This is a genomic window from Gracilibacillus alcaliphilus, assembly GCF_016909015.1.
Lineage (GTDB): Bacteria > Bacillota > Bacilli > Bacillales > Amphibacillaceae > Gracilibacillus > Gracilibacillus alcaliphilus.
Genome location: NZ_JAFBFA010000023.1, coordinates 1 through 57,671, shown reverse-complemented (window position 1 = coordinate 57,671; position 57,671 = coordinate 1). Strand labels below are relative to the sequence as shown.

Below are 57,671 nucleotides of genomic sequence, written 5' to 3'. Positions count from 1 at the left end.
TTCGTTTTGCTGCAGCCAAATAATCTTGATTATTCGTTAAGCGCGCTCCTTCACATAAAGCCAACATCAGAAAAGATCCTGTGCTGCCTTTTTCCATGGCTGGAGACAAATCTGATTCCAGCCAACTTTTAGCAATAAATCCTTCTTCATTCATCATTTGCAGAGTGAAATCACAAATCTTACGTGCCATCTCCCCATACGCTGTACGTTTATATCCTAATGAGAAAGCAAGTTGTTCCGCCTCAAAAAATTGAATAGCAGCCGTTCCAAGATTGCAAGCATCTATCGTCTTATCAAAACCATTCGTGTAGATGTTATCATCATAGTGGGTGGGAATAAGACCATTTGGACGGGCAGCGGCTATCCAGGCATCGAGTACTCGAATGCCCATTTCTGCAGCATTCTTGTCCCCATTCATCTGTGCATGAACAAGGAGTGAATTAGCTAAGGAAGCATTTTGACCGCACCAGCCGATCTCATACTTCTGCTTTTCACGCTTGATCCATTCTCCATTTTTCCATGTATAACCAATGCTAAAACCACAGAATCCGTCCTCCTCTTCCGTATACAAACTTTTAGCATAAGCAATACCTATATCCCATAAATTCTGGTAAGAGCGGACTGGCGGTTGACGTGTATAATCATGCTTCCATGCTGTCTTCAATAACTTACACCACTGATAACGCGGCTGTTCTATCGGACTCAAAACAAGCATGACTTGGAAAATAAATCGTGTTTCGATCGGCTTACAAAAGTCTTCGACCCGCTGCCCTCCAGTTATAACCGGTAAGGGGCCATCTTGCTCAGGCCATAACATGTCATGAATTGTTTTTCCCTCTTTCATATAAAGGGAACAAGCACCATCTCTTTGCCCCTTTGGCAGAAACATTGCCACAGATACATTTTCTCCCTCTGAATAGGTTGCACCAGGAACACTCATCCTGTGCCAGCCAAAACGCCAAGGCTTATCAGATGAAGGTTCTTTGTTTCCTACGAAATAAGTAGGTTCATGTTTTTTTTCTAACTTTTTATTACCTACAGCGGCATTTCTTACATCGATAAAATCCTCCACGTAACATTGATTGCCATCATACTGCAACGCAGGTATTAACTGATAATCTGCAACATAATCTGCCTCGAACCGCATTACCATCGAATTCACCTTCGTAGCTGTCCGCCTCGTCCAGCATACAACCCCGTCCTCCACCAAGACAAATGAGTCTGCTGCTTGCTTATCAGAAACAGCCGTTCCCAGCTTCTTTCCATCTAGATAAAATTCGGTACCATGCGGCCCTTCAAGCCATTCCATATTTAACATGTATCTCTTCTCCTTAACATCATTTTTATTTAACGGGAGACTTATCTGGTAATTAGCGTTCGGTCCGTTAACTTCTTTGAAATCCCACCAAGCCCTGATGTGAGGGCTTACGGATGGTTGGACCGAGTTAAAAAATCAACACTATGCAAAACATTTCGGAATTTTCCGTCTAGCATAAAGTGAAACTTCGTTCAGTGGGGTTTTTCCATCCCTACTGAATCGTTAGTTGAACCAATCGGGCCGTTACTGACTGTTGAACCTCCCACTTAGAAATGACGTGTTCCCTTATTTCTTGAAGTGGGAGGCATACAGCCAGTTACACTGCGATAAAAGTTGTTCCACTGCACAAACAGTTCTAACTGCGCCTAAATCCGTGCCGTAACACTTCTAATCGAAATGCCGTTGGCCATGCTACTAGCCACTCGGATACACTAAATTCACTGCCCCATTTGGTTTGAAAAAACCCCTCATCCTGACTGCCGGCAGATCGTTTTTTTCCTAAGATCTCTAAATTCCCATCAGAGACACCAATTACAGCATTATCCCACACTGCATTTGCACGTTCCTTCCACATACGATCGCCTGTTAATTCACCAAGTTCTAACCATGCATGAACAAATTTTAATCCGTAGGCATCGATATGATGATGTTGAGTGGAAACACTTGTACCACCAAATGTATCATAGTCTAATTGATGCAATATGCTGTTTTTCGGGTAATGCACTTTATGGTGCCACTGCCAGGTAGCCAAATACCATGCCGCATATTCTGCCTGTTCCAGGTACTTTGCATCGTTAGTTAACTTGTATAAAGCCAAACCAGTTTCCAATAATGGAATAGCGGATTCTTTATCGATACAATAAGTATCTAATGCACCGGCTGTGGAGTAGCCTGTTTCCATTAGTCCGCTCATATAATAATCATAGCCCTTAATCGCTGTGTCTAAGTATTTTTCCTTTTTCGTATATTGATAAGCAGTAATTAATGGTGTTAACAGGAATGCACCAACCGTTCCTTCTCGATCATATGGCTGCCCATGTATATCCCAGGACTTTCCGATCTTTCCGTCCGTGGTCATTTGACTGACGGTAAAGTCACCTATTTCTAAGGCTAGTGTTTTGTACGCTGTTTTCTCTATTCCAAGTTGTTGACATAATTCATAAGCTTCAAAGTACTGCTGTGCAGCTGTTCCTAGATTACAAGCATCCTGAATTGCCGTTGTGTCACCATCTATAACTGCTTCAAAATGGCAATACACGATACCACTTGGTAATCTAGCATGCTCCACCCATGAATCTAAGGTTGATAGACCTATTTCTAAGGAAGATTTATTTTTCGTCTTCATATAATCATAAATCATTGAATTAGCAAGTGAGGCATTTTGCCCACACCAACCAATTTCATATTTCCTAGCCTGTTCCCATTCTTCTTGTTTATCATTCCAATGAACACCGATAGAAAATCCTTTAAATTTACCCTCTTCTACTCTCAGACTATTTTTGGCATATGCTATTCCAACATCCCAAATCCAATCTGTATCAAAGGTGGTTGCTGTTGGATGGATATTTAACCTCCATGCAGCTTGAAGCATTTTTTTCCAAGCCGGGGCTGAACCATCTACTGTATCTGCTACAATTACAGCAGTCAGAATGGTTTCGTTGTCTGTTACTAGAGGCCAACGATGGCGATAGGGCTCACCATAGCCATCTCGTTTCACATAGGTTAACGGTTGTTCTTGTTCCGGCCATATTAACTTATGCCTCGTTCCTTGTTCATTTGGCTGTAATGAACAAGAAAAATCAATCCCCTCATAGTGACCAAACATGCCAACACTATACTGATCATTTACACTAAACGTCCCTCCTGGTACTGCTGTTCGATGATAAGCAAATTGCCAAGCTTCCCCTTTATACTCCAACCCTTTTGGTTCTAATCCTTCTCCCCAACCATTTCCATTATAAGTTACACCTGGAATCATTTGATATACAGGGTGGAAGGCGATTTCAAAACACATTTCATGACTTGGAAGGATACTCCAATCCTTTTGATCATGTCTTAGCTTTCTTTTCCATATAAAGACGCCATCATCAAGTTCTTCCACACTATCTGTATATAAAAAAGCGGCATCTGGTTTGTTCATGATAGAACCTATTTTCACTCCATCATAATAAAGAGTATCATCGTTCCAATAAAAATAAGACATACTTTTTCTCCTCATCGTAATATGTTTAATAGTTCTTGCTAGAACAATCCTCCGTTGATTTTAGAGCAGCTTATCCTTTGACACTCCCAATTACAATTCCTTTTACAAAATAACGCTGTAAGAAAGGATAAACTAAAAAAATAGGCAAACACCCGAGGAAAATTTGGGCAGACTTTAGCGTTCGATCAGAGATTTCTGATAACCCTTCAAGATCACCAGATGTAATCATTGATAAATCCTGTTGAATAATAACCGTTTGTAAAAAGCTCTGTAATGGATAATTATCGGGTTTGTTCATCAAGATTAATCCATCAAACCAGCTGTTCCAATGCATGACTAATGAAAACAAGGTAACGGTCGCAAGTACTGGCAAAGAAAGCGGAATATAGATTTTCCATAAAATCGTCCAATGTCCAGCACCATCTACATATGCTGCTTCATCCAATTCCTTTGGTAACTGCCGGAAAAAATTAATTAATAAAATAACATTAAATACTGGTACAGCATTTGGTAAAACCAGAGCCCATATCGTATCTAATAACCCAGCCTCTTTAATCACAATGTACCAAGGTATCAAACCACCATTAAAAAGCATTGTCATAAACAAAAACCATGCTAAAAAGGTCCGCGGTTTAAATTCTTTTGGTTCTCTTGAAATGGGATATGCTAAAAGAATAGTTACTAGAAAGTTAATCGTTCCACCTAAAAGAATCCGTTGAAAGGAAACAAACATAGATCGCCAAAACTCACTTTTGGCAGCTACATATTCATAAGAGCTCAACGTGAATTCGACTGGCCATAGCATAACCTCACCGGCTGCTGCTGCCGAACTGGAGCTAAATGAAAGGGCTAATACATGTATAAGCGGAAAAAGACACGCTAAAGCGAGCAGGATTAAAAAGACGTTGTTAAACCATGTAAAATATTTATATCCTTTTGTTTCCAACCTAATCCCTCCCTTAGAAAATGCGATAATCAGCAAATCGATACGCTAAATAATAGGCTAGCGAAACTAATATACAGGATACTACTGACTTAAATAAGCCCACTGCAGCTGCAACACCATACTGAGCCTCCATTAAACCAATTCGATAAACAAATGTATCGATAATATCTCCACTTTCATACACTTGTGGACTATATAGATTAAATACTTGCTCAAAACCTGCATTAAGAATGTTGCCTAAACTCAATACTGCCATTAGAACAATAACCATCCTCATACCTGGCAGTGTGATATGAAGCGTTTGCTTCCAGCGATTAGCACCATCAATCCTTGCAGCTTCATATAGTTCCGGGTTGATTCCCGTAATGGCAGCTAGATAGACGATGGTTCCGAAGCCAAACTCCTTCCAAATATCTGATCCGACTAGAGTAATAGGAAACCAACTATTATTTCCTAAGAAAAAGATGGGTTCAATGCCAACCCAACCTAACATCATATTAACAATTCCTTCAGAAGGCGATAAAATATCGATCAAAATTCCACCAAGAATAACCCATGATAAAAAGTGAGGTAAATAGATGGTAGTCTGAATCGTTCTTTTTAATGACATCACCCGAACTTCATTAATTAAAATGGCTACGGCAATGGGAACAATTAGTCCAAAAATAATTTTCAAAATAGCAATATATAGTGTATTCCACAATACCCGGAACGCATTTGGTAATTCGAGTACATATAGGAAGTTATCCAGCCCAATCCATTCTTGGTCCCCAAGCAGCCCTTTTGCCGGAATAAAATTTTGAAATGCAATGACAATACCTAACATGGGGCCATAAGAAAATATTAGAACTAATAAAACACCAGGTATTACCATGAGATATAAAGGTAATTGTGAACTCCTCAAGAAATCTCCCCCCTTTGGATAGAGGAAAGTGTAGATATTTCCACACTTTCCTCTATCTCTGCATTCAATTAGTTCACATTTTGATACCACTCATTAACTTCTTGAGTAATCTGCTCACCGCCAAGACTTTTCCAGTCTTCCACGAATTTATCAAATTCATCGATATCTGCGTCTCCTAGGATGATTTTTGTAAATACTTCATTCTGCAGCTGTTCTAAAGTGGCGTTTTTCTCAGCCATTGTTGGCGTTGGTGCACCATTAAATTCATCTCTCATAAATAAGTCCTGGTTTACATATTCATCCATGATTCCAAAAACACCCTCTTCAGGACCATAAATACGTTCCCACCCCCAAAGACTGTCATCACCATCTTCAAATGCACTCACACGACCATTAATTACTTTAGCTTCACCTTCTAATTGATCTGTTGTGTCATTCCCAACGGCTTCACGAATAGCTAAAAAGGCATCTAAGTTTTTATTCGGAGGAGACGGTGTTGGCGGAGATAGCTTCCATGTCCCCTCTGCTCCGTCTGGCATATAGTATTTATCAAATTCTGCTGTTTCTCCCCAATTTTTCTCAATAAAGCCGTTAAACATCTTCACTATAGCTTCTTCATGCTCTACATCTTTTCTTACTACCCACCATGAAGTGGTACCTAAAGTGATTTGCGGCCTTGCCGGCTGATCATCAACTGATACAAGCGGGTAAGCCTTCCATTGAGCATTTGGATCATTGTCACGATTGGCTTGTAATGGCCAAAGCGATGTCCACTGCTGACCAAAGTGTAAGCCATTTCGGCCTGCTGCTGGATCCTCAGCGACTTTGTCACCTGGTTTGACACCAAATTCCCTATCAATCTGTCCCGAACCAAACATATCTTGTAATGTTTGTAATGCTTCTTTGACTTCAGGCTGAATCGATCCATAAACTATTTCTCCTGATGCATCTTTTATCCAAATATTCGGATAAGCGTGGAAACCATTAAAGAATCCTTTAAGACCTGCATAACCATCCCATAAATCTTTGGTAACAGCGAGTCCTGTCGTATCATCCTTTCCATTTCCATCTGGATCCTGTGTTGTAAATGCTTCCGAAATAGCTAATAAATCATCCATTGTTTTTGGCTCAGGCAGTCCCAGCTTTTCCAGCCAGTCTGTACGTACCCAGACAAATTCTGCGCCATCTATGGAAGAGCTCATATTTGGTAACCCCCATAGTTGCCCATCGATAGTTGCCGCATCAAATGGACCTGAACCATCTGATTCTAATACTTCCTTTGCAAATGGGGCTACATAGTCTTCATAAAGGTCCGTTAGTTCCATAATCATGTCTGCTTTTACTAATTGATTTAATTGTGTCGCATTGACAGAAACAAAATCAGGGATATCACCAGAAGCTAATGATACGTTCATTTTTTGATCAAATTGATCTCCTGCTGAAGCCGTCCAATCATAGGTAACGTTTATCCCTAATTCATCACGATAATAATCTAACCAGACGTTATCTTCGATTGTTTCCCCATCAACCAAAGCCAAATCTAACGTAGAATCGATGGATCTAACGAATGAGACATCAATAGCTGGATCATACTTACCAAATGGCTCCTTATCTTTCTCACTGCTACTGTTATCATCAATTGTAGTATCAGAATTCGAACAAGCAGTTATAACGATAAATAGGCACCCAAACAACAGGATAAGAAACAATTTCGTCAGTTTAGTCAAAACTATCTTCCCCCTTATTTCATAATTAAAAAGAAAGCGCTCTCTTTATCTTATTATCTTACTTTTTCTAAATTAATCTATAAGACTATTTTGTTTTTTATGGACTTTTGTTGTCCTTTTTCAATTGCAAAATTGCAGAGTTCATGAATATGGAAGACAAGACAAAAGTATAGTAGCCAGTCAGAATTTGAACAATAAGATGAATGATGATCGTTAGATTCAGCCATTAGAGGAAAATATCCGTCTTTGGGACATGCCGTTTGTGCAGAAGAATGGGAGGCAAAATCAGCATAAAGTGAGACCGCCATCAGCGAGGTCTTACGGATGGTTGCACCAGGGTAAAATTTCTTTTTTAATGAAATGCGGAAAAGATGATTACTTTTTTCTCACGTTAACTTCTTTCTATGTATGAATAACTCAACTTTCGGAACGGATCAAGCTTAGATCACTCCGAAGGTTGAGTTAATAAATAACTATATCTTCTCTCTAAATTGCTGGGGTGTAACACCGTACATTTTTTTAAAATGGCGAATAAAGTAAGGTGGGGCATAACCAATCAAAGTAGCAATTTCATGGATTTTATGGTTAGTAGTTATTAATAATTCTTTTCCTAATGCCATACGTTGTTCTGCAATATAGCTTGATAATAATTGGCCTGTCTTCCTTTTATATAATTTAGATAGATATGTTGGACTGTGATGGACAAGCTCAGCAAGCTTGGTCAGCGATAAATCCTCATTTAGATGATGACGAATATAATTTTGTAATTGAACAATCATCTGTATATAAGAATCCTCATACATTTTTTCTCGGTTACTAAAAATCACTTCACTTAAATCAACAAGATAATGAAATGCCTGATCAAACGATCGATTGACAGGATGGGTATGATCCATTACCTCATCTACATCAATCTGCAGACTCGAATATAAATTATGTTTACTAAGGTATTGGAGGATAATATTGGTCAGGGCTGTTAGGAGTTCATATAAGGACCTGTTTCCATCTTTCTCAGCTTGGCGATATAAGGAAAAAAACAGTTGATGGAAAGATTGCTTCTCGCCTAATTCTAAATAACCCTCCAATTGCAGCAGATCATTCACGTTTAATTGCCGGCACACATCAACGTTGGCCTGATCCCGATCTTGTACCATTACTTCCTTCTTGCTACCCCTTTCTCTAGCTATCATCATGTTTAACCGATAGAAAGACTCACCAATAAGCTGCCAGGGAAAGGGATGAACAGTATAAGAAAAAGAGATGGGTATACTATACTGTTTCTTCATTTGATTTTGTGCTACCTCGACTTTCGAAGCCGTTGTTTCTGCTACTTTTGACCAACTGTGAGATAATAATGGCTGGATAAGCAGCATAATTCTGCGCTTATCATAAGAAATAGTAGCAAGCTGCATCAATTGGTCTGCACCATCCGTAAATAACTGTTGTAAAACAGCAAGATATTTTTCGACAGCTGGTTGGTTATTCTTAGTAAAGCCTATCCGGCCTAATACCATGATTAAATCCTGATCGGGATCAAGGGAAATTTCCAACTCTGACAATTTTTCTTGTTCTGCAGCTAGATCTTGATTGTGAATTAATTCCACAAGATATTCCTTCTGCATGACAGGTAAGGCCGTTTTTATCTTTGCTTGACTTTTAAGTAATAATTGTTCCTGTTGTCTTTCGTCCTCAATTTTAGCAACAGCCTTTCGTACAGCATGGATAATTTCTTCATCATCTTCATTTTTCAAAATATAATCAATACTTCCACCGTTTCGAATGATTGTCTGTATATAATTAAAATCATTAAAACCCGTTAAGAAAATCATTTTGCAATTTTTCCAGTGTTTATAAATTTCCTTTTGGAGTTCTATTCCGTCCATTCCTGGCATTCTGATATCAGATAGCACAATGTCAATATCATTCTCATTCATAAGTTCTAGTGCCTCATAAGCATTATAACTGGTAAAAATATTTAGCTTAGGCTCTTCCAAACTATCAAACAAAAGCTGGATACTGTCTGCAATGATCGGTTCATCATCAACAATTAACAAATTATACATGATCATACTCTCCTTTCATGGGAATGCTAATCATCACTTTCAAGCCGCCACATCTGCCTAACGAAAAAGTGATCCCGCTTTCATATCCGAATTCTAATTGCAAGCGCCGATGTACATTTAACAGTCCGGTTACCTCTCCTTGTTCCGAATAGAGTGAGGCTGTTAATTCCTTTACGATTTCTTCTGTCATCTCACCATTATCCTCCACACAAATGATGAAATGATCCATTTGCTGTGTGCAATAAGTATATAGTTTACCATTTGATACTTTATCTTGTAATCCATGCTCAAATGCATTTTCAACAATTGGCTGTAATATAAGCCGCGGCACTTTAATATGTTTATATTTTTGTTCCAGCGGTTCAATAGATACTTCTAAACGATTAGAGAATCGCAGCTGTTGGATTTCAAGATAAGAAATCATATGCTGATATTCTTCTGCTAACATTACTTCCTGATTAGCATTTCTGGTTATATATTTGAAATATTGGCCAAGATGCTTTGAAAAAGCCTCCGCTTTCTCGTGCTTGTATTTGATCATTCGATGCAAAATAAAAAAACTATTATATAAAAAATGTGGATTTATTTGGACTTGTAATTGTTTCAATTCGGCTTGATAAAGATGTATTTGTTGAAGATAGCTTTCTTGAAGAAGCCTTTGCAGACTGCTCGTCATACGATTAAACCCCTTATAAATATAGTTAAATTCGTCATTAAAAATGCTTTTAATCTTAAAATCAAACTCCCCTTTTTCCACTTTCTTAAACGAATGCACAAGTACCTTGATTGGCTTATGAATCAATTGATAGATAATGTAGGAAAACATTAACGTCATTAAAATAGTTATTACGCCCAACAGCCAATAATAACCTTGATAGTTATTCATTGTCGCTACCATTTTATCCTCTAATAAATAGACAATAACAAACGTATCGGAAAAAGATAACTTCCCACTTATCGTTACATAATTTATATTATTAATCTCTATTGAGGATAAGGAAAGTTCCTCCGTTTGACTAATATCTGGATCTTTAAAAGCAGCTACTATTTTTGATGAAATGGCTTCATCATTCGAAGTACTCATTTGCAAATTGGGATTAAATAAAATCGCTCCCCCATTAATGGTAAATTGCTGTAATGATTGCTCCAAATAGGAAATGGATAGATGAATTTCTATGATAAATTGCGGTGTTTGAGCATTAACAGCTGGATAAGCCATGGTAAGAAACATATGATCATTCTTTAGAATCACACCGTACTCGTTTGTATATAAATCCTCGTTCAAATGATACTCATTGATATAGCGAGTTGGTGATATACTTCGATTAATGGATGGTATTTTAACCTCAACATCTTCTATGTAAGCGCTTGAATTTTTAAGTACGGTTAATTTTTGGTATATTCTATTAATGATGATAGTTCGCTCGTATTCTGTAAGACTAGAACTGAGACTGCTTAACTTTTGTAAATCTCTATCATTCAAATATTGCTGTTGCAATGCTACGATGCGCTCGATTTCCTCTTCTAAAGACGTTTTATAAAATTGGACTTGCTCCATCTTACTGTTAGATATTTGCGATTTCATTTCATTCTTGCCAACCTCAATTAATTGTAAACTAAAAACAAATACAGGTACCAGCAAAATTAAGAAGGTAAAGAAGAGTTTAACCATAATTGGAATCTTTGCTTGACTTAGTATATTCATTATTTTTCGAGGCCAAAACTTCCATAAATGTTTAAACAAAGTACCTCACTCCTTTTGCCACCTTCATGATGAACGGCTGCATTTAAAATCAAATTATCACTTCCAAAAAAAGATTTTAATGTTACTCCATTACTATTGGAAGAATTTATTTACAGTAAACTCTGCAAAATTAATTAATTGTAAGGTTGTTAACAGTTAGATATGCAGCATTCTCTTAACATTTTATTTATAATATCACATTAACATTCATTTACCTATATCGTTAAATAGAGAACATTCTCTTCCAATTTATGCGCAGCAATAAAGTGCCTTGTCTAAGGCAACTTTGGGAATATATCGCCTTTAATCTCATAGGGTATATTATTGTTTTCTAGGAATTCAGTCGTATTACCTTTCAGGTTAGGCTTCTCCCCACTTTATATATTCATCATCACAGACAGATAAATGGATAAAAAAAGAGCACACAGAAATAAACTTAGCCGGTTTTTCACCATTAACTCTACAATCAAGTATGGTAAAAGTTAAAGGAGATGTTTTATCTTCTTCACACCTCATTCCTTGGCGTCTAAGTCTATTTCTGTACTATTATCTAGATTTAGATGCTTTTCCTTATCCTCAACATCGAATTAGCATTCTCCTGAAATTCATATCCAACTGGCACTTCTTCAACCAGATGCCCCTGTGCCCTCAGATAAGCCGTCACATCATCTAACCGCTCATATCGATTTCCTGCTAAATCAACCAATGGAAAGATGCGAATCTCTTCCTTTGTCACCCGCAGCATTTCATTTAGTGAATCAATATGAAAAGAATAGTCTAATCGATCGGAGTACATAAATAGGAAATGGGCAGAGAGCAAAAGATCAAATGTCTTCTCCTGAAACGGTAAAACAGGCAAAGTTACAGGGATATAGCGTTCCGGGGACTGTTGCATATCTGCAACACAATCCTGTAAGGCACTTAAGCGATATTCCTTTAACTCCGCTATATCACTAAAATAATCCCATTTATAATTACCCTTGGCTGTCTCCATATGTTTCATTGCATGCTCCACATCTTGCAGTCCTTTACGGTATAAATCCTCACCTGCATGATCATAGGCAATATCACAGGCTGTTATATCTAATCCTGTTTTACAGCCAACTGCCGTAAAGGAACAGACACCTGCCGGGCAATCAAGGATCTTTTTGTTCTTTAGCTGATCCGGTGACAGGGAGAACATATCGATATACTCCTCATAAGTTCTGCCAATAAAAACAATGCGTTCTAAATCTAGCTTTGTGCTTTTCTCTATGCCGCTCATTCTTCATCACCTCTCCATTTTTTATTAAAAAAAAGCCCTCCGTATCCTGTAAAAAAGGACGGAGAACCCGTGGTGCCACCTTGATTCACTTATAAACAACCTTATAAGTGCACTCTATGTACAGACTACACAAGCTAGTCGATACACTGTCTCTTGTATCGGTGAGACCTTCCGCCAAACCTACTGTCAGTTCAGTTCGGTTGCTCAGAAACCCATTCAACAAAATGAACACACTGATTTTCACCAGCCATCAGCTCTCTATCGTGCCTATTTTGTCTACTATTTTTCTTCATCGCAATCTACAAAATTAGATTAATATGGATAATATACTAACCAACGTGATTAGTCAACCCTACTTCTCTGCATGATTTCCTATTGCTGCTGTCTTTCAGCAATCTCCTAATTGTCAATTCTAGGACCATTTGTTAAAAACGTCTCCTTATTTAAATCAGAATAAAGGATTCTGCTAAACAAGATATTTTTGCTAGATTTTTCCTGCGCCTGTCATCACCAACTTACCTTCAACAGAATACAAATGAGAAAATCTTCGGTTGCTATCTCCACTGTTTACATATAAGATAAAACTAAAATATTTTTCAGAAGATTACTTTTTTATTCCGTCTAACCAGACAATATCTCATTTGGTAAGGGAATTTCATCTTCGATGACGGTTATTGAAATGGTTTAACGTATTGCAGCTATTGCCTCCGCCCTGGCTTTTGCGGATGTTAACAGTACAACAAAATGATTACGTTTTCATTTAGTTATTTTAATAATTCAGCATAGCTATGTGAACAAATGGGAGGATGGGGAATGGTGTGTTGAAAAATTTTTTCTTTAACCTAAAGTACAGAAGACTTTTGTTAAATATCTCATTAAGTTTATGTGCACTTGTTGTAATACCCATTTTATTTGTTGGGCTGTTTGGAAATTGGCATAGTCAACATACACTGCAAAAAGAAATAGATAAATCAAGCTTACAAGTATTAGAGCAAACCAGGCGATTAATGGATTACCAGTTAAACCATATTGACGCTATGTCTATTCAATTAGCCAATAATGATACATTAGCAAAAGCGATTGAAATGAAAGATTTGGACACTATACAACCATTATTAGATCACATCCAATATCAACTCAGAGAAATTTATATCAATTCCCCTTATATCGATTCATTATATGTCTATTATAAACATGTTAATATGGTCCAATCTGCAATCACAGGGTTACAACCTATAGATCAATTTGAGCAAAAAGATTTATTAACCTCATTCAATGAAATGACTAATGAAAAACAATGGTTTTTTTCAGATACGATAAACTTGAATAACCCAAGTCAAAATTCATTCCCAGTTACACTCATCCGGCCTCTCCCATTGTTAAACGAGTATAACACTGGTGCCATTATTGTGAATCTAAATAAAAATGTCCTGTTTAAAAGCCCCTCAGCAGAACTAATGAGAGAGGGAGAAGAAATATGGATGCTTCATCCCGATGGAACATATGGATTTGATATTAAACAAGGGATATCAATAGCTCCAGACAAATTATCAAGTGTCAGCAATCAATTAGATAAAGAAATAAATAATTTTGATGATGCTTATATGGGAGATAACTACAGATTCTCTATTGTAACATCACCACTTACTGGTTGGAAATACATTTATCTCGTCCCTACCGATGTGCTCTATTCGCACACGAAAGTGAACAATTGGTTTATGCTTGCTTTAGTGAGCATTTCCATTATAATCTCACTGTGCTTTGCACTTATAATCGGGAAACGAATCTATAACCCAATACAAACGTTAATTCAAATCATTGGAGCCAAACAAAACCTGTCTGAAAAACGGCTAAGAACATCTAGTGAAAGGGAATTTCCATTTATTTTATCCGCCATTGAAGAGTTCTCAAAAAAAGAAGAAAAGTTAAAAGAAGAATTGCAAAAAAATTTACCTGTTATGAGACAGAATTTTTTAACCAATATACTGCATACACGGACAGATCACCACGAGGATCAGCGACGGAAATTGAGAGATTATGGAATTAATTTCTCTGATGAAGATTATTTTTCAAGTGTATTGATTATCGATAATTATGCTGATTTTATCAAAAAGTATCCGGAAATCGATCAGAATTTATACAGATACTTTATTGAAAAAATTTCCGAGGAAATATTATCTGAAAAATTCAATGTAGTTTGTATCAATAGTGATAGTTCAGACATTATTATAGTCTGTAATAGCTGCCAAAAATATAACGAAAAAGAACTTTATGAAATAGCGTTAACAGCTTTTAAAACAATTAGTCAGCAAATTAAGAAACATTTAGATATAACGGTTTCCATTGGGATTGGGGCCTATGTTAAACAATTTGGGCATATTGCTGATTCCTATCAAGCTGCACTTCAAGCATTGGAATTAAGAGCATATAAAGGAAATTGTTCTATTATCTGTTCGTGGCAGTTTAAAACGGAGAAAAGCATGGATAGTACGATATTTAAAAAAAGAAGAGAGTTTGAACAATCGATGATCATTGCCGTAAAAGGGGCTGATTTCGCTAAGATCACGCAAACTCTGGATGAGTTCTTTGTGTTTATTAGAAAATATGAAAATTATCCGTTTGTTTTGGCCCAGCATATTATATTAGAACTTCTCACCTCACTAACTCATGAAAGCGCAGAATTAGGTATAACGGGAACATCTGATGAAGATGTTGAATTATACAACAAAGTCATGCAGTTCGATACATTGGATCAACTAGAAGCATGGATTACAAAATATACACAGGAACTTATAAGCTTACTAAAAGAGCAATTAAATCAGAATCATCCGGATATTTCCAATCAAATTGTGGACTATATAAATCAAAATTATAATAAGGAAATTTCGCTTAATGGTATTGCGGATAAATTAAACCTTGATTCTTCTTATGTCAGTCGTTTGTTTAAACAAAAAACAGGTGTTAAGTTTATGGAATACTTAATTTCTTTACGGATTGAAAAAGCAAAAGACTTATTAATTCATAGCTCTCTCAGTGTAAAGGATATCGGAAAAACAGTTGGATATAATAATACACATAGCTTTATCAGGATATTTAAAAAAAATGAGGGACTGACCCCAGGTAAATTTCGAGAAAAAAACAACCCAAAAGAATTAGATTCCAAAGAAATATACTAATTATCATCTGAGATTGTGATAAAACGATAGTTGCAGAGTTTACATTAGATTCAAGCTTTTTTTAGAGGAATTAGAAGAGCAGCATAACCTTATTTTATCTATAATAAAAAGAGCAAATCTCCCTTTTTAACGGAAGTGGTCATTCGTTTCTCGCATTAATTTAAGCTATGTTATTCAAACCCTTTTAGTGATTAGGTTAATCAACTTCAACATGAGCAATTTTGTCAGTGGCATTTTGGCAAATTTAATGGATAGACCTTATTTTTATATAAATGAAAGACTATTGACATATAACATAAATGTGAGTAGAATGGGTTAAAAATAATTATCAATGCTGATCGGACGACCGAAGGCCTTTGCTGATTGATTGTATTCAATCAAGCAAGGCTTTTTTTGTTCTCTAAAACCGAGTAATAAGATGTGAATAATAAACTTAATTCGTTTTAAATAGTTTTTATTCACTTAAAAGAGAATTACAAAGAAGCTCAAAAAATATGTCATGCAGATGGAAGTTTGTTATCAATTGCAGGAAAGGAGGTATTTATCAATGAAGCTGACTTTAAGGTTTTCCCAATATTTGAATATACATTAGTTTCCTAGTTGAATTGTACTTTAAGGCAAAAAGGGATTTGCTGCAGTCATGCCTTTTCTACCTGATATATCATGTCAATTTTAGTACATCAACAAAAATTCAACTGCCTCTAAAACAATTAAGACAGATGTTCACAATGTCAAAAAACGCTCATTTACTTTAAAAAAGGATTACCTTACCATATGTGATAATCAAATGGGAGGAGGGATGGTATTCTGAAACGGGATGGAAAACAGTTACAAAAATTTTTTAAGGAGGTTCATATAAAAATGATCAAAAATAAACAAACCAGATGGCTATTATCATTTTCGTTTACAATCATGATAATTCTCATGATTGGTTGTACGACTAATAATCCTGCAATATCAAGTAATAATGATTCTGATGGAAAAATTCAATTTCATTTAGGAGAAACGATTAATCCAGAACAAGTGTCAAACTTTAATCCCTTTTTAGTGAATGGTAATTGGCAGGGTTTATTTGAATACATTTATGAACCATTGTTTTATTTTAATCCTGTTCAGGGGGAATTGATGCCTGTTTTAGCTGAAGAACTTGGTACTTGGTCAGAAGATCAAAAAACATACACTGTTGAACTTCTAGACGATGTCGTTTGGCACGATGGCCAAGAGTTTTCAGCCGAAGATGTATTATACACCTTCCATGCCTTGAAAGAACATAAAGTATTAGACCAGTATCAAATATGGAGTGACAAACGGTTAAATGAAGTTACTGCTGATGGAAACACGATTACATTTAAATTAAATGAGAAATTTCCGTCCCTCCCTTTTTATCTTTCAACGGTAGAAATTGTATCGAAGCACAGCTTTGACGGAGAAGATCCCTCCACTCATTTAAATAAAGAACCTATCGGTACAGGCCCTTTTAAATATAAAAGTGTAAATGAAAGTGCTATTATTCTTGAAAAAAATGCAGATCATCATAGTCATGTTCCAACTATTGATGAACTAGTCGTCAATCGTTTTAATAATGCGTCAACACTTACTTTATCGCTTGAAGAAGGCTCAATAGATGCTTCCACCGGTACGATTGCCATGCCTAGTATTCCGAAGCTATTAGAAAATTCAGCTGCCAAAATGCAGGTGTACCCTGGATTAAATGTGTTTAGCGTCATTATGAATAATGAAAGGCCTGGATTGGATGATGAAGCAGTCCGAAGAGCTATCCAGCTTGCTATTGATCGTACTACTTTAATAGAAAAAGCAGAAATGAACTCCGTATTCCCAGCAAATCCAGGTTTCTTACCAAAAGTGTTTAATGAAATGGTGGATGATGCTTTATTTGAAAATGATGCCTATCAATTCAACATCGAACAAGCTATCCAAGTACTAGAGGAAGCTGGTTATACAAAAAATACTAACGGTATTTTTGAAAAAGATGGCAAGGAACTGGCATTTACTTATAATATGGCCTCCAACGCCCCAGCTCAAAATAAAGAAGGGACAATGATTACCCAATGGCTGCAAGAAGTTGGGATCAAAACGACTGTGAAACTGGTTACTTGGCCTGAACTAACGAAACTGGCTATGTCGGGTAATTATGATTTACTGCAAAATGGGATTGAGTTCCCACCTGATCCGCAAGCAGCATTAGAGGTTTTCCACAGCAAGATGACAGCTCCTGAGGGAGAGAATACACCTGGCCTAAATTACATGAGATTTAGCGATGATGATGTTGATCAGTGGCTGGATGAAGCTTCTGTTGCTGATGAAACTACTCGTCAAGATTTGTATAAGAAAGTTCAAAATCGTATTGCCGAACAAGCCCCGGTAGCAGTGATGTATAACGTTGGTGGACATATCCCCTACCGTGTAGATAACTTCACCAATTACAATGAAGACGTTCCTGTCTATTCCGCAATATCACTAAGTCAAGTCGAACCTAAATAAGTATGATTTGGGGCGGTTACGTACTGCCCCAGAAGGGAGGAAAAACTATCTTGGGATTGAATGCAGGTTATATCTTAAAAAGAGTTGGATTTGCGTTAGTCACCCTATATGTAGCTATAACGGTTAACTTTTTGCTTCCTCGTTTAATGGGTGGAGATATTGCTGATACTATCGCCTCTGAAATGGCCTTAGGTTCACCAGAGGTTGCTGCGGCACTTAGAGAACAGTTTGGTTTAGATAACACTAATTTATTTTATCAATATAAACAATACTTAGTTCAACTATTTCAAGGAAATATGGGAGTTTCTTATGTAAATTACCCAGCGCCCGTTACAGAAGTCATGTTAAGCGCCTTACCTTGGACATTAGGTACAGTGCTAATAGCCACCATACTAAGCTATGGTATCGGCTGGATGATTGGCATAAAAGGAGCGTGGAAGTCAGGCTCTCTATTTGACAATATTTCCTTATTCGTATCTTTTTTCCTAAACTCTGTACCGTATTTTTGGATAGGTATCATTATGATTATGATATTCTCCTTTCATTTAGATTTATTTCCTTTAGGTAAGGCTATCCCTCATGATTTTGACAGCTTATCCTTCATGGGAAAAATCACAACGATTATTCATCACGCTGCTCTACCAGTAATTTCAATGATAATTGCTTCCCTTGCCGGGCACATATTAGTTCTTAGAAATAATCTGATAAGAGTTTTATCTGAAGATTATATGCTGCTAGCCAAAGCAAAGGGACTGTCTAACCGGAGACGGAAATATACCTATGGAGCTAGAAATGCGTTATTACCATCTTTTACAGGACTAATGATCACATTAGGACATGTGATAGGCGGTGCACTTACGATGGAGATTGTATTCTCCTATCCAGGTGTGGGATTAGTGACTTTTAATGCTATTCTCAACCATGACTTTCCACTTATCCAAGGTGCTTTTTTGTTTATTGCTATATCGGTGATCATTGCCAATTTAATTGCAGATTTAATGTATCCTATCATAGACCCACGGGTGGCATTGCAATAGGAGGGATTATCTTGAAGAAATTAAAAAGTATATTAGCCTATCTTTGGGAGTTAATACCTGGCACAAAGGGTGTGTTAGGGTTAGCTATTATATTTTGCTTTATCGTAATAGCTATATTCGGTTCCTATATTGCACCTTACGAAAAAAATTATATAGCATTTGAAGCATGGCTGTCTCCTTCATTTACACATTGGCTGGGCACGGACAGTTATGGTCAGGATATTCTGTCTCAGATGATTTATGGAACGCAGACATCACTGTTAGTAGCAATTGTAGCTGGATCTATTACTACATGTATTGGTGTACTTGTTGGTATAGTAGCTGGGTACAAAGGAGGTTGGATCGGGGAAGGGTTAATGAGAATCGTCGATCTGTTCTTAATCATACCCACATTAGCCTTGATGATTATTCTGGCCTCTTTTCTACCTTCGATGGGTGTAACAAACACCATCTTAATTATTGGCCTGTTAAGCTGGCTTTATATGGCGAGAAGTATTAGAAGTCAAACAATGTCCGAGAGAGAAAGCGGTTATGTAGAAGCTGCACGAATGGCAGGAATGGGAGATCTAGAAATAATGTTTCGTGAAATCATGCCAAACATTATTCCTGTTATTCTAGCAAACTTAGTCTTAGTAACAACCCAAGCCGTATTAGCTGAGGCTGGATTGAGCTTTCTCGGACTTGGTGATCCAAGTGCTGTTAGCTGGGGAACCATTTTATCTTTGGCGCATGCCAATAATGCCGTATTGTTTAATGCCTGGTGGTGGATACTTCCACCGGGACTTGCAATTGCTTGCTTATGTTTTGGATTTATTTTAGTCGGTAACGGAATATTGGATCGTTTCCAGGCGAATCGGGGAAATGCTGCCTTATAGTCACATACAGAGGAGGATACTATATTGGTTAATCTATTAGAAATCAACAATTTATGTATAGATTACGACTCACCAAGAGGTAAAGTAAAAGCTGTTCATAACGTAAGTTTTACCATTAAAAAGGGAGAAATATTTGGTTTAGTTGGGGAATCTGGCTGCGGAAAATCTACCACAGCTTTTGGAATAAGCCGTTTATTACGCCCCCCAGCCCAGATTTCAGCTGGAAGCATCACATTAAACGGTCAAGAGTTAACACACTTATCAGAAGCAGAATTTGATAAATTAAGGTGGTCCCACATATCCATCGTCTTGCAAAGTGCCATGAATAACTTAAACCCAGTAATTAAGATCCAGGAGCAACTCATTGACGCTATACTGGCCCATAAGGCTATGTCTGCAGAAGAGGCGATTAACCATGCAAAATATTTACTAAGATTGGTTGATATTAACGAAGAACGTTTGGCAAACTTTCCACATGAATTATCGGGCGGAATGAGACAACGAGTTGTTATTGCTATGGCTTTAGCTCTTCAGCCTGACCTGATTATTATGGATGAACCTACAACAGCACTTGATGTGGTCGTTCAGAACGGAATCATTCATAAAATTTTAGAACTGCAAAAGGACTTTGGTTTTTCTATTTTATTTATTACGCATGATTTACCTTTAATGTTAGAAATTTGCGACCGGATCGGCGTAATGTATGCCGGGGAGTTAGTTGAAGTAACCAAACGAGAGGATCTTATGGAGCAAGCAAGGCACCCATATACTCAAGGTTTGTTGGAGTCCTTTCCTCCTCTTAAAGGGGAGAAACGGCGATTAAAGGGAATTTCAGGGCACCCACCTGATCTCGTTACTCCTCCTGACGGCTGCAGTTTTCACCCGAGATGCCCTTACGCCATGCTGCAATGCAAACAAAAAGAACCTGAGAAACTGCATGATAACAAAGGAATTATTGCATGCCATCTTTACCAAGAAGGAGGACACCGTTTTGAGCAATTACAAACTACAAGTGAAGGAACTAAATAAGATTTTTTCTTCTGGAGTCATGTTTAAAAAAGACCAATTTCAAGCCGTCAAAAATATTAGCTTTAATCTTCGAAAAGGTGAAATATTAGCTATAGTAGGTGAATCTGGCAGTGGAAAAAGTACAACAGCTCGTATGATAACTAATTTAATCAAACCTACTTCCGGTGAAATCCTCTATGATGGCACAAATATTAATAACAGAAAATTTAAGCGGCTGCTACCCGAAAAAATTCAAATGGTATTCCAAGATCCCTTTGCTGCCCTTAACCCTAACCATACCATTGGGTACGCTATCGGCAGACCTCTTGAATTAAAAAAGAAAGCAAAGGGAACCGTGCGGGAAAGAGTGTTAGAATTACTAACACAGGTGGGACTAACCCCTGCTGAGGACTTTATTGATAAATACCCTTATCAAATATCGGGCGGACAAAAACAACGGGCAGTGATTGCAAGAGTGTTAGGTTTAGAACCGGAAGTGATTGTGGCTGATGAACCAACATCGATGCTAGATGTATCGATTGGCATCGATATTATGAATTTAATGCTAGACTTACGTGAAGAAAAAAAACTATCCTACTTATTAATCACACATAACCTTGGCAGTGCCCGCTATATGGCAGATCGTATTATGGTTGTATTTGCAGGTGAAGTTGTAGAAATCGGCAATGCAGAAGAAGTAATTAATGCTCCAAAACATCCTTATACCAAGCTTCTGCTGCATTCTTCTCCAGATCCATGGAGAACAGAGGTGGAAGAAATAGAAATCGTCGAGTTTGCAGATACAACTTTACCAAAACAAGGGTGTAAATTCCAGTATAGATGTCCTTTTGTCACAGAGTCTTGTAAAACTGTCTCAATCCCTTTATATGGTACGTCAAATGACCGCCAAGTTAGATGTAATCTTTATAGGGAGGAATTAGTCCATGAACAAGCCTAATTTTATTATTATATACGCTGATGATCTGGGCTACGGTGATTTAGGCTGTTATGGATCACAGAATATCAAGACTCCCCATATAGACAGCATAGCCAAATCAGGCGTTCGATTTACAAACTGGTATTCTAATTCACCCGTCTGTTCCCCATCCCGAGCTTCATTACTGACCGGCCGCTATCCAGTAAATACCGGAATTAGTCAGATACTTGGCGGAAAAAGAGGTACACAAGGACTAGGAACGGATCAAATAACTTTAGCACGTTTACTAAAAAATAATGGATATAAGACTGGAATTTTTGGCAAATGGCACTTAGGGGTAACAAATGAACACGGACCAAATAAGCATGGATTTGATGAGTTTTTTGGAATTCTTGCAGGTTGTGTAGACTATTATTCGCATATTTTTTACTGGGAACAGCAGAACGGGGTAAATCCAGTTCACGATCTATGGGAAAATGGAGAAGAAGTTTGGTGTAATGGTCAATATTTAACGGAAGTGATTACTGAAAAATCCATTCAATTCATAGAAAAGATAGACAACGAGCCTTTTTTTCTTTATGTTCCATATAATGCGCCACATTATCCAATGCATGCCCCCCCAGAATATCTAGACAGATATGCTCATCTGCCTGCCGATCAACGAATAATGGCTGCAATGATATCAGCAATGGATGATGGAATCGGAAAAATTATAGATACGCTAAAACAGGTCAATAAATACGAAAATACGGTTATCTTTTTTTCCAGCGATAATGGACCTTCTACTGAATCCAGGAACTATCTAGATGGAACGGAAGACTTATATTATGGAGGATCTGCGGGGATTTTCCGAGGTCATAAAGCAAGTTTGTTTGAAGGCGGCATTCGAGAGCCTGCTATTCTAAGCAGTCCTTCCCTGCTGCCACAAGGAAAAGTGTGTGACAAAGTCGGTGCAATGATGGATGTCTTCCCCACTTTCTTAGAGTTAGCTGGAATAGCAATGCCGGATAATCATAGGATGGATGGTCAAAGTGTGTGCAAAATGATTAGCGAAACAGAATATCAGACACATACACAGGTTTTTTGGGAGTATAATGGCCAGCTTGCAGTCCGTCAAGGTCAGTGGAAGTTAGTGCTGAATGGTATGTTAGACTTTAGTAGAAAGCAGGCAGATCCGGTCCACTTATCCAATTTAGATGATGACCCAGGTGAAAGAAACAATCTTGCTGAAACACACCCGCAAATAGTGGCAGATCTGAAAGAGGAAATTAAAAAGTGGATGAAAAAGCATAAAATAGAAAAGGTGGTTTAATTTTATGAAGGCAATCATGGTTATGTTTGATTCGTTAAATCGTCATATGCTGCCCCCTTATGGCTGTGACTGGGTAAAGGCACCTAATTTTAATCGATTAGCAGAAAGAACAGTGACATTCACCAATTGTTACGCCGGAAGCCTCCCTTGTATGCCAGCTAGACGCGAAATGCATACAGGAAGATATAATTTCTTGCATAGAAGCTGGGGACCTTTAGAGCCTTTTGACAATTCCATGCCGCAATTGTTAAAACAAAGAGGTGTTCATTCACATTTAGTGACAGATCATTATCATTATTGGGAAGAAAATGCTTCTACGTATCATACTAAGTTCAGTACGTGGGAAGGTGTGCGCGGACAAGAAGGTGATAGCTGGAAAGGAGATGTTGCCGATCCGGATATTCCGGAAACGCTAAACAACCGAGATCCAGAAAGGTGCCGTCAAGACTGGATTAATCGAGCATATATGCAGAATGAGGAAGATCACCCGCTTGTCCAAACAATCGAATTAGGGCTGGAATATATAAATAAAAATGCCCAAGAAGACAACTGGTTTTTACAATTAGAATGTTTTAGTCCTCATGAACCCTTTTTTAGTCCGGAAAAATATAAAGAGTTGTATCCCCATGAATACAACGGCCCGCACTTTGACTGGCCTGATTATAAACAGGTAGACGAATCACCGGAGCTGGTAGAACATATAAGAAATGAATATGCCGCCGTTATTAGTATGTGTGATCACTATTTAGGCAAAATCATCGATGCAATGGATGAATTACATCTATGGGAAGATACGATGTTGATCATTAATACCGACCATGGCTTTTTACTTGGTGAACATGGTTGGTGGGCTAAAAATATTATGCCGCATTATAATGAAATTGCACACATCCCGCTATTTATTTGGGATCCGCGCAGTAAAAAGCAAGCCATCGAAAATGATCAATTAGTACAAACTATTGATATTGCACCAACCATTTTAGATTATTTTAATGTAGAAATTCCCGAGGAAATGATAGGGGTTCCGCTAAAAGATGTTATCTGCGTCGACAAAACAGTGCGTGAAGCAGCTTTGTTTGGAATACATGGTGGCCATGTAAATTGTACAAATGGGAGGTATGTTTATATGAGAGCTCCTGTCAATAAGAATCAGCCTTTCTACAACTACACATTACTTCCTTTATTTGGTTTCAGACATACACCAGTTGATATGCTGCAAAACCTTGAATTAGCAGAACCATTTGATTTTACCAAAGGATGTAAACTATTAAAAATTAAAAATACAATGCCACATCCAGAAAGAGAACATCTGCTATTTGATATTAGAAATGATCCTAAGCAAGAGAGACAACTGCAAGATCCAGAGATTGAGAGTTTAATGAAACATCATATAATTACTTTAATGAAACAAAACAGTGCACCTTATGAACTGTATAAAAGACTCGGTTTGGAATCGTTGTTAGGCTCTACCGACGAGATTTAGCTCTGATGACTATATGAGTTTATCACAGCATGAAATAGCTTAACGAGTAAATATACCCATCTGAGTCAGATGGGTTTTTGATTGACAGTATAGTTTTGGAAACCCGGAGAAAGTTCATAAAAGAGCCTACCCAAGCCTTTATTTATGTATCGAATCAATTTTGGGATTCATTGATTTTGGAAATCCTGTTTTTGATACGTCTCATAAAATTGCACATATTGCAGAACAAAAGAAACTTGGTTCTCATCAAATTATGATATCTCGGTCAGGGTAACGGCTATGTCATCCCTGTCCGGAACAAGAAACTTCGAATTACAAAGACTTAAAGAAATGGTACTGCATCTCTCTGCACCGCAATCTTACCTTATTGTAAGAAAAGGCACACCATTAAGAGCCATTTTAGAAGAACAGGAAATTTTATGTTTAACGAGTATCAACCCATATTACAGCCAGGTTGATTAATTATAATTTTTTTACTAATATCAGGGAAAATTATTTCTAATTGAGCGCTTCCGTTTCGTATTCATTTATTTATTGTTAAGATACCCCTAAAAATTATCAAGTATGCCAATATTGACTTTTATACTTGCTATGATATTCTATCTTTGTAGTTTACATAAGTTACAAACGAGGAGGATATACATGGAGAAACTTATTCTAGTTGGAAAAGTGATATCTGAAGAGATAAGAGCGGAATTAAAAAAAAGGTTATCTTATTAAAGAAACACAATGTAAAGCCTTGTTTAGCAACAATTTTAGTAGGTGATAATCCTTCATCAAAAACTTACGTAAAGATGAAAGGGAAAGCTTGTGAAAGATCGGCATAGGCTCCATTCAAGTCGAACTTCCTGAGGAAACGACAACGGAAGAACTCATTACAGCTATCCAAGAGTTAAATAACGATTCAAATGTTCATGGTATACTTCTCCAACATCCAGTACCGAACCACATTAATGAACGTAAAGCTTTTGAAGCAATTGACATAGCAAAAGATGTTGATGGTGTGACTAGCGTTGGATATGGACAAACAGCTCTAGGTTTTGGACATTATCCTTCCTGTACGCCAGCGGCAATTATGAAAATATTAGACTTCTATCAAATTCCTATAGAGGGAAAACGCGCTGTAGTAGTGGGGCGCAGCCCAATCTTAGGTAAGCCTGTGTCATCTTTACTCTTAAACAGAGATGCTACGGTTACGACTTGCCATTCAAAAACAAATGACCTTCCTGACATATTAAAAGAAGCTGATCTAGTGGTTGCCGCTATTGGAAAACCTAATTACCTCAAAGGAGAATGGTTAAAAGAAGGGACTGTAGTCCTTGATGCAGGTTATAACAAAGGGAATATTGGCGATGTAGAATATGAAAGTTGTTATAAGGCGGCTAGCGCTATCACTCCTGTACCTGGAGGGGTAGGACCCGTAACAATAGCTACCTTATTAAAACATACGGTAGAAGCAGCTGAAAAAACATTATAAAAACGAGCATCTGTCTATTTTCTATAATATAAACACAAATCGCAATAAAATCTGATTTTATTGCGATTTTATCTACTACATTTATTCATTAGTATTGTATCAAAAAGTCTTAGGATTACATTTACCGCAAAGAGAATAAAGCCCCTAAAGTCAGGCTATCTCCTGACTCTAGGGGCTCTTCTAACATTCTTTTAATCCATCTGTTTCGCCAGAAAAGTCGCTGCTGTCTGTGCGGCCTTTTTCTCCAGCTCGCCAAACGGTTTCTTGTCCTTGCTAAACAACATTACACAGCCGATTGGGTCGCCGCTTGCGATAATCGGGTGGATCACATAGGATCCTAATGATTCTTCCTTATTTTCGATAATTTCCATTGATGATGCCGTATCTTGCATATATGATTCACGCTGATCTAATATTTGATCAATTTGCTTGGAAATATGTTTGCCTAAGTAGTCTTTCTTCGATTCACCCGCGACCGCGATGATCTCATCTCGATCACTAATAAGTACAGATATATGCAAAGAATCAAACAATGCTTCTGCATATTCGGTTGCGAAGTCTCCTAGCTCACTAATAGGCGAATACTTCTTCAAGATCACTTCCCCATCCCGATCGACAAAAATCTCCAGAGGATCCCCTTCTCGAATTCGAAGCGTCCGACGAATTTCCTTTGGGATGACCACCCTGCCTAAATCATCAATACGACGTACAATTCCAGTTGCCTTCATTCATCATTAACCTCACTTTCGCTTAATACACATAATTTAACAAACAGCTAATTATGTTGTAAGGTTAGTATGCTGAATTAATCTGGAAACTATACCTTTTTTCGGGGAATTTTTCACTTAGTTGACAGGTACGATCTTCACGTCATGTAATGACTCGACAAAAGACCGTATCATTTTAAAAATTGCTGTTTTCTTCATTCCAACATCAACTAAAGGCTATCGTCCTTGCCAATATCCACCTCGGCCGCCTATAGCCAGATTACTTCTGCCATAACGTCCACAAATCTTGAACTATGGGTTATTTTTTACCTAAGAAATCGAAAGCCTGCAGATTGTCTAAGTAGTACTCAAAAGATTCTGAATCAAAAGTGCCATTTTCCTTCGTCTTTTCTTGTATAACTGCACCAGTAAGAGCACTTAGATAAGCATTGAGTTTGCTGCTGTCTGCATGCATCTACCATTCACTAATATATTCCCCATCTTTAGATTCTAATGCCAGTGTGATTAAACGCCCTTCCATCCAGTCTATTCCCCACTGCACATAATCTTCGGTACCCGGTTCCACATTCGACAAGTCAAATGGATGCTTGATATTATCTTCTACATCTTCTTGATGTTCTAATTTCTCCTCCTGTGTAAACAGAGCAGTTAGTTTATCTGGATGACTAATATTCAATACGGCAAACACATACCGATAATCTACTTGATCACTTCTTTTTAGGTGCAGTACCTTCTCTTTAGGAATGATTTCCGCATCGAATTTTTCAATTAAAATGCTAAGCCTCTTCTCGTATTCAACGTATCTCAAACTAAACAGCAGGTACGGCCTTCATATCACGTAAAGCCTCGACAAACTCAGCCAAGATATCATATCGCTTCACGTATTGCTGTTTATCGAACTTAAATTCAATCTTCAACTTGCGCTCTTCTGTACCTAATTGAACAATTCTGCCGTACTGGTTGGCAAATTCAAATAATTTGGCTCCATCCAGCTCTCTGCTTCGTTCTTCCTCGACAATTACTTCGATTGTTTGCTTGCGTTCTGTAACAGATTCCACTCGCTCCTTCTTCAACATCATCTTCAAGGCGGACACATGCAGCAAGTTCTCCACAGGTTCTGGATAATCGCCGAAACGGTCAATCAACTCGTCACGCAAGTCATGGATATCCTCTTGGGAATAAACAGATTGGAATCGTTTATACATATCAATTTTCTGCTTCTCATCGGCAATATAATCATCTGGAATATAGGCATCCATTTTCAAATCTAGCTCAACCTCAAATGGCTGTACCTCTTCAATTGTTTTGCCTTGTTTCTTCGCCTCTACGGTCTCCTTCAGCATTTGCGAATACATATCAAAACCAACCGAATCAATAAAACCGTGCTGTTGAGCACCTAGAATATTCCCAGCGCCTCGAATCGATAAGTCACGCATGGCAATCTTGAACCCGGATCCTAATTCGGTAAATTCTTTGATGGCTTGCAGACGTTTCTCGGATACTTCGGTTAATACCTTATCCTGATTATAAGTGAAATAGGCATAGGCTACCCGATTAGAGCGCCCTACACGGCCGCGGAGCTGATAAAGCTGGCTCAGACCCATCCGGTCGGCGTTATACACAATCAAGGTATTGACATTCGGAATGTCTACACCAGTCTCAATAATCGTGGTGCTGACTAAGACATCAGCTTCTCCCTCTAAGAAGGAGAACATCACGCTTTCGAGCTCCGTTTCATTCATTTGGCCATGGGCTACTGCCACACGGGAATCTGGTACTAATGCCTGAATATCTTGGGCAATCTTCTCAATCGAATCGACACGGTTATATAAAAAGTAAACCTGCCCGCCCCTTGCCAATTCACGTTCAATAGCTTCTCTTACTAAGGGTGCGTTATATTCCATCACATACGTCTGAATCGGGAAACGATTCTCCGGCGGTGTCTCAATAACAGACAGATCACGGACACCTAACATCGACATATGCAATGTCCGCGGTATTGGTGTAGCAGTCAATGTTAACACATCGACATTGGTCTTTAATTGCTTGATCTTCTCTTTATGCTTCACGCCAAAACGCTGTTCCTCATCGACGATCAATAAGCCTAAATCTTTGTAGACTACATCTTTAGACAGCAAACGGTGTGTGCCAATAACGATGTCTACCGCTCCTGTTTTTAGCCCTTTGAGCGTCTCTGTTTGTTGTTTTCTTGTACGGAAACGGCTCAACAAACCAATATTGATCGGATAGTCCTGGAAGCGTTCCATCACTGTTTTATAATGTTGTTGTGCCAGAATTGTCGTAGGAACCAAAATTGCTACCTGTTTTCCATCTGCGATTGCCTTAAAAGCCGCACGAATGGCAACTTCTGTTTTACCATAGCCTACATCCCCACAAAGCAGACGGTCCATTGGCCTTTCCTTCTCCATGTCTTGTTTAATTTCTTCCACACAACGTAACTGATCATCGGTTTCTTGATAAGGGAAAGAGCCTTCAAAATCATGCTGTAATTCATTATCATGCGAAAAGGCATACCCCTTCGCTGCCTCTCGCTCAGCATAAAGCTTCATAAGGTCATCTGCTATGTCTTCTACCTTGGATTGAACCTTGCTCTTTACCTTCTTCCAGTCATTACCGCCCAAGCGGTACATTTTCGGTTCTTTGCCTTCTGATCCCACATATTTTTGTACTAAATCGATTTGATCAATCGGTACAAATAATTTATCATCACCAGAATATTTAATCAGCATAAAATCTTTGTGCAAATTATTGATTTCTAGTGTCTCAATACCAATGTAGCGGCCAATACCATGGTTTTGGTGAACAACATAATCGCCAACCTTCAGTTCCTGATAACTTTTAATCCGCTCAGCATTGGATATTTTCTGTTTCCGCTTTTTTCTTGTAGTTTGTTGCTTAAATAATTCACCTTCCGTAATAATCGCCAGCTTATGCATAGGCAATTCGAAGCCGCCGCTGATACTTCCTGTTGTGACTACTGGGTGCTCAAGCGGCAGGTTTGGCATAGCCGCACTCACTGTTGCACTCATTTGATAATCATCCAGGACAGATTGAACCTTCTCGATTCGGTTCTGATCTGGTGCCAAAATAATCACGGAATAATTGGCCTTATGCCACCGCTCCATTTCATTTTGTAATAAGTTCATTTGGCCATGGAATTGCTGCATGGCACGGCAGGAAATACTAACAATATTAGCAGGAGCGGTATTAGGAATATGGCGCAGAAAGACAGACATATAGATACGTGTTTGTTTCATATTTTGCCACACTGTATGCCAGTCAAAAGACAGATGGGCATCATGCACCACTTTGCCGCGTTGTAAATTATCCTTGAACCACTCCTGTTCCTCTGTATCTAAGTGAGATGCCGTCTCTTGTATTCTACTCATCTCATCCAAAATAATCAGCCCATCTTCTGGGAGATAATCTAGTAAACTATATTGATTATCATAGAAGAAGGATACATATTTCTTCATACCTTCGAAACGTTCACACTGTTCTAAACGATCTATATCATTCCGAATCGTTTCCATAAGTGTCTGTTGATCTGCTTTATTCTTGATTTTCTTGATGGAATGCGATAAGGCAGCCTCTATTTTTTGTGAAGCCGCTACCAAATCTTGTTCCTTCAGCAATAACTCTGTTGCTGGTAAAACAACTGCTTTATCCAATTTTTCTAATGACCGCTGAGATTCTGCATCGTAATAACGAATCGAATCGATCTCATCATCAAACAGCTCTATACGCAGCGGCTGGCGCTCTGTTAATGGATAAATATCAATGATTCCACCACGCAAACTAAATTCTCCCGGGCTGTCCGCCATATCTTGTCTCACATATCCCATATCTACTAATCGGGATAATGTCTGATCTATGGAAAGGATTTGCCCCATCTCAAAGGTTAATTGATATTGTTCCCAATAGCTTAACGGCGGTAACATCCGCTTGAGAGCAGCTACTGGTGCAATTAGAATGGCTTCCTCATGAGCCAGCCACTGTGTTAAGGCGGCAATACGCTGACTAAGTAATTCCGGACTGGATACCGCCAGCTCTGAAGCCAATAATTCATTGACTGGATATAAATAAACATGGGAATGCTCTGCAAATTCCATGATATCATCATACAGTTGTTGTGCTTGCGTTAATTGATGTGTCACAATTAATGTTTTTTTATTGGTTGACTCTTGCAGTAAGGTGGCAAACACACTTCTAGCAGAACCAGATAATCCTGCAATAAACTGCTCCTTCAATCCCGATGCAACGCCATCTATTACAGAGTGCACATCATCATGTTGTTTTAAAGCCTGTTTTAACTCGTACATAACGCTCCCCCTGTTTTTCTTCCCGTTATAGTGCGTGTTCAAAAAGTCCAGTGAAAAAGGCCATCATCGGTTAAGTTCGCAACATTATAAGACTGCGGTTACTCGTCCCATCAAAAACATTTGTTGCAACACCGATACTAGCACATTCTATGCGTCGAAATTTCAAGCCGACGCAGCTTTGAGCAAATGGTCTTGCACGCCGGAAAAGTGACTTTCTTTTCCAAGGAACGGAACGTATGTCTTTCATACGTGAGTAACAGAAAAGCAAGCCAACGCAGAAGTTAGATGCACCATTTTTATTGGACTTTTTAAACATCCTCTTATAGTTCTTTTATTACAGTAATAACTGACCATGTTCCCCTTGATAATCAAAATATCCAAGGGAATCATGGACATGATAACTGGTAACGAGGCATAAGCCTTTTTGTTTGAAGTCTTATGTCATACTTTGACTTCCTTATTATTTCCTATATCGACCAAATTCGACTGCATTTTACATATACGGGCATATTCACGCAAAAATGCTTTGGTCAAGCCACCAAAGCTGTGTAACCTATAATATATTATTGAATAAAATAATCAAGCTCATGATATTGTGGATTTTGTTCTAACAATTGCTGGCAATATTCACAAATGACCTGAAAGGTAATGGTTTGATCCTGGTGATATGCCATTAATTGCTGCTTCTCTTTATCAGATAATAATTGCCAGTCGATTTGTTCTAAATCAAGCACTTGTGACTGAAGACTTCCCAGCTCTGTTCTGCAATGCTTACAAACATAATTGATAGTCATCTTGGCCTCTCCTTTGTATGAGATCAGGTTACTTATTATCTTAACCAACACTCATCCAAGTTATTCAGCAAGATGACAGACTATTGATTATATTCATTCATTACTTGTGGAAATGGCTTCGACATCCATGCTTCCATCGATTCCGCTGCAGCAGCGATGGACTTTTCCAATACCTCTCGATCCTGTTTATCAAATTTTCCTAACACATAGTCTATTACCGGTATAGGTCCATCTGGCCTACCAATGCCGAAGCGCAGGCGATTAAATTGTTTTGTGCCTAATTGTTCAATACAAGATCGTACGCCATTATGTCCGCCATGACCGCCTGTTTGACGAAGTCTGATCTTACCTAATGGTAAATCCAGATCATCATAGATTACCGTCACTTGATCCTCTGTTAGATCGTAATAATCCATTAACGGCTTCAAAGATTCACCAGATAAATTCATATATGTCTGCGGCTTAAGCAGAATAACCTTCTCGGTACCGAGAGTTTCTATGCTATAATGACCGTTGAATTTACGTTTATCTAACTTCCAACCATTGCGATTCGCTATCTCATCCACGACCATAAAGCCGATATTATGTCTTGTTTTTCGATATTTCAAACCTGGATTTCCTAAACCAACAATACATTTCATGATTTGAACTACTTCCTTTATAGAATTCTTAAGTTATAGTGTAACATAAATAAACATTCAAGGCATTATCAGAAAAACGGAGATCTTGTCGTCAAGCATGACTGCCACAGAGGCGTTCTGATCAAACTGTCTCTTTCGAATAAAATGACACAGTCATAAACTGTTCAATCGCCTCACTAAATACCTCTGGCAGCTCTGTGTTCAACTCGTGGCCTCCGCCTGCAATCAGCTCCAGCTTGGCATTTGGTATATTTGTTGATAATTCGATTGCCGCTTTTTTATTTGGTTTATCTCGCTCACCGCAAAGTACCAATGTTGGTATCTGAATAGAAGCCAGCTGTTTATGCATATCTAATGTATGCAGCGACCTCATTAATTGCAAGGCCTGGGCTTTTGTTAAACCCATACGGGTGAACATTTTTTGCGGTAATATTCGAAATATCATGTTTTGAAATGTAAATAAGGGAGAGCTGGCAATTTGATACTGTGTCCCTGAAAGAATCAACCCTTTCAACATTGTATGCTGTTCCGCTGCATAGCGTAACGCTAAAATGCCTCCAAGAGATAACCCACATAGAATAAACGGTTCCCTGATGGCTGCCAAATAATCCGTCAGCTTCTGATCAAGCCGTTCTATCGTGAGATCTTGATCTGCTGTCAATTCATTATATAGTGAAACCGCTTCACAGCGATCCTGTCCAATATGACCGACAATCTCATCCCATGCCGATGAAGTCTGCCCTAATCCATGAAGAAATATAAACTTCATTACCTGCTCCCCCAACCATCACCATATTGTTCTGTCTTATCCCTATTACAATTGGCAACTTTTCCTTTTATACACAGTTTTACGATTAGTATATCACAACATATACTTCTATATGCCTCGAAAAAATCATGCCTAACGTATGTGGAAAAGAGTGGTGTGATATTTAATTGGTTACTGGCCACTCCAAGGCATTTACCAGCCACTCAGCATTGTTTAACTCGATTATTTAACACTGAATTGAAAACGGTGAAAAGACGCAACTATTATCGTTGCGCCTTCCTCATCTATTTATTCTTCATCATCATCGCTTGATTTTTGGTTAATAACTTCTGGCTCTGCCGGTTCTTCCTGTTCTTCGACTGGTTCTGGCTCTGCGTTTGGAACGAGAATAGACACAACTGCTGTATCGCCATCCTCCACGATCTCGTAGTTGCTCCCAGCCTTAACATCTGATACTAGGATACTGTCGCCAACACCCAGTTCAGAAACATCAACTGTGATCTGTTCAGGGATATCACCCGGTTTTGCCAAGATTGAGATTTCGTACAATGGCTGCTGTAATACACCATTATCCTGTTTCACACCAACCGCTTCGCCTTCCAGCACGACTGGTACTTGTACTTCTCTCTCTTCCTTCATATTAACAGCATAAAAGTCTACATGTACTAATGAATCCTTAATTGGATCGATTTGATACTCGTGTAACATGACGTCAACGGAATCTCCATCGATTTGAAGGGAAATAATCGCATTCCTTCCTTCATCTCTCACTGTTTTTAATAGATCAATGCTATTAACAGAAATGGCTTGAGGTGTTACTTGATAACCATAAATGATAGCTGGAACTTCTCCTGATGTTCTTAGTGCTTTCGTATTTGAAGTCTTTAAGTCTTCTCTCTTATTAGCTGTTAATGCTACTGCCACAATACATCACCCTCCATAATTTATCACTTATATCTTATATATTTCCCGCGAATGGGATAGACTAAACCTATTTTGCACTATATTCATATAGATATCATCGTTTCATGGAAAACTAAGTATAAGGAAAACGCTGATGGTACATTGATAACACACGCATTGGCTAACTTGCTTACATCGTTCGGACTATCAATCAAATAAAATACTTACCGTTTTACGTTCATGGACACGAATAATAGCCTCGCTAATCAAAGGTGCTACCGATAATTGTGTAAGCTTATCGATTTTTTTCTCTTCACTTAGAGGAATACTGTTTGTCACTACTAATTCTTTGATTGGAGAATTTTCGATACGCTCTATGGCTGGCCCTGATAAAACAGGGTGTGTACAACACGCATAGACTTCCTTAGCTCCATTCTCGATTAAGGCATTAGCTCCTAAGGTGATTGTCCCAGCTGTATCAATAATATCATCAATCAAGATAGCTGTCCTTCCCTCGATATTGCCGACAATATTCATCACTTCTGCCACATTTGGACGAGGTCTGCGTTTGTCAATAATAGCAATGGGAGCTTTTAATCTCTCAGCTAGCTGACGAGCACGTGTCACACCGCCATGATCTGGCGATACCACAACGACATCTTCAAAATCTTTCTTACGCCAGTAGCTGGATAGGATTGGTACGCCTACCAGCTGATCAACCGGAATATCGAAGAAGCCTTGAATCTGTGGTGCATGCAAATCTAAGGTAATCACACGAGTCGTACCCGCTACTTGTAATAAATCGGCAATAAGCTTTGCCGTGATCGGCTCACGCGCACGAGCCTTACGGTCTTGCCTGGCATAGCCATAATAAGGGATCACAATATTAATCGATTTAGCAGAAGCCCTTTTTAAAGCGTCAATCATAATCAGTAATTCCATGATGTGCAGATTACCTGGTTCACAAGTGGATTGCACCACATATACATCACAACCTCGTATACTTTCTTCGATATTAATCTGGATTTCACCATCACTAAACTTTGTTACCGAGCTTTTTCCTAGTTCTACACCAATGTTGGCTGCAATCTCTTCAGCTAACTTTGGGTTTGAGTTTAATGAGAATACTTTTAAGGATGAATCCTTATAGGACATTTCTATACCTCCATGTGCTGTTTATTTATATTTCTTTGCGTAATCTTCTTTGTTTACTTGTTTTGCCCGGCCAATCGATAAGGCATCGCTTGGTACATCTTCATGGATGGTAGAACCTGCTGCTACAAGAGCTCCCTTACCAATTCTTACAGGAGCGATCAAATTAGCATTACAACCGATAAACGCCTCGTCTTCAATAATGGTTTGGAACTTATTCTTGCCATCATAATTTACTGTAATAGTGCCACAGCCCACATTGACATCACTGCCTATTTCCGCATCGCCAATATAGCTCAGATGTGATACCTTACTATTATTATCTACCTTTGCCTTTTTAATTTCAACAAAATTACCTATTTTCACCCCATCACCAATATTTGCCTCTGGACGGATATGGGCGAACGGGCCGATCTGAACCCTTTTTCCAATATGACTAGCATTGGCTACACTATGGCGTACAACCGTTCCTTCACCAATATGGCAATTATTTATTTCGGAATGAGGGCCAATTACAGCGTTTGATTCGATGACTGTACTTCCTTTTAGCACCGTACCTGGCTCAATCACAACATCTGGTGCAATCACTACATCCGCACCAATATAGGTATGAGCCGGATCAATAATGGTCACACCATTCCTCATATGATATTCATTAATACGCTGTTTCATGAGTGACTCAGCTTGTGACAAGGCTACACGGTCATTCACCCCAATCGTTTCTGAAAACCGAGCGGTTTGGAATGCCGACACTTTTTGTGCCTGCTGCTGAGCAATTTCTATTACATCTGGTAAGTAATATTCTCCTTGTGCATTATCATTTGACACCTGCTTTAATGCGTCAAACAACAAAACATTGTCAAAACAATACGTACCAGTGTTAATTTCTTGCACTGCTAGTTCTTCTGCTGTTGCGTCCTTTTGCTCCACGATTTTACTTACCTGACCTTGATTATCACGCACAATTCTTCCATATCCTGTCGGATCATTTGCTTGGGCAGTTAAAATGGTTACAGCGGCCTCTTCCTGTTCATGATGTTCTAATACCGCTTGAAGCGTTTCTTTCGTTAACAGAGGAGTATCTCCACATACAACAATAGTTGTTCCTTGTTTGCCGTTTAAATGTGTTTCTGCTTGTTGGACAGCATGACCTGTTCCTAGCTGCTCTTCTTGTACTACAAAGCGTACGGTATCTCCTAATTGTTCTTGTACTTGCTCTGCACCAAAACCCACTACTGTGATAATTTCTTCAAGCCCTAACGGCTGTAATTGGTCTACTACATGCTGAACCATTGGTTTCCCCAGCACAGGATGAAGCACTTTATACAATTTAGACTTCATCCTCGTACCCTTGCCTGCCGCAAGAACGATCGCGTATCGATTTGACAAATTAGTTCCTCCGTTCTATTTTATAATCTCTCTATATTATATCTATTGATAAAGGTACAATAATCTCCAATTATGACTATAAACGAAAAATGGCTTATTTTCAATAAAGATCCCTGAAAAAAGTAAGGAATAACAAGCTGTGATTGGGAAGTTCCTCCAGTTTATACGGCACAAATATAGAAGCAGGACAAGGTTTTTTTCCACATAAAAAAACCTAACCAAAAAATGATTAGGTTTTCTTTCATTTTTATGAAACACCAGCTTCTTCGTAGGTCACCTCGGCCTCTCCAGCATTCTCGTACGCCTCTAAAACAGCGTCTTGAATCTTGGCTCTCGTGCCAGAATTAATCGGATGTGCGATATCCCTGAACTCTCCATCTGGGGTACGCTTTGAAGGCATAGCTACAAACATACCATTTTTTCCATCAATCACACGAATGTCGTGTACCACAAATTCATGATCTAATGTAATGGAGGCAATGGCACGCATCCGGCCATCGGTATTCACGCGGCGTAATCTTACGTCAGTTATTTCCATTATGGCTCACCACCTTTTCCCTATATAAGAACTTAATTACAATAATTCAACATAACTTTTAAATTTCCTTCTTTAATCTGAAAATATTTTAATTTTTCTGATTTTTAGTAAGAAAGGGAGGTAAGAGGGATAAAGCGCTGTCATTTTGTGGATTTATTTACTAGGCCAGTTAAGCTATTGCACAGCTGTGACAATCGTTATATTGTCAACAGCTATGCAATAGTCCCTCCATTTTCCAAACCAGTCTAACCAGTATTATTTGTTGAAGAAATAGTTCCCTTTTGTTACTTCAATCTCTCGATTATTGGAGTCTACATTTTTTATCTGCAGTAACGACGTATAATCGTCCACTACACGCTCTTCTTCTTCGTCTTCGGCTTCAGCTAGTACGCCGATAGCCTTGACATTGGCATCAAATTCCTTTAACAAGCTCTTGATCCCATTGATGGTTCCGCCTGCTTTCATAAAATCATCAATAATACAGACATTCTCCCCTGGCTCTAGGCTTCGTTTGGATAATACCATCGTTTGAATCTTCTTAGAAGACCCGGAAACATAATTAATGCTGACAGTAGACCCTTCTGTTACCTTGGGGTCACGACGCACAATCACAACTGGTACATTTAAATAACTTGCAACTGCATAAGCTAACGGGATCCCTTTTGTTGCGACCGTAACAATCGAATCAATCTTCAAATTAGCAAAACGGGAGGCAAACAACCGGCCAATTTCTTTCACAGTCACTGGATCACCCAATATATCACTCATAAATAGATAACCCCCTGGCAGAATCCGTTCAGGGTCTTCCAACTTTTGACATAAGACATTAATAACTGATTCGCTTCTTTCACTATCTACACTTGGTATATATCGTACACCTCCAGCTGCACCAGAGGTTGACTCTAGAAAACCAATACCATCAGCAATAAACATGCGATTGATAATCGCTAAATCCTCACTAATCGATGACTTCGCTGCACCACATTTCTCTGAAAAAAAAGGCAGAGAAATTAATTTCATCGGATGCTCTACTAAATAATTGGTCATCGAAACAAGTCGATCACTTCTTTTCATTATCACACCTCAAAATCCGAATATTTTAAGGTATAATATAACATTTTATTCGTGTTTAATCAAGTATTTGTTGAGGTGCCTAATAAACGAACGACATATACTTCCTCACAAAAACCCCTTAAGCTATTGTAAATTCGATTGGCACGGCTTTGCTGTTGTACCAAGCCAAAGACCGTAGGACCACTGCCGCTCATTAATACAGCGTCAGCACCAGATCGTTTCATTTGCTGTTTAATTTGCTCTACTTCGGGATTTTTCGGTAATGTGACAATTTCCAAAACATTTTTCAATCGGTCACATACACCTTGATAATTCGACTGGTTAATTGCTTGAATCATGCCTTCCGTATCAGGGTGATCCAATTGGTCTAACTGTAAAGACTGATAAACCGATTGTGTTGATACACCTTGTGTCGGCTTCGCCAATACTACCCAGCATTGAGGCGGAGCCGGCAGCTCGATAATTTTTTCGCCTCGTCCTTTTGCAAGTGCGGTAGAGTTATATACACAAAATGACACATCCGAACCTACCTCTGATCCCAATACCGCTAATTCAGACACAGGTATCCTCAAATCCCATAAACGGTTCAGCCCTCTCAATGTTGCTGCTGCGTCACTGCTTCCTCCAGCCAGACCGGCTGCAACAGGAATCAGCTTGTCTATCTTAATGCGTACCCCTTTATTGACTTGGTAGCGATCTTTTAATAACTTGGCTGCTCGGTAAGCCAGATTTCGTTGATCGTTTGGTACAAACCGGTTTTCACTAACAATTTCTATCGTACCCTCTTCTAACAAATAAAATTCAAGCCGATCAGCGAGGTCGACTGTTGTCATCACCATTTCTATTTCATGATATTGATCTTCCCGTTTATAGAGTACGTCTAAGGTTAAATTAATTTTGGCGGGAGCTTTCTCTGAAATATACATACTCAATTCACCTTCTGATTCTAATTAATTGTCCCTATCTGTCCTAACCAGCAGATAGTTGAAGAAATGACAAGTCCTTTTAGTACGTGTAATCATTTCACTTTATGTAAAGATACCATAAAATCTGTTAAAAGCGCAAAAAGGACAAAGTCTTTGACTCTGCCCTTTTCACTGTTATTTCTTCTGCATACTTTCCTCTGCTATTTCTATAGCTCTTTTTACCATGTTTCCAGCGTCTCTTGTTGTAATGCCACCCCAGCCATCTTTCTTCACCGTATCATAAAACCCTAATTCCTTGGCAAGCTCTTCCTTAAACTCCGTCGACATCATACCACGTCTTCTAGCCATTGAAGCAACTCCCCTTCTGTCGTTATTAACGACAAGTATAGTTTATGCCTTTTCCATCCGGCCATTCACGGCAAAATTAGGGGAGAAGAACAATTGATAGCAACTGTTCTGATATATTTCCTTCTTATACTGTGTGCCAAAGGGGAAGCAAATCAACGAAGAGATCCGCTGCTTATCATTTTAGTGAACATCCTCTATAACAAAAGCTTTCGTCACCAGAATTCTGATGATGACGAAAGCTTTTGTACTTACTTATATAATTAGCTCATCTAACAACCGAACAGTAAGGTGTCCTTACTGTTCTCCAGATACTGCTTCTAATTTCTCAGTAAAGCTTAGTTCAACTGTTTCAGTAAGAATATCTGCATAGCTGTAAGAAACTCGTTCAAATGCATTTTCATCTTGATCAAGTTCCACAATGAAAACCGAAGGATACATCTCCGCTAATACACCACAGCGTTCAACGATTTTCTTCCTTCCATCATTTGCCTTAATTCGCAGACGTCTGCCTATGTTTCCTTCTAAACCTTGTTTAATTTCAACTAATGTTTTAGCCACTACACTCCACCTCACTACGTTCTATTATACAAGCTATTCGTAAAAAAGTCAACCAAAAATCTTTTATTATAACAAGATTATTTAATCCATGTCAATAAAAAAATTTGCATATTTCCTAATTAGTTTTCCTTATTCTAAGAAAATTATGTATTCGATAGAGCTAAAAAGTAAAGAAAGTTAAGAAAGTCAATGAAAATTGCTTGTTTATATACTTTTTGCTAGATAAATTTTTATTTTTAATAAGGCAGAACTATTGGCTTCGATAAATGGGTAAAATATACAAAAAGAAACTTAATCGTTGTTATAGCTAATAGCCATGTCCATTTCGATTCTGAAAATTCACTTTCACTGATGTACAAAGACGACACTGCTTAAGCAAATAACGCTTGATACAGCTTCCAACTCCTTGTCAGCAACCATTTAACCTTTGACAAGGACAGAAACGGCTATTTCTGGAACGACAGGCATGCAAAGCGTTCTTTTAAAAACGTAGAGATTGGAGCGTCACAACGGAGATAAAGAAAACACAGCGGCGGAAGGAGTCGATGTTGACTTATCGTAGGGCGTGACGTGACATATCTAAAGTTTGGCGCTGGGAGCTGGACATGGCTATTCTTGAATAAGAATGTACGCATGAAAAATTATATACTTTCTGATCCTACAAAAAACCTAGGGAATGGTATCCCTAAGTTCCTTATTGATTTATTTGGGCATAGAAGTAATTGACTAATAGAGCAAATTCATCCATATTTAATGATTCACCGCGCCTCGTTCCATCTATATTTGCAGCTTGAAAACCAGTTTCAATCTGTTCCTTTGTCAATATATCTTTAAAGTGACGAGACAGATTATTACGCAGCGTCTTCCGTCTTTGTTGGAAACTCGCCTGTACAAGATCAAAAAAGAAGTTCTCATCATGTACTTTTACTGGCGGCTGCTGCCGCTTCTCTAAATGCAAGACAGCTGATTCAACCCTTGGCTGTGGGATAAACACGGTTGTTGGTACTGTCATTTTGACACTAGCCTCTGTGTAATACTGAATAGCAATAGATAAAGAACCGTATTCCTTTGTGTTTTCTGCAGCAGCCATCCTCTCCGCTACTTCTTTTTGCATCATGACGGTAATACTTGTTATCGGCAGATTCAACATCAAGAGGTGCATTAATATTGGCGTTGTTATATAGTATGGTAAGTTCGCCACTATTTTTACCGGACGATCATCTTGAAAATAATCATTCCACAAGTTGGAAATATCTGCCTTCAAAATATCTTCATTAATAATTCGCACATTATCATAAGCTGATAAAGTATCAGACAAAATGGGCAGCAGGCGTCCATCAATCTCAAACGCAGCGACCTTATGGGCTGCAATTGCCAATTGTTCCGTCAACGCACCTATTCCCGGACCAATTTCGATTGCATTTATTTCCTCGGAAATATTCGCATGTTGGATAATATTGCGCAATATATTGACATCAATAAGAAAGTTTTGACCTAAGCTTTTCTTGAATGAAAACCCATATTTATCCAATATATCCTTTGTTCGTGTTGGTGTTGCGATTGCCTTATAATCACTCATTGACGTTCCTCCTGTATAATCTGCTTCATTACTGCTTCAAATTCTGCTTTTTCTATCTCAAACATCTGCAGCCTCTTCAATAGCTGTTTACCATTGGTATGGCCAATACGCAGCTGTTTGCTTAGTTGTGCTCTTCGCACGCTTGCATATTTCCCGCCAATCAAGCCGAACCGCAGCAAATCGGATTTGCTGATATCTGATGCCCTTCCTTCTGTTAGCTCATATACCTGACTTAGAGCCTGACGCAGCGTTTCTAAGGAGGCATGCTCAATACCTAAGCTTTTATCTTTATTCTTCCGTGAAATAGCCTCTTCTCTTGATAAAAAGGCATGCTTACAACCAGGCACATGTTGATCAATTATTTGCCGGATCCGCTGCCCAGGATAATCCGGATCTGTGAAAACAATGACGCCTCGCTTTTCCTTGGCATGTGCAATTTGTTCCAATATATTTTTATTAATAGCAGAACCATTTGTCTCAATGGTATCTACATCAAATACTTGCTTTAATTTAGCTGTGTCATCTTTTCCTTCTACAACAATGACTTCTTTTATCTTTAACAAGGGCTGCTCCATAGCTGTTATCCTCCATTCAACTATCGATAACAATTTGTATATAGTGTACCACAAAGTCCTCACAGCTTCAGAGCTAATTGCCTTCACAATACAACATAACGGTTTATTATGGAGGATGCAAAAAAGCTATTGCACCATCAGCTACCTGATAGCGCAACAGCTTCTTAAGTTATATTTAATCGATGATTTTCACTTGGACATTTTGCACACCATAATTTACGGCTTGTTCTGAAGATGGCATATGCAGATCAATTTTATTGCCTTTAATATTACCGCCTGTATCCCTTGCTATGGCGTAGCCATAACCTTCTACCCAGACTTTCGTTCCCAATGGGATTACACTAGGATCTACTGCAATCACACCATTCGGATTTGCCTTTAAATCGTAGCCGGTAGCAGTCAAACCACGGCCATCACAAGATGAACAGTCCCAGTTATAGGCTGTCGCTTGCATATAAAGAGTCTTCCCCTCTTCTTTTGGTTCTTCCCCTCGCGAAACAGGCTCAGCCTCCGCTGATTCGGACGTATCTGCTGCGGCCGTTGTTACTGTCTCAGGTTCAGGTGCTGGAGACTTTTCCTCTTTCGGCGCTTGTTTTGTTTCTTCCTTAGCTGGTTCCTGTTCTTGTGCCACAGTAACCTCTGGCTCATCCGCTAATTCCGGCTCAGGTTCTTCTTCTTTTGTACCGATAGCCAAGATGCGGTCTTCACTATCTTGCGTAACCTCTTCTTTAATTAGTTTACGGGACACTTCTTCCCCATTCTCTAATACAACTTCGTAATGTTTCTCTATCGTGCCAGGTTTGCCTTCTGAGACAACCTCTTCTGTACCTTTCTCCAACGAATCATCATTTCGTTTTACTACCTTTGCCTCTTGCTTCTCTTTAATAACATCTGTAACCTTCTCTACACGTACAATATGAATAGCTTCGTTTTGTTCAACGACGGTATCTTGTTCAGGTTGTACACGGTCTAATTTACTTAACTCAATCTCATTAGCTGCTAGTAATTCTTCGACAGTGCTTCCAGGTGTAACCCATACATCCTCTTGTGCATCTTGATCATGAATAGCTACTTGGAAGGCCTTATCGATGGTTAATGCTAACTGATCGTCAATAGGCGTATCTAGTGCAACAGATAGATTATCATTTTCTGTTACTTCAATTCCTTGCTCTGCTAAAAACTCTTCCACTGTAGCGCTTGTAGTAAAGAATTGTTGTTCCTCTTCTCCAATCGTTACAATGACTTCTTTAGCTATTGTATGTTCAATTTCCATGTTGTTAACTAATTGCGTGTCTAAGCTATGTGAAATGTCATCATGTTCAGATACAGTAATTGATAGCTCATCCAGTACATCCCCTACGACATTTGCATGTGTACGGATGTCTGTACGCTCGTCTGCTTGCACAACAGTGACTTCCACTTTAGATAATTCAAAAAAAGAATAACTAATAAATCCAATAATTACAAATAATGAAAGTGCAAATGTGAAGTCTTTGTTGTTCAAGATTCGACGAATACTAAACCCTTTCATGAACGGCTCCCCTTTCTTTTACTCGCCGTTGTATTATATAAAGTTCTTATAAAGGTGTCAAACTAGGTCCATATCACAAAAAAATAGCCAACCTCTTGATTTCAAAAGGTTTGACTATTTATCCAGACTTAATATTTCATTTAGTTTACAATAGTGTAACACCAGTCAAAAAAGAGGCAAAACCCTTTATACCAAAGGAAATATTCTCCTTGACCTTTTCTGATCTGCAGGTCAACACATGCAAGAGAGAAAGGCTTGTATTAGTCCTGAATTTGGAAAAGCCGCTTGGCGTTTTTTGTTGTTTGCTGGCTCAATTCGTCATAGCTTATATCACGTAATGCAGCTATTTGCTCGGCAATAAGCTGCACATAGGCTGGTTCATTCCGTTTACCACGCTTAGGATGCGGTGCCAGAAATGGACAATCCGTTTCGATTAGCAAACGATCAGCGGGGACATACTTGGCTACTTCTTTCGGTAAGTTGGCATTCTTAAATGTAACTGGTCCGCCTAATGATATATAAAAATTCATCTCTAAACAGCTGTCCACATACTCAACCGAGTCATTGTAACAATGCATGATACCGCCTACCTCTTTGGCATCCTCTTCCTGCAATATCTCCACGATATCTTCGGTGGCTTCACGATTATGAATAATAATCGGTAACTTTACTTTCTTCGCGAGTCGAATTTGCTTCCGAAACACTTCTTTCTGTATGTCCTTCGGTGACTTATCCCAGTGATAATCCAATCCCATCTCACCCAGTGCCACCACCTTTGGATGGTTAGAAAGCTCTTCTAACCAAGCCAATTCCTTAGCTGTCATATCAATGGCATCTACTGGGTGCCACCCCACTGCAGCATAAATATGATTATGCTGCTCAGCCATTTCTATTGCCTTTGGGATCGTTTCATGATCAAATCCAACCACTACCATGTATTTCACACCTGCCTGTTCGGCACGTGCCAGTACTTCTTCACGGTCCTCATCAAAATGAGAAACATTTAAATGAACATGTGTATCAAATAACATTGGGTAGGAACCTCCTCTATAGGGTAAGAGAAACGCTTATCCTATATTCAGATAAGCGTTTCTCTTATTTGTTATCTATCGCACGACGGAACCATTTGGCAGATCGCCTGCAACTGTTGCTAATGATAAGGAACCGTCTTTATCCTCGCCTGACAAGATCATGCCCTCTGATAACTCTCCACGCAGTTTCACTGGTTTTAAGTTTGTGACACAGATGACCTTCTTACCAATAAGTGATTCTGGTGTATAGTATTCGGCAATACCTGAAATAACTTGACGCTTCTCTGTACCAAGATCTAATTGAAGACGTAATAATTTATCGGCTTTTTTCATTTTTTCTGCGTGTAACACTTCAGCGACACGTAAATCAACCGTCATAAATTGATCATAGGTAATTTCTTCTTTTGTTTCCTGCTCCTCTTCTGAAGGTTCAGGCGCTGGCGGTGTCATTAAATCCTTGATCTCTTGTACTTCTTTTTCCACATCTAAACGAGGGAAAATAGGGTCTTTTTTAGTTACTTTTGTACCTGCTTCTATCACACCAAATTCAGCCAGGCTTTCCCATGTGTGTAATGCCTCAACTTGTATACCTAACTGGTCAAAGATACGGTATGGCGTTTGTGTTAAGAACGGACGTAATAGAATCGCAATGCGACGCAGACTGTCAGCCAAATGTGCCATCACATTACCCAAACGTTCCTTTTTGCTATCGTCTTTTGCCAATACCCAAGGTTCTGTTTCATCAATATACTTGTTGGTTCGACTTACATACTTCCAAATCTGGGTTAAGGCGATCGAAAAGCCCATATTATCTAAGGATTCTTCGACATTTTCGATCGTTTCTTTTGCTAAGGCCTCCAGCTGTTGATCAAAGTTGTCCTCAGCTGCACGAAATGCTGGAATCTCTCCATCAAAGTATTTATCAATCATCGCAACTGTACGATTTAATAAGTTACCTAAGTCATTGGCTAAATCATAATTGGTACGATCCACAAATGCTTCTGGCGTAAAGACACCGTCTGAACCGAACGGTACTTCACGTAATAAATAATATCGCAAAGCGTCTAAACCATAGCGGTCTGTTAAATCAGTTGGATTTACAACATTCCCTTTCGATTTCGACATTTTACCATCCTTCATCAAAATCCAGCCATGGGCAAATACCTTTTTCGGCAATGGCAGATCTAATGCCATCAGAATAATTGGCCAATAAATCGTATGGAAACGAACAATTTCCTTACTCATTAAATGGACATCTGCCGGCCAAAACTTTTGATAAAGGGAATCGTCATCGGTCCCGTAGCCCAATGCTGTAATATAGTTTGTCAAGGCATCGATCCAGACATAGATAACATGCTTCGGATTACCAGGAACTTTAATTCCCCAGTCAAATGAGGTCCGAGAAACAGCCAAATCCTCTAAACCTGGCTTAATAAAATTATTAATCATCTCATTCTTGCGGCTCTCAGGCTGAATAAAGTCCGGATTTTCTTCATAAAACGCCAATAAACGATCGGCGTATTTACTCATTTTAAAGAAATAAGATTCTTCCTTTACAAATTCAACCGGTCCGCCACAATCCGGGCAGTGGCCATCGACTAATTGTCGTTCGGTAAAGAAAGACTCACAAGAAGTACAGTAATGACCTTCATATTCATCTAAATAAATATCTCCTTGTTCGACAAGACGTGCAAAAATTTTCTCTACCACTTTCTTATGGCGGTCTTCTGTGGTGCGAATATAATCATCATAAGAAATATCGAGCTTTTGCCATAATTCTTTAATGCCGCTCACGATATTGTCGACATATGCCTGAGGTGTGATGCCTGCTTCATCGGCCTTTTTTTGGATCTTCTGTCCGTGTTCATCAGTTCCTGTTAAATAATGTACATCATAGCCGCGCAGCCTTTTATAACGTGCCATGGCATCTCCAGCCACCGTACTGTAGGCATGGCCAATATGTAAATTACCACTAGGATAATATATTGGTGTTGTAATATAGAAAGTTTTCTTTTGCTGAGACATGTTTTACCTCCTTATTTCTATTCTCCATCAGAAAATGAATTATCTAAGATGCTCTTCCGTTTATATTTTCTTTTTTTATAAGCAGTCTGCTTTTATTGTAGCGATTTTTCTAACAAAATTCCATTATTAAAGTGCGCGTTCAAAAAGTTCGATAAAAAAGTTAAGTTCGCAACATCGTATTGCAACACCGATACTAGCACATCCTGTACGTCGAAAGTTTAAGGCGACGCAGCTATGACACGGAGCGTATGCTTTTCATACGTGAGTAGCGGACTTGCACAGGATGGGTTGACTTCTGCGTTGTCCACACGATGCGGACGACCTTAGTAGAAGTTCCCCTATTGTCAACGCAGAAATTCGATGTGTCATTTTTATTGGGCTTTCTGAACAACCTATTAAAGCATTTTTTCCCTGAACATTATAACATAAACCACATTATTTATATTTATTTTTATAAATTATTCTTTTTAAGCCTTACATAACAAGATTTTCTGTTGTTTTTTCTCCTTTGTATTTCGAAAAAACGATGATATTTTGTCGAATTTTATTTGAAAAATTGTTTATTTTATTTAATTTTTTGAAAAAATAACCTTGAAAACCCTTTATTCACCTACTTTTTTTAGAAATATTGAAAAATAATACAAAAACCGTTTGACATTACTGGGAACTAATGGTATTATTACGCTGTAGGTGTCGAATAATGCCGAAAATTTATCAAAGGGGAGAGAAATAAATGAAATCAACAGGTATTGTAAGAAAAGTAGATGAACTTGGTCGTGTTGTAATTCCTATCGAACTACGTCGTACACTAGGAATTGAAGAAAAAGACGCTCTTGAAATTTACGTAGACGACGAGCGCATCATCTTACAAAAATATAAACCTAATATGACTTGTCAAATTACTGGTGACATTTCTGATGATAACTTTACACTAGCTGATGGTAAACTTATCCTTAGCCCAGAAGGCGCAAAACAACTTATTGACGAAATTCAAAAAAAACTTAGCTAATCCAAGATTAACCTGACAAAAAATTTTTATATAGCTGTAGCTTAAACAGGGGACAATACAGCAGAACTTGGCAACTGAATGGCGCACCAACATGACTGGGATGAATCATCATCATACAGTAAATTATCGGCAAAATCATTTTGTTGCGGCACTTGCTGATATTGTCTGTTCTATCCATATAATTAAAACGCGATCATGTCCATGGTCGCGTTTTTCCTCACTATAAAATCAGTTCCACCAGAAAAATAAAAGCTGCTTTCTCGAAACGAGGCATTTGGCGGAACTTATCCACTTCCTGATTTTGGTTTCACATTCATATATAAGTATAACAAAAACCGATTCATCTGCACAGCTACCACACCCATTTTTTGTAAAATGGATAGATAATGTCTTCATTCTTCCAGATGAAAAGCGCTATACACGTCACGCTTTGGCAGCTGGCGATCTTGGGCAGCCTGTTTAATCGCTGCTTTGCTTGAACAGCCTTCTTTATCCATAATTTGTTCAACGTGTTCCTTCAAGGTTAAATCTGTCCACCATATTTCTCCCTGCTGTTCTTCCCTTCCTTCTACCACAATACAGCACTCCCCTTTAATGGGATGTTCTGAGAGCCATTTCACTATTTCCGGCAAAGTACCGCGAATATATTCTTCATACTTCTTGGTTAATTCCCTCACTAAGGCAGCCTGTCGATTGCCATAACGTTCTGCCAAATCCTGCATTGTCTGTTCGATTCGATGTGGAGATTCATATAGAATAAACGTGGTATCCAGTTTTGCTAAATCATCAAATGCTAGTTCGCGATCCTTTGCCTTTCTTGGCAAAAAGCCATAAAAAAAGAAGGTATCTGTTGGTAATCCTGAGCCGACCAAAGCAGTTATAGCAGCATTGGCACCAGGCAAGACCACTATATGTATATCCTGTTGAATAGCGGCTTGAATCATCTCGTACCCTGGATCCGATATTCCCGGCATACCGGCATCACTAACTAAAGCCAGTTTCTGCCCTTCCTGTAGCATTGTGATAATCTGAGCCTGTCTGGATACCTTATTATGTTCATGGTAACTTATCATTTTCTTTTTCAACTCAAAATGATGTAACAGTTTCCCTGTGTTTCGTGTATCCTCGGCCAAAACGACGTCCGCCTCGGTTAAGATCCGTAAAGCACGATAAGTAATATCTTCTAAGTTGCCAATTGGTGTCGGCACAATATATAGTATGCCCCTGTTCTCATTTTGATAGCTCTTCTGGATTTGCATCTGTACCATACCCTTCTTTATGCTCTCTAATCAATTGATCCTTTTGTTTGCGAGTCAGCTTCTTTATCTTGGCTTCAAGCTGCAAGGCCTCAGACTTCGTACAGCAGGACTGCATAAATTGTAATTCAAACGGGGATCTGCCTCGGGTATACTTCGCACCCTTACCTTGTTCATGCATAGCCAAGCGGCGCTTAATGTTATTGGTATAGCCTGTATATAAGGTGTGATCTTTGCATTTCAATATATACACCACATGCTGATTAGTTTCTTTCATACATGATCCCTTCTAACTCTTTCAGATAATGGCCGTGTTCATCCAATAAATAGAGCGGCGGCAACATACGCAGATCAGGCTTGCCATCTCTAATCCCTTCAATCAAAAGGATATTGGCCTCTCTTCCCATCTTGGGATAAACAAATTGAACCCGTTTCGGCTCTATTTTATACTGACGCAACAAAGTAATGATATCGACAAAGCGTGAAGGGCGATGTACCATCGCTAACTTCCCGCCAGATTTAACAAGCTTGCTAGAGGCGGCAATTACATCCTCTAATGAACAGAAGACCTCATGCCTGGCTATTGTTAAAAAATCATTGTTATTAAGATGATGGATATTCGCCGTAGGGAAATATGGTGGGTTTACGGTCACTAAATCAAATTTATTATTTTTAAAATGAGCAGGCATCTCTTTTAAATCACCATGGATGATCTGAATTTGCGATTGGAGATCATTTAACTCCACACTGCGGCATGCCATATCATATAATCGTTCTTGAATCTCCACTCCTGTAATTGGCAAGATTGTTTTCCGTGCTAATAATAAAGGTATAACGGCATTTCCTGTACATAGATCTAATATTTTTCCTCGCTTTTTGGGAACAGAAGCAAATTCGCTTAGTAATACGGCATCTGTAGAAAAAGCAAAAACAGTAGGGCTCTGAATAATTTGCATCGACTGATCCACTACTAAATCATCCAAGCGTTCATCATCTTTTAGTTGCATAAGCTTACTCCTTGTTTCTTATGGTATATCAGACAAAAGGCTGACATCTCTATCCTGCTGTCAGCCTGCCTCATCTCATTATTTTGTTTTGTTTAAGAATAGTAAACAGAAAAGACAATCGCCGTCCTGTCTTGGGCTTCCGAAGTGGACATTACAGATATGGAAACCTTCCTCATAGAGTCTTGCCAGATTATCATACCCTTCTCCAATACCTGTTTCACCTTCATTACCTTGCTCTTCACTCTCTTGGGCTTCCGTTTCATGGTCTAAACGTTGTCTAAGGTGATGATTTTCCATTTCTAGACGGTGATTCTCTTCTAACATTTCACCTAAATGCTGTTTCAAGTCACCTAATTGCTGGTATAATTCACCGATTTGTTCTTCCATATCAGATACTTGTTCAAATAATTCCTTTTTCTTCACGTCTCTTCCACCCCATTATTCTGTGCCCTGGGTACTGATAACTCCTTCATCTATCAATTCATCTAATGTATATTCTACTACTCGTTCTTTCTCAGGGATTTCGATTTGAATCAGACGCTCTAGGATGTTTAGTCCAACTACTTTTCCATGTCCATATGCCGTCTTGATCTCTTCTCCCAGATCAGGCAGCTCTTTCTTAGCTGTTTCATAATCATCATTCTCATACTTTAGACAACACATTAAACGGCCGCATAACCCCGAAATCTTGGACGGGTTTAAGGACAAATTCTGGTCCTTTGCCATTTTAATTGAAACAGGCTCAAAATCGCCTAAGAAAGTAGAGCAGCAAAGCATTCGGCCGCACGGTCCAATACCGCCCAGCAATTTCGCTTCATCACGTACCCCAATTTGGCGTAATTCAATTCGTGTTTTAAAAACAGAGGCCAAGTCCTTCACCAAATTACGGAAATCTACCCGTCCATCTGCCGTAAAGTAGAAAATAACCTTGTTTCGATCAAACGTATACTCCACATCAACGAGATTCATTTCCAGTTCGTGTTCTTTGATTTTCTGCTGACAAGTTTGATAAGCTTCTTCTGCGATATCTCGATTCTCTACCACAACCAGTTTATCCTTATCATTGGCAATGCGGATGACCTTCTTCAATGGCAGGACAACATCTTCCTCGTCTACCTGCTTATTGGATACAACAACTTTCCCAAATTCTATTCCTCTGACTGTCTCCACGATAACATATTCATTGGTTAAAATCGTGGTCTCGTCTGGATCAAAATAATATATTTTACCCGCTTTCTTAAAGCGGACACCAATTACTTCTACCAATTATTTCACCTCTGTATTTGAAGCGTTAGCTGCTCCACTACTAATTGCGGATGCACATTCTGTTCTAACTTACGCTTGGCATGCATGATATGCTGTAAATAATCTGCCGCATGTATTATCGACCAAGCCATACTAGCATCTTCTATTTTCTCACGATGCTGTACAAATACCAATTCAGAAGTCTCATCTAAATGGTAATGCACAATATCTCTAAACCAAAACAATAATAGATCGAGTCCTTCTTGCAATTGGATTCGTTCTTTAAAATGAGGCATCCACTGAGTGTGCACAAAAATCGGCACTTCATTTGGATTATGCTGAAGCATGTCTACTAATTGTACCACTAATTTTCGTGCCTGTGCAAACCAAGTATCCTTACTCTTCTCCATTGCTTCATTCCAATTATTCGTCACCGCTGTCAGCAGACGGGCATTTGCTAATGAAAGCCCCTCTTCTTGAAGCTTCTCTTCCAGTTGTTTTGGCTGCAAGGGTTTAAAGGAAAGAATCTGACATCTTGACCGTATCGTGGATAAGATGGACTGACTGTTCTCCGTTAACAAAATTGCTGTCGTTTGCTGACTTGGCTCTTCTAAAAATTTTAACAGCCGGTTAGAGGCGTTATCGGTCATTTTATCGGCTTGTGAAATAATGTATACTTTCTTATTAGATTCAAGTCCTGTGTACGTAAATTCCTTCTGTAAATGGAGAATCTGTTCTTTTTTTATACTGGCGCCGTCTGGATAAATCATATGTAAATCAGGGTGATTACCGCTCTTAATTCGTTTACAATCACGGCACTGATAACAAGGTTCTCCAGACGTCCGCTTCTGACAAAAAATACTCATCGCAAATAATTGTGCTAACGTCAACTTGCCTGTGCCTTTATCACCAGTAAATAAATATGCATGTGAAATACGATTTTTCTGAATACTATTCATCACCATTTTACTAACAATGGGCTGTGTTTCCAGTATATTGGACCAATGAATCTCCATGGTATAGCCTACTTCCTTGTGTAGAATATGTGTTCAAATATAAATAAATTTATCACGAGATGAACCATCCATAATACCAATGGAGGTCACCTTTCCCCAGATAGACAAGGTGGACGGACAAGAACCATCCATCCACCTTCCTATCATGTATATAAATTAACGAGAAGCCCTTTAATTTCTCCAATTAAATCTAAGATTTGGATGGTATTCTTCTCCTGATCCATTATCATTTCTGTTAAATCTAATAGTTTCTCATCCACTTCTTCAACAATTGTTAACTGACGGCTGTCCCCTTCCAGCGTAAAGCTATGCGATTGCTTCAATGACATACCATAGTCAATGGCTTCTTTTACAAATTTTTTTACTAATCGCTTGTAAGAGGCAAGGTCGCGGAAGGAACGAAAGCGAGCGAGTTTTTGGCCTTGGGCAGTCAAGTCGGACATTAGCTTGTGCAGCTGTGCCTGCTGCATCTGCGTCGATTGTTGTTTCACCACCGTATCAAAACGCTGACCTGCAGCCCGTGTCTGTGTATCCTTTTTATGCAGTGCATCTAATTGCGTTCGTATGTCTTGGGTAATTTTCATAATGTATCCCAACCTGCCTTTTTGAATAACCTCTTTTAGAACTGTTGAAAAGATTCCACTGGTACTACAAATACAGTAGCTCCGCCTACTTCCACATTGATAGGCCGCGGAATATAAGAATCTGCATTGCCTCCCATTGGCGATACAGGAGAAACCAGCTGTTCCCGCTTGCTGCAGTTATCTTGAATAATTTCCAATGCCTGGTCAACGAACTTATCCTCACAGCCAATCATTAACGTCGTATTACCTTCCTTTAGAAACCCGCCTGTTGAAGATAGTTTGGTCGTTTTATACTGGTGTTCTCCTAGTGCGTCAATCAGGCGATTACTGTCCTTATCCTGCACTACAGCCAATATTAATTTCACTTCAATCTCTCCCTTATTTAGGTTAGATGTGCTTTAATTTTGTTATATGCTTGTTCCTCTACTTTTATTATATCAAATTTTGCATCAATTCTCTCGATGCGATTTGGAAATTCCTGAAGTAATTGCTGGTAAGCCTCATATACTTGCTGATGAAAAGCCAGAGACTCTAAATCGAGTCGATTCTGTTCCCGTTCTTTATTGGTCATGACTCGCTGTAAGCCGGCTTCTGGATCAATATCAAAAAACAAAGTCAAATCAGGCATATGATTCTGAATAGCAAATTGATTAATTTGAAATACCTCTTCAACTCCCAGTCCCCGAGCTGCACCTTGATAGGCCAGACTAGAGTCTACAAAACGGTCACATAACACGACCTTGCCTGCTTCTAACGCCGGCTTTACTTTTTCTACTAGATGCTGACGACGGGCTGCCGCATACAGCAAAGCCTCTGTCCGCGCATCCATCATCGTATTTTTCGTATCCAAGATTACATCACGAATACTTTCTGCTATCGGAATCCCACCAGGTTCTCTTGTAGCAAGTACTTGGTAACCCTCCTCCGTTAAGCGTTGAGCCAATCGCTTTAAAATAGTCGTTTTACCGGCTCCTTCTCCACCTTCAAATGTTATAAACACATTCATTCTCCTTCTGGCATATCAAATATATAGATTCCTTCCTGTCGATGACTTGGTTGAAAACCGATATTCAACTGGAATAACTGCTTGATTTTTTTTATGGTTGCTGCTTCGATTCGCTCTCCTTTTGCAATCAAGGGAATACCTGGCGGATAGGGAATAATCGCTTCTGCTGCTATTTGTCCCGCTGCTTCCTCCCACGTACACCATTTAACATCTAGGGCTTGCATATGATGATAAGATAACGCCAAGGGTGCAATTCGATCTTGAAAAAATAAATGACTTACTTCTATTTTAGCATGTTTTAACCCTTTTAATCTATGCTTGATTCTCTCTAGCTTCTTTTGCAGACCGTCTAAAGGAAAAGTTGGCTCTAAACCAAATATAAACAGTAGGTGCCGATCTGTGCTTAATTCAAAATAAATATATTCTTCTTCAAAAAGTGCCTGAACATCACTGCTTCGAAGGTGTTCCTTGATACGCAGCGTTAATTTGAATGGGTCATCATTTGTTTCGATATCCCAATACGGCGCCGCTTCCAAATTGCTGCGAACCGCTGCTATGTAGTCAAGGGCTGTTTGATATTGTGTACTTGTATAGTTTGCCAAATAGCAGCGTGCCAAATCTAAGCTAACCATTAAGGGATAGGAAGGACTGCTGGATTGCAGCATCTGCAAATAATAACTGACCTTTTTCATCGGTACTCGATCCGTATACACATGGAGAAAGGCTGACATCGTTAAGGATGGTGTCATTTTATGAGCAGACTGCACCACTATGTCTGCTCCCAATTCCCCGGCCGATGGAACTGGAACAAAAGGAAGGGAAAAATGACAGCCATGCGCCTCATCAATCAGGACGGTGATATCGTTGGCATGAGCTGTCTCAATCAGCACTTTTAAAGGAAATATATCACCAAAATAATCGGGATAGGTTAAAATCATCGCCTTTATCTCTGGATAGTCATTCAGGGCTTGTTTCATCATATTGGTTGAGGGTGCTGTATACCTTTGTTTCTCGAAATCATAAGCAGGCGGTAAAAAAATCGGCTGCACACCTGCCAATTCCATTCCATGTAAGATAGATTTATGGCAATTTCGTTGTACAAATACCTGATCACCAGCTTGGCAGGCAGCTAAAATCATTGCCAGATTACCAACTGTGCTGCCATTAATTAAAAAATAACTCTGTTTAGACTGAAACCAGTCCGCTGCTAATTGCTGTGCAGCCGCAATAGCCCCTTCTGGTGCATGCAAATCATCTAGTCCATTTAATTCTGTTAGATCCCATTTTAGCATGGATTGCAGTTCAGCTTTAGCCTGTTGTGAAAATACCTGACCATGTTTATGACCAGGAACATGAAAAGAGATAGGGTCTCTTTCAATAAATGTTCTTACAGCTTCATAAAGCGGTGCTTGTTTTTGCTTATTTAACATATATATACCCTTTCTAGTACAGTGGATAAAACACTTAGAGAGGTTGCTCAAAAAGCCTGACTTAGTGATTGCACTTGGTTCATATTCACACCGTTTTTGAAAAAGCAAGAAGATACTAGCGTATTTCTGCCCATCCCCAAGAGCGACGTCTGCTACATCCAGAATATCTGAACGTATCATTTATAGTGCTGCCTGAAGTCAAGACATATTAGTTTTGAATAACCTCTGATAGTGACTCTATTATATAGTATGGGTTGATTGATTAATAGCACGTAATTTCTTTACATAGAATTGATAATGATCGTCATGCGGATGAATAGCAAGAATCTCTTGTTCACACTCTTGACAAAGATACATTTGATACAAAAAGATACCATTACTCTTTCGTTGATCACATACACCGCATCTATAATGTGTTTTATGATGATTCATTGATCACACCTCCATTAGCTAGTGTAATCAATCTACTAATAATTATACAAAGAATAATAGATTTTTTTAAATTGTTTCACGTGAAAAAATAGAACGCAGCCTATCAAGTCCATCGGTTGTGTGTTGTTTACTATTAGAAAAACGAAGGCTTATCGCCAAGTTTTTATAACGAAAACCTTCGTATTACCTATAAACTTCTATACTTCTCTACGGTAAAAAAAGACTTACCCTATATAAGCGGTAAATCTTTTTTCATTGAATTAGATGATTTTGTCAATTAAGCCATATTCCTTCGCCTCTTCTGCCGTTAAAAAATAATCACGATCTGTATCTTGTTTTACTTTTTCAACGGATTGACCGGAATGATGAGCAATCATTTGATTAATTTTTTCTCTCAGCTTTATAATTCTTTTAGCAGAAATATCTATTTCTGTCGCCTGACCACGCGCTCCGCCTAGTGGCTGGTGCAGCATAATCTCACTGTTTGGCAGGGCAAAACGTTTACCTTTCGTTCCCGTTAATAATAACATTGCCCCGAATGACGCTGCTAATCCTGTACAAATGGTGCAGACGTCCGGCTTAATATATTGCATGGTATCAAGAATGGCAAAGCCTGCAGAGGTAGAACCACCTGGACTGTTAATATAGATGGAGATATCTTTTTCCTCATCTTCAGCAGCAAGAAATAGCAACTGTGCGACAATAGTGTTCGCCATCTGGTCGTTTATTTCATCACTAACCATAATAATCCGATCCTTTAATAGCCGAGAAAAGATATCATAAGACCGCTCCCCACGATCTGATTGTTCAATTACATATGGTACTGTGTTCATGTACATCCTCCTTTAAAAGGCAAAGTTCCCTATGCCGTCATCAAGAGAGCGTAAGAAGAAGGACGATGTGTGGAATGATACAAACGTAATGTTGGTTGATCTCCCCTAAACCATTCTGGAATCAATTGAATCAATTGGGTGGGATCATTGGCTTGAATCACTTGAATAACAACGGAGATGAGTTGGTCTGCCGGTTCTTCTAATAATGGAAGCTGATCAGATGAATCAATGTCTTCTCTATTATCGAGATGGTTTCTGGCTCTGCTCAACATGGCTTTCACTGCCATCTCAGTCATTCCACAGTTCTCAGCAATTTCCGTTATTTGATATTGAAAAACATCCTTCAGTAAAAAGACGACTAATTGCTTAACTGTCATCTTTGATAACAACTGCTCTGCAAGTGCTTCTACTTCTTCATAATTACTGTTTAGTTCATATCCCTGTTCCACTAATTGTTCTGTTTCTTCTCTTTTTTTCCGCTTCTGGTCAATCCAAGTATGGTAAGCTATTTTCTTCAGTAAGCTAACATTCCAGGTATTAGGGGCGCCATAATTGACGAAGGCTTTACTTAAGGTTTCCTGTATTAATTCTTCACCATCCCACTTGTCTTGCGTCAGAAAAAAACAGTAATATGAAAGCGGATGATAAATCGCCATTAATACGGTATCTTCTTTCTTTCGATTTGTGCTAGGCCTAGCGCACATACCAATCACTCCTTTTCACGCTTCTCTATAATAGAAACGATTATATGCTGTAAAAAGATATGGGCAAAGAAATTTTTTTACTCTTTTCTTCATTATACACGCTATACGCATGGTTGATGAAAAACATTCCTCCCTCAAACAATTAATCAAAAAAGTCCCTTTTTACGATACAACAAAAACTCCTTAGTGTATGTACTAAGGAGTTTTTGTAAGTGCCTGGCAACGTCCTACTCTCGCAGGGGTAAACCCAACTACCATGAGCGCTGAAG

Annotated in this window: 49 protein-coding genes, 1 pseudogene and 1 other annotated feature (1 of these 51 running past the window's edge); of the genes and pseudogenes, 10 read left to right on the top strand and 40 right to left on the bottom strand. The window is 38.7% G+C overall.

The window, feature by feature from the left end; translation table 11 throughout:
- The 8 genes from JOD18_RS15705 to JOD18_RS15670 all read right to left on the bottom strand — a co-directional run.
- On the bottom strand, positions 1-1,318 hold the 5' portion of the coding sequence (locus JOD18_RS15705) for a hypothetical protein (RefSeq protein WP_204670078.1). It extends 596 nt beyond the left edge of the window; the window shows 1,318 of its 1,914 coding nt (coding positions 1-1,318); the start codon lies at positions 1,316-1,318; the stop codon falls past the left edge of the window.
- Between the two features lie 355 nt (positions 1,319-1,673).
- The gene (locus JOD18_RS15700; RefSeq protein ID WP_204670077.1) at positions 1,674-3,521 is read right to left on the bottom strand and encodes a glycoside hydrolase family 127 protein; all 1,848 of its coding nucleotides are present in this window, start codon (positions 3,519-3,521) and stop codon (positions 1,674-1,676) included.
- Positions 3,522-3,591: 70 nt separating this feature from the next.
- The gene (locus tag JOD18_RS15695) at positions 3,592-4,473 is read right to left on the bottom strand and encodes an ABC transporter permease subunit (protein ID WP_204670108.1); all 882 of its coding nucleotides are present in this window, start codon (positions 4,471-4,473) and stop codon (positions 3,592-3,594) included.
- Between the two features lie 7 nt (positions 4,474-4,480).
- Positions 4,481-5,341: an ABC transporter permease gene (locus JOD18_RS15690; RefSeq protein ID WP_204670107.1), complete on the bottom strand. Its 861-nt coding sequence runs from the start codon at positions 5,339-5,341 to the stop codon at positions 4,481-4,483.
- A 98-nt stretch (positions 5,342-5,439) separates the two neighbouring features.
- On the bottom strand, positions 5,440-7,098 hold the full coding sequence (locus JOD18_RS15685; protein WP_239588164.1) for an extracellular solute-binding protein: 1,659 nt from the start codon (positions 7,096-7,098) through the stop codon (positions 5,440-5,442).
- A gap of 473 nt (positions 7,099-7,571) precedes the next feature.
- Positions 7,572-9,161 carry a response regulator transcription factor gene (locus JOD18_RS15680; RefSeq protein ID WP_204670076.1) on the bottom strand — a complete coding sequence of 530 codons (1,590 nt, stop codon included), beginning with the start codon at positions 9,159-9,161 and terminating at the stop codon, positions 7,572-7,574.
- Positions 9,154-10,905 carry a sensor histidine kinase gene (locus tag JOD18_RS15675; protein ID WP_204670075.1) on the bottom strand — a complete coding sequence of 584 codons (1,752 nt, stop codon included), beginning with the start codon at positions 10,903-10,905 and terminating at the stop codon, positions 9,154-9,156. Before JOD18_RS15675 ends, JOD18_RS15680 begins: the two co-directional genes overlap by 8 nt.
- 556 nt (positions 10,906-11,461) lie before the next feature.
- Entirely contained in the window at positions 11,462-12,169 is a 708-nt protein-coding gene (locus JOD18_RS15670) for an SAM-dependent methyltransferase (protein WP_204670074.1), read from the bottom strand.
- 51 nt (positions 12,170-12,220) lie between these two features.
- Positions 12,221-12,471: a binding site (T-box leader), on the bottom strand.
- A gap of 504 nt (positions 12,472-12,975) precedes the next feature.
- Between JOD18_RS15670 and JOD18_RS15665 the strand changes: the two genes are divergently transcribed.
- The 9 genes and pseudogenes from JOD18_RS15665 to JOD18_RS25030 all read left to right on the top strand — a co-directional run bounded on the left by JOD18_RS15665 (position 12,976) and on the right by JOD18_RS25030 (position 25,976).
- On the top strand, positions 12,976-15,345 hold the full coding sequence (locus tag JOD18_RS15665; protein ID WP_204670073.1) for a helix-turn-helix domain-containing protein: 2,370 nt from the start codon (positions 12,976-12,978) through the stop codon (positions 15,343-15,345).
- A gap of 861 nt (positions 15,346-16,206) precedes the next feature.
- A complete protein-coding gene (locus JOD18_RS15660; RefSeq protein ID WP_204670072.1) occupies positions 16,207-17,847 on the top strand; it encodes an ABC transporter substrate-binding protein in 1,641 nt (546 codons plus the stop codon).
- 50 nt (positions 17,848-17,897) lie between these two features.
- Positions 17,898-18,884: an ABC transporter permease gene (locus JOD18_RS15655; protein WP_204670071.1), complete on the top strand. Its 987-nt coding sequence runs from the start codon at positions 17,898-17,900 to the stop codon at positions 18,882-18,884.
- A gap of 11 nt (positions 18,885-18,895) precedes the next feature.
- A complete protein-coding gene (locus JOD18_RS15650) occupies positions 18,896-19,759 on the top strand; it encodes an ABC transporter permease (protein WP_204670070.1) in 864 nt (287 codons plus the stop codon).
- Between the two features lie 24 nt (positions 19,760-19,783).
- A complete protein-coding gene (locus tag JOD18_RS15645) occupies positions 19,784-20,788 on the top strand; it encodes an ABC transporter ATP-binding protein (protein ID WP_204670069.1) in 1,005 nt (334 codons plus the stop codon).
- On the top strand, positions 20,751-21,725 hold the full coding sequence (locus JOD18_RS15640) for an ABC transporter ATP-binding protein (protein WP_204670068.1): 975 nt from the start codon (positions 20,751-20,753) through the stop codon (positions 21,723-21,725). Before JOD18_RS15645 ends, JOD18_RS15640 begins: the two co-directional genes overlap by 38 nt.
- Complete coding sequence (locus JOD18_RS15635; RefSeq protein ID WP_204670067.1) at positions 21,712-23,016, top strand: sulfatase-like hydrolase/transferase; 1,305 nt, start codon at positions 21,712-21,714, stop codon at positions 23,014-23,016. Before JOD18_RS15640 ends, JOD18_RS15635 begins: the two co-directional genes overlap by 14 nt.
- A gap of 4 nt (positions 23,017-23,020) precedes the next feature.
- Entirely contained in the window at positions 23,021-24,499 is a 1,479-nt protein-coding gene (locus JOD18_RS15630) for a sulfatase (protein ID WP_204670066.1), read from the top strand.
- A 642-nt stretch (positions 24,500-25,141) separates the two neighbouring features.
- Positions 25,142-25,976: pseudogene (locus JOD18_RS25030) on the top strand (bifunctional 5,10-methylenetetrahydrofolate dehydrogenase/5,10-methenyltetrahydrofolate cyclohydrolase).
- 191 nt (positions 25,977-26,167) lie between these two features.
- Here JOD18_RS25030 and spoVT read toward each other — a convergent pair.
- The 19 genes from spoVT to metG form a co-directional block, all read right to left on the bottom strand.
- Complete coding sequence (spoVT, locus tag JOD18_RS15620; protein WP_204670065.1) at positions 26,168-26,704, bottom strand: stage V sporulation protein T; 537 nt, start codon at positions 26,702-26,704, stop codon at positions 26,168-26,170.
- Between the two features lie 454 nt (positions 26,705-27,158).
- Positions 27,159-27,512 carry a hypothetical protein gene (locus tag JOD18_RS15615; protein WP_204670064.1) on the bottom strand — a complete coding sequence of 118 codons (354 nt, stop codon included), beginning with the start codon at positions 27,510-27,512 and terminating at the stop codon, positions 27,159-27,161.
- 1 nt (position 27,513) lies between these two features.
- Entirely contained in the window at positions 27,514-31,047 is a 3,534-nt protein-coding gene (mfd, locus tag JOD18_RS15610; RefSeq protein WP_204670063.1) for a transcription-repair coupling factor, read from the bottom strand.
- 563 nt (positions 31,048-31,610) lie between these two features.
- The gene (locus tag JOD18_RS15605; protein ID WP_204670062.1) at positions 31,611-31,841 is read right to left on the bottom strand and encodes an anti-sigma-F factor Fin; all 231 of its coding nucleotides are present in this window, start codon (positions 31,839-31,841) and stop codon (positions 31,611-31,613) included.
- Positions 31,842-31,921: 80 nt separating this feature from the next.
- Positions 31,922-32,482 carry an aminoacyl-tRNA hydrolase gene (pth, locus tag JOD18_RS15600; protein WP_204670061.1) on the bottom strand — a complete coding sequence of 187 codons (561 nt, stop codon included), beginning with the start codon at positions 32,480-32,482 and terminating at the stop codon, positions 31,922-31,924.
- 121 nt (positions 32,483-32,603) lie between these two features.
- Positions 32,604-33,251: an alpha/beta fold hydrolase gene (locus JOD18_RS15595; RefSeq protein ID WP_204670060.1), complete on the bottom strand. Its 648-nt coding sequence runs from the start codon at positions 33,249-33,251 to the stop codon at positions 32,604-32,606.
- Between the two features lie 288 nt (positions 33,252-33,539).
- A complete protein-coding gene (locus tag JOD18_RS15590) occupies positions 33,540-34,175 on the bottom strand; it encodes a 50S ribosomal protein L25/general stress protein Ctc (RefSeq protein WP_204670059.1) in 636 nt (211 codons plus the stop codon).
- Positions 34,176-34,361: 186 nt separating this feature from the next.
- Entirely contained in the window at positions 34,362-35,315 is a 954-nt protein-coding gene (locus tag JOD18_RS15585) for a ribose-phosphate diphosphokinase (protein ID WP_338029556.1), read from the bottom strand.
- A gap of 15 nt (positions 35,316-35,330) precedes the next feature.
- Complete coding sequence (gene glmU, locus JOD18_RS15580; protein ID WP_204670057.1) at positions 35,331-36,695, bottom strand: bifunctional UDP-N-acetylglucosamine diphosphorylase/glucosamine-1-phosphate N-acetyltransferase GlmU; 1,365 nt, start codon at positions 36,693-36,695, stop codon at positions 35,331-35,333.
- Between the two features lie 247 nt (positions 36,696-36,942).
- Positions 36,943-37,233, bottom strand: a complete 291-nt coding sequence (gene spoVG, locus JOD18_RS15575) for a septation regulator SpoVG (RefSeq protein ID WP_204670056.1) — start codon at positions 37,231-37,233, stop codon at positions 36,943-36,945.
- Positions 37,234-37,488: 255 nt separating this feature from the next.
- Complete coding sequence (purR, locus tag JOD18_RS15570; protein WP_204670055.1) at positions 37,489-38,307, bottom strand: pur operon repressor; 819 nt, start codon at positions 38,305-38,307, stop codon at positions 37,489-37,491.
- A 59-nt stretch (positions 38,308-38,366) separates the two neighbouring features.
- Positions 38,367-39,233, bottom strand: coding sequence for a 4-(cytidine 5'-diphospho)-2-C-methyl-D-erythritol kinase (gene ispE, locus JOD18_RS15565; protein WP_204670054.1), 867 nt, complete (start codon positions 39,231-39,233; stop codon positions 38,367-38,369).
- A 174-nt stretch (positions 39,234-39,407) separates the two neighbouring features.
- Positions 39,408-39,581: a small, acid-soluble spore protein, alpha/beta type gene (locus JOD18_RS15560; RefSeq protein ID WP_204670053.1), complete on the bottom strand. Its 174-nt coding sequence runs from the start codon at positions 39,579-39,581 to the stop codon at positions 39,408-39,410.
- Positions 39,582-39,875: 294 nt separating this feature from the next.
- Positions 39,876-40,139: a biofilm formation stimulator Veg gene (gene veg, locus JOD18_RS15555; protein WP_204670052.1), complete on the bottom strand. Its 264-nt coding sequence runs from the start codon at positions 40,137-40,139 to the stop codon at positions 39,876-39,878.
- 694 nt (positions 40,140-40,833) lie between these two features.
- Positions 40,834-41,718, bottom strand: coding sequence for a 16S rRNA (adenine(1518)-N(6)/adenine(1519)-N(6))-dimethyltransferase RsmA (rsmA, locus tag JOD18_RS15550; RefSeq protein WP_204670051.1), 885 nt, complete (start codon positions 41,716-41,718; stop codon positions 40,834-40,836).
- Positions 41,715-42,293: a ribonuclease M5 gene (gene rnmV / locus JOD18_RS15545; RefSeq protein WP_204670050.1), complete on the bottom strand. Its 579-nt coding sequence runs from the start codon at positions 42,291-42,293 to the stop codon at positions 41,715-41,717. Before rnmV ends, rsmA begins: the two co-directional genes overlap by 4 nt.
- A gap of 175 nt (positions 42,294-42,468) precedes the next feature.
- Positions 42,469-43,824, bottom strand: a complete 1,356-nt coding sequence (locus JOD18_RS24645) for a ubiquitin-like domain-containing protein (protein WP_204670049.1) — start codon at positions 43,822-43,824, stop codon at positions 42,469-42,471.
- A 260-nt stretch (positions 43,825-44,084) separates the two neighbouring features.
- Positions 44,085-44,855 carry a TatD family hydrolase gene (locus tag JOD18_RS15535; protein WP_204670048.1) on the bottom strand — a complete coding sequence of 257 codons (771 nt, stop codon included), beginning with the start codon at positions 44,853-44,855 and terminating at the stop codon, positions 44,085-44,087.
- Positions 44,856-44,930: 75 nt separating this feature from the next.
- Positions 44,931-46,880: a methionine--tRNA ligase gene (gene metG, locus JOD18_RS15530; RefSeq protein ID WP_204670047.1), complete on the bottom strand. Its 1,950-nt coding sequence runs from the start codon at positions 46,878-46,880 to the stop codon at positions 44,931-44,933.
- 733 nt (positions 46,881-47,613) lie between these two features.
- Here metG and JOD18_RS15525 point away from each other — a divergent pair.
- Complete coding sequence (locus tag JOD18_RS15525; RefSeq protein ID WP_204670046.1) at positions 47,614-47,889, top strand: AbrB/MazE/SpoVT family DNA-binding domain-containing protein; 276 nt, start codon at positions 47,614-47,616, stop codon at positions 47,887-47,889.
- Between the two features lie 392 nt (positions 47,890-48,281).
- On the opposite strand, the gene rsmI is transcribed toward JOD18_RS15525, so the two are convergent.
- From rsmI to JOD18_RS15460, 13 genes are all read right to left on the bottom strand, one after another.
- Entirely contained in the window at positions 48,282-49,148 is an 867-nt protein-coding gene (gene rsmI / locus JOD18_RS15520) for a 16S rRNA (cytidine(1402)-2'-O)-methyltransferase (RefSeq protein WP_204670045.1), read from the bottom strand.
- Entirely contained in the window at positions 49,120-49,422 is a 303-nt protein-coding gene (locus JOD18_RS15515; RefSeq protein WP_204670044.1) for a GIY-YIG nuclease family protein, read from the bottom strand. Before JOD18_RS15515 ends, rsmI begins: the two co-directional genes overlap by 29 nt.
- Positions 49,409-50,152 (bottom strand): tRNA1(Val) (adenine(37)-N6)-methyltransferase, encoded by a 744-nt coding sequence (locus JOD18_RS15510; protein WP_204670043.1) that lies wholly within the window; start codon positions 50,150-50,152, stop codon positions 49,409-49,411. Before JOD18_RS15510 ends, JOD18_RS15515 begins: the two co-directional genes overlap by 14 nt.
- Before the next feature lie 78 nt (positions 50,153-50,230).
- Positions 50,231-50,539 carry a DNA replication initiation control protein YabA gene (yabA, locus tag JOD18_RS15505; protein WP_239588170.1) on the bottom strand — a complete coding sequence of 103 codons (309 nt, stop codon included), beginning with the start codon at positions 50,537-50,539 and terminating at the stop codon, positions 50,231-50,233.
- 51 nt (positions 50,540-50,590) lie between these two features.
- The gene (locus JOD18_RS15500) at positions 50,591-51,418 is read right to left on the bottom strand and encodes a PSP1 domain-containing protein (protein ID WP_204670041.1); all 828 of its coding nucleotides are present in this window, start codon (positions 51,416-51,418) and stop codon (positions 50,591-50,593) included.
- 5 nt (positions 51,419-51,423) lie between these two features.
- Entirely contained in the window at positions 51,424-52,413 is a 990-nt protein-coding gene (gene holB, locus JOD18_RS15495; protein WP_204670040.1) for a DNA polymerase III subunit delta', read from the bottom strand.
- 143 nt (positions 52,414-52,556) lie between these two features.
- Positions 52,557-52,997: a YaaR family protein gene (locus tag JOD18_RS15490; protein WP_204670039.1), complete on the bottom strand. Its 441-nt coding sequence runs from the start codon at positions 52,995-52,997 to the stop codon at positions 52,557-52,559.
- Positions 52,998-53,032: 35 nt separating this feature from the next.
- On the bottom strand, positions 53,033-53,362 hold the full coding sequence (locus JOD18_RS15485; RefSeq protein ID WP_204670038.1) for a cyclic-di-AMP receptor: 330 nt from the start codon (positions 53,360-53,362) through the stop codon (positions 53,033-53,035).
- A 17-nt stretch (positions 53,363-53,379) separates the two neighbouring features.
- Positions 53,380-53,997 carry a dTMP kinase gene (tmk, locus tag JOD18_RS15480; protein ID WP_338029554.1) on the bottom strand — a complete coding sequence of 206 codons (618 nt, stop codon included), beginning with the start codon at positions 53,995-53,997 and terminating at the stop codon, positions 53,380-53,382.
- Between the two features lie 2 nt (positions 53,998-53,999).
- Entirely contained in the window at positions 54,000-55,433 is a 1,434-nt protein-coding gene (locus JOD18_RS15475; protein ID WP_204670036.1) for an aminotransferase class I/II-fold pyridoxal phosphate-dependent enzyme, read from the bottom strand.
- A gap of 240 nt (positions 55,434-55,673) precedes the next feature.
- The gene (locus JOD18_RS15470; protein WP_204670035.1) at positions 55,674-55,865 is read right to left on the bottom strand and encodes a sigma factor G inhibitor Gin; all 192 of its coding nucleotides are present in this window, start codon (positions 55,863-55,865) and stop codon (positions 55,674-55,676) included.
- Between the two features lie 260 nt (positions 55,866-56,125).
- Complete coding sequence (gene clpP, locus JOD18_RS15465) at positions 56,126-56,698, bottom strand: ATP-dependent Clp endopeptidase proteolytic subunit ClpP (protein WP_204670034.1); 573 nt, start codon at positions 56,696-56,698, stop codon at positions 56,126-56,128.
- A 29-nt stretch (positions 56,699-56,727) separates the two neighbouring features.
- Positions 56,728-57,402, bottom strand: coding sequence for a sigma factor-like helix-turn-helix DNA-binding protein (locus JOD18_RS15460; RefSeq protein WP_204670033.1), 675 nt, complete (start codon positions 57,400-57,402; stop codon positions 56,728-56,730).
- Positions 57,403-57,671: the final 269 nt, after the last annotated feature.

Bases quoted from the DNA above. Each gene is read 5' to 3' on its own strand.
- mfd (WP_204670063.1), bottom strand. From the start codon at position 31,047: ATGTACGAGTTAAAACAGGCTTTAAAACAACATGATGATGTGCACTCT.
- metG (WP_204670047.1), bottom strand. From the start codon at position 46,880: ATGTCTCAGCAAAAGAAAACTTTCTATATTACAACACCAATATATTAT.
- JOD18_RS15560 (WP_204670053.1), bottom strand. From the start codon at position 39,581: ATGGCTAGAAGACGTGGTATGATGTCGACGGAGTTTAAGGAAGAGCTT.
- clpP (WP_204670034.1), bottom strand. From the start codon at position 56,698: ATGAACACAGTACCATATGTAATTGAACAATCAGATCGTGGGGAGCGG.
- JOD18_RS15700 (WP_204670077.1), bottom strand. From the start codon at position 3,521: ATGTCTTATTTTTATTGGAACGATGATACTCTTTATTATGATGGAGTG.
- purR (WP_204670055.1), bottom strand. From the start codon at position 38,307: ATGAAAAGAAGTGATCGACTTGTTTCGATGACCAATTATTTAGTAGAG.
- spoVT (WP_204670065.1), bottom strand. From the start codon at position 26,704: ATGAAGGCAACTGGAATTGTACGTCGTATTGATGATTTAGGCAGGGTG.
- JOD18_RS15525 (WP_204670046.1), top strand. From the start codon at position 47,614: ATGAAATCAACAGGTATTGTAAGAAAAGTAGATGAACTTGGTCGTGTT.
- JOD18_RS15605 (WP_204670062.1), bottom strand. From the start codon at position 31,841: ATGACTATCAATTATGTTTGTAAGCATTGCAGAACAGAGCTGGGAAGT.
- JOD18_RS24645 (WP_204670049.1), bottom strand. From the start codon at position 43,824: ATGAAAGGGTTTAGTATTCGTCGAATCTTGAACAACAAAGACTTCACA.
- JOD18_RS15515 (WP_204670044.1), bottom strand. From the start codon at position 49,422: ATGAAAGAAACTAATCAGCATGTGGTGTATATATTGAAATGCAAAGAT.
- JOD18_RS15665 (WP_204670073.1), top strand. From the start codon at position 12,976: ATGGGGAATGGTGTGTTGAAAAATTTTTTCTTTAACCTAAAGTACAGA.
- JOD18_RS15660 (WP_204670072.1), top strand. From the start codon at position 16,207: ATGATCAAAAATAAACAAACCAGATGGCTATTATCATTTTCGTTTACA.
- JOD18_RS15490 (WP_204670039.1), bottom strand. From the start codon at position 52,997: ATGAAAATTACCCAAGACATACGAACGCAATTAGATGCACTGCATAAA.
- JOD18_RS15670 (WP_204670074.1), bottom strand. From the start codon at position 12,169: ATGAGCGGCATAGAGAAAAGCACAAAGCTAGATTTAGAACGCATTGTT.
- ispE (WP_204670054.1), bottom strand. From the start codon at position 39,233: ATGTATATTTCAGAGAAAGCTCCCGCCAAAATTAATTTAACCTTAGAC.
- rsmI (WP_204670045.1), bottom strand. From the start codon at position 49,148: ATGCAAATCCAGAAGAGCTATCAAAATGAGAACAGGGGCATACTATAT.
- rsmA (WP_204670051.1), bottom strand. From the start codon at position 41,718: ATGAGTGATTATAAGGCAATCGCAACACCAACACGAACAAAGGATATA.
- JOD18_RS15595 (WP_204670060.1), bottom strand. From the start codon at position 33,251: ATGAAGTTTATATTTCTTCATGGATTAGGGCAGACTTCATCGGCATGG.
- JOD18_RS15680 (WP_204670076.1), bottom strand. From the start codon at position 9,161: ATGTATAATTTGTTAATTGTTGATGATGAACCGATCATTGCAGACAGT.
- JOD18_RS15635 (WP_204670067.1), top strand. From the start codon at position 21,712: ATGAACAAGCCTAATTTTATTATTATATACGCTGATGATCTGGGCTAC.
- JOD18_RS15535 (WP_204670048.1), bottom strand. From the start codon at position 44,855: ATGTTATTTGATACACATGTTCATTTAAATGTTTCTCATTTTGATGAG.
- JOD18_RS15690 (WP_204670107.1), bottom strand. From the start codon at position 5,341: ATGGTAATACCTGGTGTTTTATTAGTTCTAATATTTTCTTATGGCCCC.
- JOD18_RS15510 (WP_204670043.1), bottom strand. From the start codon at position 50,152: ATGCAACTAAAAGATGATGAACGCTTGGATGATTTAGTAGTGGATCAG.
- holB (WP_204670040.1), bottom strand. From the start codon at position 52,413: ATGGAGATTCATTGGTCCAATATACTGGAAACACAGCCCATTGTTAGT.
- pth (WP_204670061.1), bottom strand. From the start codon at position 32,482: ATGAAATGTATTGTTGGTTTAGGAAATCCAGGTTTGAAATATCGAAAA.
- JOD18_RS15630 (WP_204670066.1), top strand. From the start codon at position 23,021: ATGAAGGCAATCATGGTTATGTTTGATTCGTTAAATCGTCATATGCTG.
- spoVG (WP_204670056.1), bottom strand. From the start codon at position 37,233: ATGGAAATAACTGACGTAAGATTACGCCGCGTGAATACCGATGGCCGG.
- JOD18_RS15470 (WP_204670035.1), bottom strand. From the start codon at position 55,865: ATGAATCATCATAAAACACATTATAGATGCGGTGTATGTGATCAACGA.
- rnmV (WP_204670050.1), bottom strand. From the start codon at position 42,293: ATGGAGCAGCCCTTGTTAAAGATAAAAGAAGTCATTGTTGTAGAAGGA.
- JOD18_RS15460 (WP_204670033.1), bottom strand. From the start codon at position 57,402: ATGTGCGCTAGGCCTAGCACAAATCGAAAGAAAGAAGATACCGTATTA.
- JOD18_RS15475 (WP_204670036.1), bottom strand. From the start codon at position 55,433: ATGTTAAATAAGCAAAAACAAGCACCGCTTTATGAAGCTGTAAGAACA.
- yabA (WP_239588170.1), bottom strand. From the start codon at position 50,539: ATGGAAGAACAAATCGGTGAATTATACCAGCAATTAGGTGACTTGAAA.